The 57671-nt window shown below is 31.4% G+C and carries 53 protein-coding genes and 1 riboswitch (2 of these 54 only partly in view); of the genes, 25 read left to right on the forward strand and 28 right to left on the reverse strand.

Going from position 1 to position 57671, the window contains the following annotated elements; genetic code table 11:
* A protein-coding gene (pip, locus tag FOC48_RS07505) for a prolyl aminopeptidase (RefSeq protein WP_003147848.1) crosses the window boundary here: on the reverse strand, positions 1 to 389 show its start. 574 nt of this gene lie to the left of the window's left edge; 389 of the gene's 963 nt are visible here — the first part of the coding sequence; the start codon lies at positions 387 to 389; the stop codon falls past the left edge of the window.
* Positions 390 to 675: 286 nt separating this feature from the next.
* Positions 676 to 2067 (reverse strand): peptide MFS transporter, encoded by a 1392-nt coding sequence (locus FOC48_RS07510; RefSeq protein ID WP_003147847.1) that lies wholly within the window; start codon positions 2065 to 2067, stop codon positions 676 to 678.
* 183 nt (positions 2068 to 2250) lie between these two features.
* Here FOC48_RS07510 and FOC48_RS07515 point away from each other — a divergent pair, with 183 nt between their 5' ends.
* Positions 2251 to 3330, forward strand: a complete 1080-nt coding sequence (locus tag FOC48_RS07515) for a M24 family metallopeptidase (protein WP_003147846.1) — start codon at positions 2251 to 2253, stop codon at positions 3328 to 3330.
* Positions 3331 to 3503: 173 nt separating this feature from the next.
* On the opposite strand, the gene FOC48_RS07520 is transcribed toward FOC48_RS07515, so the two are convergent.
* Positions 3504 to 4430, reverse strand: coding sequence for an alpha/beta hydrolase (locus FOC48_RS07520; protein ID WP_003147845.1), 927 nt, complete (start codon positions 4428 to 4430; stop codon positions 3504 to 3506).
* Between the two features lie 116 nt (positions 4431 to 4546).
* Positions 4547 to 5692 carry a BaiN/RdsA family NAD(P)/FAD-dependent oxidoreductase gene (locus tag FOC48_RS07525; RefSeq protein ID WP_003147844.1) on the reverse strand — a complete coding sequence of 382 codons (1146 nt, stop codon included), beginning with the start codon at positions 5690 to 5692 and terminating at the stop codon, positions 4547 to 4549.
* A 269-nt stretch (positions 5693 to 5961) separates the two neighbouring features.
* Between FOC48_RS07525 and FOC48_RS07530 the strand changes: the two genes are divergently transcribed.
* Both FOC48_RS07530 and FOC48_RS07535 read left to right on the forward strand, forming a co-directional pair.
* Positions 5962 to 7164 (forward strand): D-alanyl-D-alanine carboxypeptidase family protein, encoded by a 1203-nt coding sequence (locus FOC48_RS07530; RefSeq protein ID WP_172497915.1) that lies wholly within the window; start codon positions 5962 to 5964, stop codon positions 7162 to 7164.
* A gap of 2 nt (positions 7165 to 7166) precedes the next feature.
* Positions 7167 to 7454, forward strand: coding sequence for a YutD-like domain-containing protein (locus FOC48_RS07535; RefSeq protein ID WP_003147842.1), 288 nt, complete (start codon positions 7167 to 7169; stop codon positions 7452 to 7454).
* A gap of 43 nt (positions 7455 to 7497) precedes the next feature.
* Here FOC48_RS07535 and FOC48_RS07540 read toward each other — a convergent pair whose 3' ends face one another.
* Positions 7498 to 8514: a lactonase family protein gene (locus tag FOC48_RS07540; protein ID WP_003147841.1), complete on the reverse strand. Its 1017-nt coding sequence runs from the start codon at positions 8512 to 8514 to the stop codon at positions 7498 to 7500.
* Positions 8515 to 8817: 303 nt separating this feature from the next.
* Between FOC48_RS07540 and guaA the strand changes: the two genes are divergently transcribed.
* The 3 genes from guaA to FOC48_RS07550 all read left to right on the forward strand — a co-directional run bounded on the left by guaA (position 8818) and on the right by FOC48_RS07550 (position 11268).
* A complete protein-coding gene (guaA, locus tag FOC48_RS07545) occupies positions 8818 to 10362 on the forward strand; it encodes a glutamine-hydrolyzing GMP synthase (RefSeq protein ID WP_003147840.1) in 1545 nt (514 codons plus the stop codon).
* A complete protein-coding gene (locus tag FOC48_RS10145) occupies positions 10353 to 10478 on the forward strand; it encodes a hypothetical protein (protein ID WP_269208065.1) in 126 nt (41 codons plus the stop codon). The genes guaA and FOC48_RS10145 overlap by 10 nt, the downstream gene beginning before the upstream one ends.
* A gap of 112 nt (positions 10479 to 10590) precedes the next feature.
* Positions 10591 to 11268, forward strand: coding sequence for a hypothetical protein (locus tag FOC48_RS07550; RefSeq protein WP_003147839.1), 678 nt, complete (start codon positions 10591 to 10593; stop codon positions 11266 to 11268).
* A 178-nt stretch (positions 11269 to 11446) separates the two neighbouring features.
* On the opposite strand, the gene yidC is transcribed toward FOC48_RS07550, so the two are convergent.
* A complete protein-coding gene (yidC, locus tag FOC48_RS07555; RefSeq protein WP_003147837.1) occupies positions 11447 to 12328 on the reverse strand; it encodes a membrane protein insertase YidC in 882 nt (293 codons plus the stop codon).
* Positions 12329 to 12781: 453 nt separating this feature from the next.
* Here yidC and FOC48_RS10000 point away from each other — a divergent pair, with 453 nt between their 5' ends.
* The 3 genes from FOC48_RS10000 to FOC48_RS07570 all read left to right on the forward strand — a co-directional run bounded on the left by FOC48_RS10000 (position 12782) and on the right by FOC48_RS07570 (position 18646).
* Positions 12782 to 13336: a helix-turn-helix domain-containing protein gene (locus tag FOC48_RS10000; RefSeq protein ID WP_003148112.1), complete on the forward strand. Its 555-nt coding sequence runs from the start codon at positions 12782 to 12784 to the stop codon at positions 13334 to 13336.
* Positions 13267 to 14205: an IS3 family transposase gene (locus FOC48_RS09790; protein WP_231291960.1), complete on the forward strand. Its 939-nt coding sequence runs from the start codon at positions 13267 to 13269 to the stop codon at positions 14203 to 14205. Before FOC48_RS10000 ends, FOC48_RS09790 begins: the two co-directional genes overlap by 70 nt.
* Before the next feature lie 718 nt (positions 14206 to 14923).
* Complete coding sequence (locus tag FOC48_RS07570) at positions 14924 to 18646, forward strand: hypothetical protein (RefSeq protein ID WP_003147833.1); 3723 nt, start codon at positions 14924 to 14926, stop codon at positions 18644 to 18646.
* Between the two features lie 413 nt (positions 18647 to 19059).
* Here FOC48_RS07570 and FOC48_RS07575 read toward each other — a convergent pair whose 3' ends face one another.
* Positions 19060 to 19296: a hypothetical protein gene (locus FOC48_RS07575; protein ID WP_003147832.1), complete on the reverse strand. Its 237-nt coding sequence runs from the start codon at positions 19294 to 19296 to the stop codon at positions 19060 to 19062.
* A gap of 242 nt (positions 19297 to 19538) precedes the next feature.
* Here FOC48_RS07575 and FOC48_RS07580 point away from each other — a divergent pair, with 242 nt between their 5' ends.
* The 3 genes from FOC48_RS07580 to FOC48_RS07590 all read left to right on the forward strand — a co-directional run bounded on the left by FOC48_RS07580 (position 19539) and on the right by FOC48_RS07590 (position 22142).
* Positions 19539 to 20495, forward strand: a complete 957-nt coding sequence (locus tag FOC48_RS07580) for an aminoglycoside phosphotransferase family protein (protein ID WP_003147831.1) — start codon at positions 19539 to 19541, stop codon at positions 20493 to 20495.
* A gap of 482 nt (positions 20496 to 20977) precedes the next feature.
* Positions 20978 to 21376, forward strand: coding sequence for a restriction endonuclease subunit S (locus FOC48_RS07585; protein WP_003147830.1), 399 nt, complete (start codon positions 20978 to 20980; stop codon positions 21374 to 21376).
* Positions 21377 to 21671: 295 nt separating this feature from the next.
* Positions 21672 to 22142, forward strand: coding sequence for a GNAT family N-acetyltransferase (locus FOC48_RS07590; protein WP_003147829.1), 471 nt, complete (start codon positions 21672 to 21674; stop codon positions 22140 to 22142).
* A gap of 659 nt (positions 22143 to 22801) precedes the next feature.
* On the opposite strand, the gene FOC48_RS10005 is transcribed toward FOC48_RS07590, so the two are convergent.
* Positions 22802 to 22906: a putative holin-like toxin gene (locus tag FOC48_RS10005; RefSeq protein WP_081450717.1), complete on the reverse strand. Its 105-nt coding sequence runs from the start codon at positions 22904 to 22906 to the stop codon at positions 22802 to 22804.
* A gap of 855 nt (positions 22907 to 23761) precedes the next feature.
* Between FOC48_RS10005 and FOC48_RS07595 the strand changes: the two genes are divergently transcribed.
* The 9 genes from FOC48_RS07595 to FOC48_RS09805 all read left to right on the forward strand — a co-directional run bounded on the left by FOC48_RS07595 (position 23762) and on the right by FOC48_RS09805 (position 27351).
* Positions 23762 to 24001: a GlsB/YeaQ/YmgE family stress response membrane protein gene (locus tag FOC48_RS07595; protein ID WP_003147828.1), complete on the forward strand. Its 240-nt coding sequence runs from the start codon at positions 23762 to 23764 to the stop codon at positions 23999 to 24001.
* Positions 24002 to 24122: 121 nt separating this feature from the next.
* On the forward strand, positions 24123 to 24293 hold the full coding sequence (locus tag FOC48_RS07600) for a hypothetical protein (RefSeq protein WP_003147827.1): 171 nt from the start codon (positions 24123 to 24125) through the stop codon (positions 24291 to 24293).
* A gap of 23 nt (positions 24294 to 24316) precedes the next feature.
* Positions 24317 to 24520, forward strand: a complete 204-nt coding sequence (locus FOC48_RS07605) for a CsbD family protein (protein WP_003147826.1) — start codon at positions 24317 to 24319, stop codon at positions 24518 to 24520.
* Between the two features lie 170 nt (positions 24521 to 24690).
* Positions 24691 to 25047: a TetR/AcrR family transcriptional regulator gene (locus tag FOC48_RS07610; protein WP_231291954.1), complete on the forward strand. Its 357-nt coding sequence runs from the start codon at positions 24691 to 24693 to the stop codon at positions 25045 to 25047.
* A 63-nt stretch (positions 25048 to 25110) separates the two neighbouring features.
* Positions 25111 to 25281: a hypothetical protein gene (locus FOC48_RS10175; protein WP_367889940.1), complete on the forward strand. Its 171-nt coding sequence runs from the start codon at positions 25111 to 25113 to the stop codon at positions 25279 to 25281.
* Positions 25250 to 26350, forward strand: a complete 1101-nt coding sequence (locus tag FOC48_RS07615) for a DUF2871 family protein (RefSeq protein WP_003147824.1) — start codon at positions 25250 to 25252, stop codon at positions 26348 to 26350. The genes FOC48_RS10175 and FOC48_RS07615 overlap by 32 nt, the downstream gene beginning before the upstream one ends.
* Positions 26351 to 26562: 212 nt before the next feature.
* Complete coding sequence (locus FOC48_RS09795; RefSeq protein WP_003147823.1) at positions 26563 to 26709, forward strand: hypothetical protein; 147 nt, start codon at positions 26563 to 26565, stop codon at positions 26707 to 26709.
* Positions 26710 to 26739: 30 nt separating this feature from the next.
* Positions 26740 to 27000, forward strand: coding sequence for a hypothetical protein (locus FOC48_RS09800; RefSeq protein WP_003147822.1), 261 nt, complete (start codon positions 26740 to 26742; stop codon positions 26998 to 27000).
* A 147-nt stretch (positions 27001 to 27147) separates the two neighbouring features.
* Positions 27148 to 27351 (forward strand): hypothetical protein, encoded by a 204-nt coding sequence (locus FOC48_RS09805; protein WP_216842913.1) that lies wholly within the window; start codon positions 27148 to 27150, stop codon positions 27349 to 27351.
* Between the two features lie 106 nt (positions 27352 to 27457).
* On the opposite strand, the gene FOC48_RS10150 is transcribed toward FOC48_RS09805, so the two are convergent.
* The 8 genes from FOC48_RS10150 to FOC48_RS07660 all read right to left on the reverse strand — a co-directional run bounded on the left by FOC48_RS10150 (position 27458) and on the right by FOC48_RS07660 (position 40237).
* Positions 27458 to 32254: a Spy0128 family protein gene (locus FOC48_RS10150; RefSeq protein ID WP_172497917.1), complete on the reverse strand. Its 4797-nt coding sequence runs from the start codon at positions 32252 to 32254 to the stop codon at positions 27458 to 27460.
* Positions 32255 to 32899: 645 nt separating this feature from the next.
* Entirely contained in the window at positions 32900 to 33238 is a 339-nt protein-coding gene (locus FOC48_RS07630) for a hypothetical protein (protein ID WP_003147818.1), read from the reverse strand.
* Between the two features lie 45 nt (positions 33239 to 33283).
* A complete protein-coding gene (locus tag FOC48_RS07635) occupies positions 33284 to 33427 on the reverse strand; it encodes a hypothetical protein (RefSeq protein WP_003147816.1) in 144 nt (47 codons plus the stop codon).
* 154 nt (positions 33428 to 33581) lie between these two features.
* The gene (locus FOC48_RS07640; protein ID WP_003147814.1) at positions 33582 to 34502 is read right to left on the reverse strand and encodes an ABC transporter permease; all 921 of its coding nucleotides are present in this window, start codon (positions 34500 to 34502) and stop codon (positions 33582 to 33584) included.
* Positions 34503 to 35567, reverse strand: a complete 1065-nt coding sequence (locus tag FOC48_RS07645) for an ABC transporter permease (RefSeq protein ID WP_003147813.1) — start codon at positions 35565 to 35567, stop codon at positions 34503 to 34505.
* Positions 35568 to 35579: 12 nt separating this feature from the next.
* The gene (locus FOC48_RS07650; RefSeq protein WP_003147812.1) at positions 35580 to 37091 is read right to left on the reverse strand and encodes an ABC transporter ATP-binding protein; all 1512 of its coding nucleotides are present in this window, start codon (positions 37089 to 37091) and stop codon (positions 35580 to 35582) included.
* Between the two features lie 294 nt (positions 37092 to 37385).
* Positions 37386 to 38492, reverse strand: a complete 1107-nt coding sequence (locus tag FOC48_RS07655; RefSeq protein WP_003147810.1) for a BMP family lipoprotein — start codon at positions 38490 to 38492, stop codon at positions 37386 to 37388.
* Between the two features lie 629 nt (positions 38493 to 39121).
* Positions 39122 to 40237 (reverse strand): BMP family lipoprotein, encoded by a 1116-nt coding sequence (locus FOC48_RS07660; RefSeq protein ID WP_003147809.1) that lies wholly within the window; start codon positions 40235 to 40237, stop codon positions 39122 to 39124.
* Positions 40238 to 40580: 343 nt separating this feature from the next.
* On the opposite strand from FOC48_RS07660, the gene FOC48_RS07665 reads away from it, so the two are divergent.
* Together FOC48_RS07665 and FOC48_RS07670 are read left to right on the forward strand one after the other, a co-directional pair.
* Complete coding sequence (locus FOC48_RS07665) at positions 40581 to 41405, forward strand: purine-nucleoside phosphorylase (protein WP_003147808.1); 825 nt, start codon at positions 40581 to 40583, stop codon at positions 41403 to 41405.
* A 13-nt stretch (positions 41406 to 41418) separates the two neighbouring features.
* Entirely contained in the window at positions 41419 to 41844 is a 426-nt protein-coding gene (locus FOC48_RS07670) for an HIT family protein (RefSeq protein ID WP_003147807.1), read from the forward strand.
* A gap of 157 nt (positions 41845 to 42001) precedes the next feature.
* Here FOC48_RS07670 and FOC48_RS07675 read toward each other — a convergent pair whose 3' ends face one another.
* Positions 42002 to 42748: a hypothetical protein gene (locus FOC48_RS07675; RefSeq protein ID WP_003147806.1), complete on the reverse strand. Its 747-nt coding sequence runs from the start codon at positions 42746 to 42748 to the stop codon at positions 42002 to 42004.
* A 171-nt stretch (positions 42749 to 42919) separates the two neighbouring features.
* The gene (gene nrdD, locus FOC48_RS07680; RefSeq protein ID WP_003147804.1) at positions 42920 to 45103 is read right to left on the reverse strand and encodes an anaerobic ribonucleoside-triphosphate reductase; all 2184 of its coding nucleotides are present in this window, start codon (positions 45101 to 45103) and stop codon (positions 42920 to 42922) included.
* A gap of 406 nt (positions 45104 to 45509) precedes the next feature.
* Here nrdD and FOC48_RS07685 point away from each other — a divergent pair, with 406 nt between their 5' ends.
* Positions 45510 to 46202, forward strand: a complete 693-nt coding sequence (locus FOC48_RS07685) for a GTP pyrophosphokinase (RefSeq protein ID WP_003147803.1) — start codon at positions 45510 to 45512, stop codon at positions 46200 to 46202.
* A 60-nt stretch (positions 46203 to 46262) separates the two neighbouring features.
* Here the strand turns inward: FOC48_RS07685 and FOC48_RS07690 are convergent, their stop codons facing one another.
* The 9 genes from FOC48_RS07690 to FOC48_RS07730 all read right to left on the reverse strand — a co-directional run bounded on the left by FOC48_RS07690 (position 46263) and on the right by FOC48_RS07730 (position 55576).
* On the reverse strand, positions 46263 to 47633 hold the full coding sequence (locus FOC48_RS07690; protein WP_003147802.1) for an APC family permease: 1371 nt from the start codon (positions 47631 to 47633) through the stop codon (positions 46263 to 46265).
* A 358-nt stretch (positions 47634 to 47991) separates the two neighbouring features.
* Positions 47992 to 49131, reverse strand: a complete 1140-nt coding sequence (gene grdD, locus FOC48_RS07695; protein WP_003147800.1) for a glycine/sarcosine/betaine reductase complex component C subunit alpha — start codon at positions 49129 to 49131, stop codon at positions 47992 to 47994.
* 10 nt (positions 49132 to 49141) lie between these two features.
* Positions 49142 to 50665, reverse strand: a complete 1524-nt coding sequence (gene grdC / locus FOC48_RS07700; RefSeq protein ID WP_003147799.1) for a glycine/sarcosine/betaine reductase complex component C subunit beta — start codon at positions 50663 to 50665, stop codon at positions 49142 to 49144.
* Between the two features lie 56 nt (positions 50666 to 50721).
* The gene (gene grdB, locus FOC48_RS07705) at positions 50722 to 52029 is read right to left on the reverse strand and encodes a glycine reductase complex selenoprotein B (protein WP_081459800.1); all 1308 of its coding nucleotides are present in this window, start codon (positions 52027 to 52029) and stop codon (positions 50722 to 50724) included.
* Between the two features lie 36 nt (positions 52030 to 52065).
* Positions 52066 to 52527, reverse strand: a complete 462-nt coding sequence (grdA, locus tag FOC48_RS07710) for a glycine/sarcosine/betaine reductase complex selenoprotein A (RefSeq protein WP_081459799.1) — start codon at positions 52525 to 52527, stop codon at positions 52066 to 52068.
* Positions 52528 to 52571: 44 nt separating this feature from the next.
* On the reverse strand, positions 52572 to 53858 hold the full coding sequence (locus tag FOC48_RS07715; RefSeq protein WP_003147794.1) for a glycine/sarcosine/betaine reductase component B subunit: 1287 nt from the start codon (positions 53856 to 53858) through the stop codon (positions 52572 to 52574).
* 26 nt (positions 53859 to 53884) lie between these two features.
* A complete protein-coding gene (gene trxA / locus FOC48_RS07720) occupies positions 53885 to 54202 on the reverse strand; it encodes a thioredoxin TrxA (RefSeq protein WP_003147793.1) in 318 nt (105 codons plus the stop codon).
* A gap of 36 nt (positions 54203 to 54238) precedes the next feature.
* A complete protein-coding gene (trxB, locus tag FOC48_RS07725; RefSeq protein WP_003147792.1) occupies positions 54239 to 55183 on the reverse strand; it encodes a thioredoxin-disulfide reductase in 945 nt (314 codons plus the stop codon).
* A gap of 24 nt (positions 55184 to 55207) precedes the next feature.
* Positions 55208 to 55576, reverse strand: coding sequence for a GrdX family protein (locus tag FOC48_RS07730; RefSeq protein WP_003147791.1), 369 nt, complete (start codon positions 55574 to 55576; stop codon positions 55208 to 55210).
* Between the two features lie 70 nt (positions 55577 to 55646).
* Positions 55647 to 55743: riboswitch (glycine riboswitch) on the reverse strand.
* A gap of 393 nt (positions 55744 to 56136) precedes the next feature.
* Between FOC48_RS07730 and rarD the strand changes: the two genes are divergently transcribed.
* Positions 56137 to 57054, forward strand: coding sequence for an EamA family transporter RarD (gene rarD, locus FOC48_RS07735; protein WP_003147790.1), 918 nt, complete (start codon positions 56137 to 56139; stop codon positions 57052 to 57054).
* A gap of 60 nt (positions 57055 to 57114) precedes the next feature.
* Here the strand turns inward: rarD and FOC48_RS07740 are convergent, their stop codons facing one another.
* Positions 57115 to 57671, reverse strand: partial view of a sulfite exporter TauE/SafE family protein gene (locus FOC48_RS07740; RefSeq protein WP_003147789.1) — the 3' portion only. The gene runs 325 nt beyond the window's last position; 557 of the gene's 882 nt are visible here — the last part of the coding sequence; its start codon lies beyond the right edge, outside the window; its stop codon occupies positions 57115 to 57117.

Consider the following 57671-nt stretch of genomic DNA (forward strand, 5'->3'; position numbering starts at 1 on the left):
ACACGTTCAGGATGTTTAATCGCATAACAAAGTGATAAAGTAGAGCCCCAACTACCACCGAATACTAGCCATTTATCGATATTTAAATCTTCTCTAATTTTTTCAATATCTTCAATAATGTGCCAAGTATCATTATTTTCTAAACATGCGTGAGGTGTAGATTTCCCACTTCCACGTTGATCAAATAATATTATACGATAAAATTCGGGATCGAAGTATTGTCTGCAACTTGGTGCAGTTCCACAACCAGGACCTCCATGTAAAAATACTACTGGTACTCCATTAGGATTACCACTTTCTTCATAATAAATTGTATGTGTGTCATCGACTTTCAACATTTTAGAGAAATTCTCTTTAATAGCAGGATATAATGTTCTTAATTCTGCCATAATGACACCTCCTTTTGCATTTTTTCTTACAATTTAATTTTAACATATAATTTATATTTTTTCATTATTAATAAAAAATAAAATTTTATATTTTACTATTTTATAAATAAAATATTTTTTAGTACACTTAGTTATAATACAATGAATAAAAATATTTCACCATTTGACAATACAGCTGTAAAAAGTTATTTATATCGTTATATAAATGATATAGGTTTTATAAAATTATTTATCAGACAATAAAAAAATAAGTAGAAATAAAATTCCTACTTATTTTTTATTTATTTTATTCTTCTACTAGTGTTTCACCTTCACGTAATTCTACAAGAGAAGCTAGTTTTTTCTCGAATAAGAATACTAAAACAGCTACGACTACACAGACAACACCGATACCTAATGAAAGTTTGATAATTGGTACATCTGCAATTGCTGCATATAGAAGTCCATATCCTTTCGCAGCTCCGAATGTTGCTACAATCCATACAGCCATCATAATAGATAAGATATGTTTTGGAGAGTATTTAGATACGAATGAAGCTCCAAGAGGAGAGAAGAACATCTCAGCTACACTCAGAACAATGAAGAATAATACAACCCAAAGAATACTAGCTTTTTGAGTTTCAGGTGCTCCAACTCCACGGCTAACTTCAGTTAATGCTAATACACCAAATGTTGCTCCAAGAAGGAATAACGCGATAGATGCTTTTTTGTATAAGCTCCAGTCTCCTTGTGGACGAGTAGCAAGTTTGTACCATAAAGCTCCTAAGATTGGGCCTAAAACGATACAAGCCAATCCATTAATAGAATCTAACCAAGATGTTGGCACTGTGAACGTCCCTAACTTATCATCAATGAATTTCGGCATGTAATCATATAAAATTACGTATGTTAAATACCAGAATGTCCAGAAAACAACAGATAATAATGAAATGATTATAATTGAGTACACACGGCGAACTTCATATTTTTCTAATGAACGGTGTACTTTAGGTTTATTATCTTCATGTTTGTGTTCACCTTGAGCAAAAGGATGTTTCCCTGCATCACCAAGAGATTTATAACCTAAAACGAACCAAATTGCTCCAATGATACAAAGTAATCCAGCTATTTTAAAGCATTGTAAATATCCATTTGAGCTTGCTGTAGCAAGTTTTAAATATATAACCCCTACGAATGTTGTTCCAATAAATGATCCGATATTAATAAATGAATACATTGTTGAAAAAGCATCATCTTTACGTTTTTCATCACCTTCGAACAATTGACCTACAACCGCTTGAAGATTACCTTTGAAAAACCCTGTTCCTAAAGAAACTAGAACAATCATAACCCAAAGAGCTGAATATGAACCTACAAAACCTGCATACCCATATCCTAATCCCATTAACACAAGTCCAAGCGGAATCAAGTATCTTGCTCCTATAAACCTATCTGCAATAAAACCAAATAGCACCGGTGCTAAATACGTAAAAGCTACAATATTAGATTGCATTGCTGCACCTTCTACCTTACCTAAACCAAGTCCACTTTCTCCCATTCCTCCAGCTATTACCGCTACAGTTACATATGTATATAGTAGCCAACGAGAAGAATAGTAAGCACATCGTTCAAAAGAGAACGTAATTGAACTCATATAGAAACTCCACGGTTTACCTTTTTTAACCGCTACTTCTGACATAAAAATCCCTTCTTTCTTGCGTGATTTCTCACTATTTTTTATTCATTATATCACAACATATTTTATCATTCAACTATTTTCTAAGAAAACGTTGTATATACTTAAATAATACTATTGTATTTAAGTATAGTAAATGTTATAATTATATTAAAGTTCATAATATTTTTAAAGGAGTTGTATAATATGAAACTTTCTAGAACTAATAAAATTTTATCTAAGATGAAAGAACAAGGGATTAATCAAGCTCTTATTAGCGATCCTTATTCAATCTTCTATTTAACAGGGCACCTAGAACATCCAGGTGAAAGATTTTACGCAGTACTTCTTGATGAAAATGGGAATCATAAACTTTTCATCAACGCTTTATTCCCACTGGATAAAGATTTAGGTTTAGAAAAAGTAGTTTATTCTGATACTGATAAACCTATAGAAATTCTGTCAAAATCAATACCTAACGGTTCTGTTGTCGGTATTGACAAAGTTCTTCCAGCTAGATTTTTACTACCACTGATGAATTATTTACCAGAAAGTAAATTCGTCGATGTATCTCAAATTGTTGACCGCGTTCGTATGATTAAAGATGAAGAAGAAAAAGAACTTATGCGTCGCGCTTCTCTTCTAAACGACGAAGCTTGTCAGCGAGTTATCAATAGTATTTCTGCTGAAAAATCTGAAAAAGATATTGTAAAAGATTTACTTGAAATCCACGAAGATTTAGGGGTAGAAGGACTATCATTTGATCCAATCATCGGATATGGTGCTAACGGGGCTAACCCTCACGGAACAGTTGGTGATAGATATCTAAAACCAGGTGATTCAATCATCATCGATATGGGGGGAATTAAAGATAACTACTGCTCTGATATGACACGTACTGTATTTTGGAAACAACCAAGCGAAAAAGCTCGCGAAGTATTCGAAACAGTATTAGAAGCACAAAAACGTGGTGTTGCACTGGTTAAACCAGGTGTTAGATTCTGCGATATAGATGCAGCTTGCCGTGACTATATCACTGAAAAAGGTTATGGGGAATTCTTTACACACCGCACAGGACACCACATCGGTCTTGAATGTCATGAGTACGGAGATATTTCAAGTGTTAATGAAACTAAATGTGAACCTGGAATGATTTTCTCTATTGAACCAGGTATCTATCTTCCTGGAGAATTCGGTGTTCGTATCGAAGACCTTGTTCTTGTTACAGAAGATGGTTGCGAAGTATTAAATAAACTTAACAAAGAACTAGTTGTTATCGGGGAGTAACTAGTTAATATTGTAAGGGAAATCACTATTTAATAGGAATTTAAATTTGTAACAAATAATTGTAAAAAAGTATTGTATAGCAATACACTAATAACTTAACTCATAAAAATAATAATAACTATAATATCTAATATAAAAGACGACTGATAAATTTATCAATCGTCTTTCTTTTATTATTCAAAATGTTTCTTTAAGAACTCTCCTACAATTTTCCAGTATTGTTCTCGATATTTTCTTTCTGCTTGAACATGTTTCATACCAGGGAAACTATGGAATTCTTTTTCTGAAGTTATTAAGTTATAAGCTTCTTTACCATGTTCTAAAGGAACAAAACCATCTTCCTCACCATGTAGTACTAATGCTGGCAGTTTCGTTTCTTTTAAACCTTTCGTCGCATCTACATCTCCAAAGAAGTATCCCGCACGAATTTTAGTTACTGTATTCGCTGCTGGAATAACTGGGAAACTTGGTAAATTAAATAATTTTTTTAATTGATAAGTAAATTCTACTTTTAAATTCACATATCCACTATCTTCTATAAAAGTTTTTACATTTGATGGTAAGTTTTTCCCTACTGCATTCATTACAGTAGCAGCTCCCATACTGATTCCAAATAATGCTGTATCAGCATTATTATTTTCAGCTGATATTTTCTTCACCCAATTAACTAGGTCATCAGAATCATAGCCACCCATTGAGATAAAATCACCCTCACTATTACCATGAGCAATTAAGTCTGGGGCAAAAACACTGTATCCCATATCATAAAACTTCTTAATATAGTTTGCCATTTTTTTAGCATCACTTGTGTATCCATGAACTACAAAAATCCACTTCTTAGCATTAGGATTGACAAACTTATAACCAACTAATTTATTTTTAGTAACAGATTCCATTTCTGTAACTTGCTTTGTTTCATCAAACCACTTATTTACCGCTGTTTTATCTTCTTTACTACCGTCACTATCCTGGTTAACTATAGCACTCTTATCAACTTTTGGATTCAATCCAAAATTATAGAAATAATTTCCAATAAAGCCGAACGCAACAACTAGTACAATTAATAACGTCGCTAATATTTTTTTAAAATGTTTTTTCACTTTTCTTTACCTTTCATATTCAGTTTAATAAAACTATTATACTATTCCTTTTGATAAAAGTAAATAAAAAATAACACTAATAGAGACTTTCTATATCTCTATTGGTGCTCTTTGTATTATTCTATTCCGTATTTTTCTTTAATAGCATCTGCTACAACCATGCCGGTAAACCATGCTACCATTAAATTATATCCACCAATTTCTCCATGTAAATCTAGTATCTCACCAGCAAAATATAGATTCTCTATTTTTTTATGGCTACAAGTTTTTGGACTTACCACTTTAAGATCTACTCCACCAGCGGTTGTAAAGGCGTATTCCAATGGCATAGTTTTTACATCAATAAGCTCATAACGTTTAATTCTCGTTACAAACTTTCTCAACTCTTTTTTGCTAACATTTTCTGGGAAATATTTTTCAATCATAAAGTTATAAAAACTTTTCGGTAGTTTTCCATTCAAGAACTTATTATCTTCCCACAGTTTAGCAAATAACTCCTCTTCATTTAGTTCAGGATAGAAATCCAAGTAAAACTTATCTTCAGGATACCTTGCTACAAACTCACCCATAGATATTGATAGCGGACCGCTTAATCCTTTATGTGTAAACAGCAGATCTCCGCTTCTTTCATTTTTCTTATGGAACATCCTCACATTTTGCAGTGCAACTCCTGATAGCTCTGTAAAATCTTCAAATACTAAGGCTACCTCACTAGGATATATTTTCGTGATTTTAACCCCATGTTTTTTTAGAATTCTATGTAGTGAACCATCACTTCCACTCTGAGGGTATGTTTTTCCGCCAGCACACACTACGATATTCTTTCCATAGTATGTATCTACATTTGTTTTTACACCTACTAGTTTATCATCTTCAAATACTAAATCTTCCACTTTTTCCTTATAGTTAATCTTCGCATGATCTATCTTGAAGGCATTAACAACATCCCTAGCCTTCTCACTAGCTGGATATAATCTTCTATTTTCCTGTTTTAATTTCAAATTATGTTTATCAAAAAACTTCTTAACATTATATTTATGATAAGCACTTCTTAAAAATCTACCATTATGAACTGCAGCTACAAAATCTTCAGCATTATCGCTACTCATAACATTACAACGCCCATTACCAGTTAAAAGTAATTTTATCCCCGCTCTTCTATTTTGCTCAAGAACCAGAACTTTTAAACCACTATCATTAAGCCTATCTGCTATCATAAGTCCGGCACTACCAAGACCTATTATAATTACATCATATTTCATCTTAAATCTCTACTTTCTCCTATTTAATCAAACATCATCTAATTATAACACGGAATAATTTAGTTGCAAATTTTTCCTCATAAAATTTATTATAAGATTATTTACAATAGTTAAAATTTCTTAAATCTCCTCCTTCTTATTGGAATTTTTCCTTATTTTGTAATATACTAGAGTGTATATGTTTAGAATTATTTTCTCATTCATTCATTATGAAACTGAATAGTGGGCTAACATTATTCTAAACAAGTTTGAAATAAAGGATTGAAATAATGAAACTAAAAAAAATTAGTATTTTGATTTTACTTCTTGTTTTCTTAATTCCAAACTTCACAAAAGCTGAAGATAACTTTTTGGATAATAATGCGGTAATTGATTTTAGCGACGTTAATTCCCATCTAGTTGTTTCGGAATTAAATACTGGAAAAATCATTTCTAAACGTGGAGAAAATGAAAAAGTATCAGTAGGTAAACTTCCTAACTATCTTGCGCTTTACCTACTTGCTGACAATTTAAAAAATAATAAAATAACATTAGATTCAAAAATTGATATTAAAACTAGTGATGATATATTAACTAAATATAAATTTGAATCATCTATTACCGTTAAAGATGCTATCTTCTTATTAGAAAATGAAGCGTCAAATGGTCTTAACCAAGCAATCTTTAGTCATTTCAATATCGATATTACAAAAGCTAAGGATACACTTGCTGCAATGTCTCTTAACGATACAAAACTAGAGACTTTCGATAACAACAGTTCTACTAATATTAGTACTGCAAAAAATATCTCATATCTGACTAGTTTAATATTAAAAACTTACCCAGAAATAACAGAAATAACAAAAAATCCAGAACACACACTTGCTACTGGCGAAAAAATTAAAAATAGTGTTGAGTTTAAAGAATCTGAAAAATTTAGAGTTTTAGGACTAGATTATTCTGAAAAGAACAGTGTTACATACGCATATAGTGGTAATACTAAACTTATCATTACAGTTTTAAACCAAAGCGATGATAAAGCTGCTTATTTCGAAAAACTTCAGAAATCTTACGACTACTTATTTACGAATTATCACTATAAACTAGCACTTAAAGCTGGTACTTATACAATAAATAATGAAAAAATTACCTTCAATGAAGATATTTATGATTTATTCTATGAAAAACATTCTATAAAAGATGTAACATATTTACTAATGAATAAGAAAATACTTCTTTTCCAAAAATATGAAACTACATCTGCGAATGAAGGAACAGTTTTTTCTGAGTTTGCCTCTAATAACAACACTGGTACATTCGATAAAGTTAAGTCAAACTTTATCAATGATGAGAACTTTGATAAAAAAGATAACTACGAAAAAACTACTATCGTTATAGATCGCACGAAGTACTTTGCTACTGGTATACTGGCAATATATACACTTGTTTTTGCAGCGCTATATGTTATGAGACAAGTGGTTAGAAAGGATTAGATATGGAGCAAAATAATTTAGTTTTTGAAGTAGAAGGTGCTATTTACGAACTTGTCTACAATTTTAAAGACGCCTTCCAAAAAGAAACGTTTGAAGAGAAATTAGTAGACGTTTTAAAAAATAAACCCTATATTGTCGGAGATATTTCTCATGAAAAACTACGACTTACCGGATTTATTTTAACAAAGGATAACAATAATCCTAAGAACATAAACAACCTTGAAGATTACATTCTAGAATACTGTAATTTTGGAGCGCCGTTCTTCGTAGTAAAAAAACGAAATTCATAAAAGAAATACCTAAGATGAGATTATCCTCATCCTAGGTATTTTTCTATATAAACTTGGCACATACAGCTTCTGGAACAGTAATCTCTGAATCAACAACTGTTAACTGTCCTGTTATTTCATCTACTCGATATACAGTAATCGTTCCACTATTTTCATTCGTTGCTAACGCAAATTTATTATCTTTTGATAAATCAAAATCTCTAGGACCTTTACCAAAAGTACTAATAGTTTGAATTTGTTTTAATCCATCTTTAGTATTTTCAAAAACAACTATCGCATCTTGTCCTCTGTTAGAAACATATACATACTTATTGTCATTTGAAATTTTTATCGCACTACCTTTGTTTTCCATCTTAAAGTCTTCTGGTAATGTAGGATAATATGTTGGATTAGCTAAATTCCCCTCTCCATCATAATCAAATGCAATAATTTCACTAGTAAGTTCCGTCATTACAAAAGCTTGTTTTTCATCACTACTAAATACTATGTGACGAACACCACTGCCATCTTTAACTTTAATAGTAGCTACTTTTTCTAAAACTCCTTCATTAAGTTTATACGATGTAATTTCATCAGTTCCTAAATCGCATGAAAATACATATTTTTCACTTGGAGTAAAGCCAGAGAAATGCACATGAGGTTTTTCTTGTCTTTCATGTACCCCACTTCCTTCATGGTGATCTGTTGATAGAAGTTTGACTAATTTACCATCTTCAACAGTGTAACTATCAATTGTACCTAAATGATAGTTGGCTGATAATAATATATTTTTTTCTGAGTTTAACTCAACATAACAAGGGGGATTTCCTTCTTGAGCTACTGATGTTAATTCTTTCAAGTTACCATTCTCTTCAACCTCAAAGCTAGAAACAGCTCCTTTTCCATCTACTCTAGATACACTATATAAATACTTGTTATCATTAGACAGTGCTAAATACGTTGGATTATCAACCTTCGCTGTATTTCTAACTTCTAACACTTTCCCTTCTTCTGATAAGTCTATTAAGTATATCCCTTCACTATCTTGTTTTGTATATGTTCCAATATATGCTCTTACCATTATTTTTCCTCCTACTTTCTATATAATAATTATAACATTTTCCAAAAAATTTTTATAAAATTTTCTCTCACCTATAATTCGTATAAACCAAAATTATCATTTTTTTTGAAAACTAAAAATCCTTTTTTACGAATTTTTCATCATTTACATAAAGTTAAAATTCGTTTTTTGTTGTTTTTTTGTCAAAAAATCAATTTTTCGAAGAAAAAAACTCTAAAAATTCTAACATTTAAGATTTTACATATCTCAAACTTCTTGTTATAATAGACTATATTAATAAAAGTATATTTTAGGAGGAAAACCGTGAAACACGAATTTATATTAGTTCTTGACTTTGGTAGTCAATATAACCAACTTATCACTCGCCGTGTACGTGAACTTGGTGTATATTCTGAACTACATGACAATGAAATTTCTATTGAAGAAATCAAAAAAATGAACCCTAAAGGAATCATCCTTTCAGGTGGACCAAACTCAGTTTACGAAGAAAACTCTCTTACTATTGATGATGAAATCTTCAACCTAGGTATTCCTGTACTAGGAATTTGTTATGGAATGCAACTTATGCAACACAAACTAGGAGGAAAAGTAGAATCTGCAACAAGTAGAGAATACGGAGCTCACAATGTTGATGTAACTCCAGGAGCTAAACTATTCGAAGGCACTCCTGCTTCTCAACAAGTATTAATGAGTCACTCTGATAAAGTAGTTGAGCTAGCTGAAGGATTCAAAGTTGTCGCAACAAGCGATAACTGCCCTATCGCAGCAGCTGAAAATGTAGAGAAAAACTTCTACTGCTTCCAATTCCACCCAGAAGTACGTCACTCTGAATACGGTTATGATTTAATTAGAAACTTCATCCGTAACGTGTGTAACTGTACTGGCGATTGGACAATCCAAAACTTCATCGATGAGAAAATCGAAGAAATTCGTGCAGAAGTTGGAGATCAAAAAGTTCTTTGTGCATTATCTGGTGGTGTAGATTCATCAGTTGTTGCTGCTCTATTAGATAAAGCAATCGGAGATCAACTTATCTGTATGTTCATCGACCACGGTTTACTTCGTAAAGGTGAAGCTGAAGCTGTAATGAACACATTCAGTAAAGAAATCGAAGGTGGATTCAACATGAATCTTATCAAAGTCGATGCTAAAGACAGATTCTTAGGAAAACTTAAAGGTGTAAGTGATCCAGAACAAAAACGTAAAATCATCGGAAATGAATTCGTTTATGTATTTGATGAAGAGTGTGCTAAACTACATGACGTACCATTCTTAGCTCAAGGTACTCTTTACACTGACGTTATTGAATCAGGAACTAAAAACGCTCAAACAATTAAATCTCACCACAACGTAGGTGGATTACCAGAAGATATGCGTTTTTCTCTAATCGAACCACTAAACACTCTATTCAAAGATGAAGTTCGTGCATTAGGAGAAGCTCTTGGTCTTCCTCACGAAATCGTTTGGCGCCAACCATTCCCAGGACCTGGACTTGGTATTCGTGTTCTTGGAGAAGTAACAGAAGAAAAACTTCAAATTGTACGTGACAGTGACTTCATCTTACGTGATGTTATCGCTAAACGTGGATTAGAAAGTGAAATCTGGCAATACTTCACATGTCTTCCAGACATTCGTTCAGTAGGAGTTATGGGAGATGTGCGTACATATGACTACACAGTTGCAGTTCGTGCCGTAACAAGTATCGACGGTATGACAGCAAGCTGGGCTCACATTCCATTTGAGGTTCTAGAAGAAATCTCAGCTCGTATCGTAAATGAAGTTGCTCACGTTAACCGCGTAGTCTACGACATTACTAGTAAGCCTCCAGCAACTATTGAGTGGGAATAATTAATAAACTTGAATTTGAAATTCTACTTGAAGATAAAGTCAATCATTTTGGATTATCAGCAAAAGATGAAGCTAAAAAGAGTCTTAAATTTACGAAAATAGAAGTTAAAACTTAACACATACTTTAATCAGTAGATTAAGGTGGCATATATCTAATTTATCTAAAATTAAGATTTAAAAAATTCACATAAATAATTAAAGCTTCATAAAATTGGGAGGTATACTATATTGAACAAAAATAAAGTCTTCAATACCATCCAAGAAGACATTGGACAAATTGAAAAACAATTAAATAATAGGAATGGTTCTGGTGAATTATGGAGTAATTTAGAAACAAAATATTCCATACTTTTACCAGATATTATCAAACACATTAAAGTAGGCGGCAAAATAGGCACTATTGGCCTAGAATTTGATTTTAGGCCTGAATTAAAAAAGTTAAAAACCGCTTTATTAACCTGGATTTCAATAAATGAAGATGAATTAGAGATGGATGGCACCTATATTCATAATAAGGCAAAAGACTCTATTCATAATATTCCTAGGGCTACTGAAAAAGAGTTACACAATTTAATTATTGAATCTAAAATATATATCAGTAAAGAAGGTTATAATCAAAAGAAGATTGGCCTTGAGAAGATATGGGATGCTTTTGAACGACTAAAAACTATTAAGGGCATTGATAAAAAAGTTTCTATTAATACCATTATTGCTCATATTACAAATGGTGATAAAGAAATTTCTCAAATGCTCGATAACGAATTTAGAGAGTTAACAAAAATTGGCAATTCCTATTCAATAAGACACTCAGAAATCACTCAGAAAAAATTACCTAACAGTCAATTCATAGAATACTTATATTTTAGAATGTTATCTTTAATATCATGTATACTAAATTTAATATAAGTTAACTTTACTCTATACCAAATATTTCTATAAAATGTGGCTCTGGGCATGAGAAAATAACGATATAAAATGCTAAGCAGTTTTAAGCTGCTTGGCATTTTTACTGGCTGTATAATAAATCCGGGGCATGGGAAAAATCATGCTCCGGATCTATTATACAGCCTTATTTTATAAGTTCTTACCTTTTAACTAATTTATTTTTAGTTACTTTTTTACTTTTTATAGTAGTTAGCTTTGGGATATATGGCGGATATAATTTACGCCCAAGGGATATTTGAAAAATAACTAAAATTCCACTAACTATAAAGTAAATCCCTATTGCTGCTATACTCGTATAGGTAATAAAAGTTAACATTATCGGTGTTATCCACACCATATTTTTTGACATATTCTGCATACGCTCTGCTTCGGGATTAGTTTGCGCCATAGGATTGGCTTGCATCATACTTTGAGAAATTTTTCCAACTACCATATAAACAATAAAAACAAGTATTAAAATAATATAGGATTTTTCTCCAAGAGAAATAGATAAAAAACTTGAATTTAAGATATCTTTTGAATATATTGGATTTTGTAAAGTAAAATATAATCCTGTAACAAATGGTGCTTGAATTAAAATAGGTATTAAATTCCCGAAAATTGCTGGAGAACAATCATACTTCTTATAGATTTTGAAAATCTCTCTCTGTAGTTCTGCTTGTTCCATTCTTATTTTCATTCGCTCATCATTACTAAACACCCTTTTTTCACTTTCTCTAAGCTGTTTTATCTTTTCTTGAACAATATCCAACTCGGGTTTTGCACGCTCCATATTCATAGATGATATACGTTGCTTCTTATAATTTTTAAGCATAAAAGGTAAGATAATCCCCTTTACAATAAGAGTAATAATAATAATTGAAATTCCCCAAACTCCAATATAATTATTTATATACGCTAAAAATACATCCATATTTTTAGTGAAAGTATTATAAAAAAAACCATCACTGTCCTGAGCAGAACATCCAAATAGCATTGTGGTTAAAGTTAATATATATGCATATAAAAGATACTTCTTCATAATTTTAATCTCCGTATATTTGTGTGTCCCATATATAATATCATATTTTTAATAAAAAAACAAAAAAACATAAAGAATTTAAGATAACTTATTGGCTTAAAAAAGTAAAGGGTAAGAGTATTTTTTCGTAACCTTAAAAATCTTCCTTGCTAATCCTTTACTTTTTTATTTTTTGCTCTGCACCAGAAAGAATTATTTTGTATTATCATAATTTCATGATATAATTACTCCGCTACTTTTCACTAAACTCGCAACAGAGGGAGGTGGGTTTATGTTTAATTGGTTTGATTTTACACTTTCTATCACGGCAAGTATAGCTGCTTATTATATTTGCAAATGGCTAGATAGAATTTTTAGAAAGTAACTAGCCTTGAGATAAAAAAAGACAGGAATGGTGTACCGACCCCAAAAAGTTAGACCAAAAAATCTAACTTTTTGGAGGTCGGTATTTTTATGACTAAATATAATTTTGAATTTAAAAAGAAAGTCGTACTAGAGTATATAAATGAAAACATAAGCATAAGATCGTTAGCGAAAAAGTATGATATAAAATCTCATAATAATATTGAAATTTGGGTTGCCAAATATAAGAAATATGGAGATGATGGATTATATCGTTCAAGAAAAAATGAAGAATATCCTTTCGAAAAAAAGATATATGTTGTAGAATTATACTTAACAAGTGAACTCTCATACAATGACTTAGCTTTACAAGAAGGTATAAATAATCCAGCACTTATTTGTAACTGGGTTAATCGCTTTAGAGTAGCTGGTCCTGATGCATTGAGAGAGCGAAGGAAAGGTCGGAAAATCTTAATGGCTAAATCACCTAAAAAGTTAAGTAAGGAAACAACAAGTCAAACCACAAATGATAATATATCTAAAGAATATGTAAAAGAATTAGAAGATCAATTACTACAACTAAGGATAGAAAATGCATTTTTAAAAGAAGCGAGGAGACTGCGTTTAGCGGAAGAAGCAGAAATGAAAAGAAGGCGAGAATTATAAGCAGTCTCCGAGGAGAATTCATACTTAAAGACCTTCTTTTATATGCGAAAATGCCAAAAGCAACATATATGTACTGGCAGAAGAGATTCGATAGAGTTAATCCAGATAAAGAAATTGAAGAGAAAATATTAGAAATAAGAAAGAATAACAAAGATTATGGTTATAGACGTATATATGGTGCGTTACGTAATTTAGGATATATAATAAATAAAAAGAAAGTTCAAAGAATTATACAAAAATTAGACTTACAGGTTACATCATTCACTAGAAAAAGTAGAAAATACAATTCATATAAAGGGAAAATTGGAAAAACAGCTAAGAATAGAATTAGAAGACGATTCAATACTAATATTCCACATCAAAAAATCACTACAGACACAACTGAATTTAAATATTATGAAGTTAATGAGAGAGGTAAATTAGTAGTAAAGAAACTTTATTTAGATCCATTTATGGATATGTATAATGGTGAGATAATAAGCTATAGTATAAGTGAGAGCCCATCAGCTAAAAATATAATGGATGCGCTAGAAAAAGCTATTAAAGTCACAGCTAAATCCCCTTATAGGAGAACTTTCCACTCTGATCAAGGATGGGCTTATCAAATGAAGGCATACTCGAAAAGGTTAAAAGAAGAACGTATTTACCAAAGTATGTCTAGAAAAGCAAATTGTTTGGATAATTCGATAATGGAGAATTTCTTCGGAATATTAAAACAAGAGATATACTATGGAACAACATATAATAGTTATAGGGAACTGAAATTAGCTATTGAAAAATATATAAAATACTATAATGAAGAGAGAATAAAAGAGAAACTAGGATGGTTAAGTCCTAAGCAATATAGAATAAAACATATGACTGTATAAATATAAAAAAGATAGCGTAACAGTCATTATAACTATTACGCTATCCTAAGTCTAACTTTTTGGGGTCAGATCATGGTACTCCTGTCTTTTTTGTTTATGTTTAATTTGTTTGATTTGCTTATACATCAATTTTAAACTAATACTTTCTTTTTGTCAATTCCATTATCTAGATTACAAAAAATAATTTTTCACATCGACATCTTTTCAAAAACATCCATATTTTCTAAATAATACTTTTTTGATTTATCGTAACTTCATTATACAGGAATTTACTCTTCTTTTTTTATCCCACATCTATTGTGTTACTAAAAGAATTACAACCATTAAATATCCTCTTATATTCTACGAATATAAAAAATATGCTATAATAAAAATATTAAAGCGAGAGTGTAATAACTCAGTAATGTCTTAATATCTTAGTTGAAAACATAACTTACTAATACGATCTCAAAAGAATTAGTATCTTTCCTTAATATCATAAAGATACATATTCTATTGAGATAGATAAAAATACTATCCCATTTATTTTTATAAAAATTGGATTGTAGTTAGATAATTAGAAAAAATTTAACTATATATAATATCAAACAAGACTATAAAAGTTATTTATAGTTTACTTAAGAAAATATTTAATTAAAATATTAAATAAAATGAGAAAATTAAACAGTATAAAGGTATTGATGATATACTTATTGTTGTGAATAAAGGAGTGGTTGAAATGCTTGGATTGCTATTAGATAATATTGCATCACTTGGAACTGCTAAAGCCCAAAAACTTTTGATTTCAGCTGGTAATAGTGCACTGAAAAATTATAAAGACGCCCTCACATGGAAAAAAACAATTGTAGAGACAGGCGAATTTTTCATTAAAAATGAGAATGACCAAAGTTTGTTTTTTGATGACTTGAAGATAGTACTATCAGAAGAAAACTTATCAAAGATTGCAGAGGATTTAAATACTGAAGATGGTTACGATTTACAGCATAAACTATATACATCTTTTATGCAGCTTATGTATAAGTACGAAATTCCACACGAAATTGCTGAATCTTATACTAACAAAATTATGTACACGGTACTAGAGCAGTTAAGATATATAAACCCTCAGAAATATGAACATTATTTTCTTAACGACTGGAGAGCAGAGCAGAAAAAACTTTTTTCAGAGTTGACGAATCGCATTGACAAGATGTCAAGGGAACTTGTAATTTATAATCGTGAGCAAATTAAAATCTCATCTTCGGGAAAGATGGATATTGATCTTAGAAAAAGTACAGCTTACCCCTCTATTGGAATTGAATTTTTCATTATCGACGATGAGCATTTCCAAAATAAATTTGTGAATTTAAGATATAACGAATTAGTATTCATAAGCGGTCGCAACAAAGAAGAAACTATTTTTTGTATTCTTAATGAATTATGGAGACTTAATGATAGACGACCTATCTATATAGTGAAAAATTTGGAATCGTGGAAAAAACTTCAATCAACAGGGACTAAAGGGAATATTTATATTCCTTCGTTTTATGCTGACGAGATAGCAGCAATTGAAAACAATACTAATATTTTCGTAATGGATGAAAATACTCCAGTATTTGGTAAAAGTGTTTTGAAGTTACGCCCAAGGACGCGTGATACATTATTAAAATGCTTACACACCGCAGGGTTAGAATCTAGCAAAGCCTATTCTTTATTATCTGATACAAATGGATTATATAGCCAAATGAAAAAGCAGATGTTTAAAGGAGAATATTTAAAAAAACCTACTTGGATAACTGGAATAAGTGAAAAAGCAAAAAAAACATGTCTTCTTATTGGAAGTTGGGAGGAAACTGACGGTGATAAGTTAATTATAGAATCTCTATATGAGGATTCATATGATAAGTTTATTGAGGAAGTTCTTCCATATGCAAAAGGAGAAGATCCTTTGCTATACAGAGTTAAGCTTAATGGTAGTCTATCATACTATTTAGCAAGTATTGAAAATATATGGGATTATCTCAATGTATTAACTAACGAAAAAATTTGGAAATCATTTATTACTGTGTTTCTTGAAGTTATTAATAAATCTGAAAATTTATTTACTTATGATGGTAATGAAAGACTTCTTGCACAGTTTAAAGGTGAAAGATTGTTTTGGTCAAAAACAATACGAAAAGGAATGTTAAAAACATTACTTATTAAAGCTATAGACGATGGTGATAAAGAAACTCAATTATACCTTAACAAATTAGTTGAGAATATTTTAAAGTATGTTAAAACGGAAAAACAATGGATTTATATATCAAAATTCTGGACCGAACTCTGTGAGATTTCTCCTGTAGCTGTAATAGATAAAATTGAACATGAATGGGAGGAAAATACAGGATTGTTTTCTCTTTTTCAAAACCAATCAAATGACTTTCCTTTTAATAGAAATCATTATATAGATATCCTATGGGGGATTGAACAGTTCATTACTCAAAAAGAATTCTTTTGGACATCCTTTAAATGGCTCCTTAAATTAGATTCACAACAGTTTGACTATAAATCTAATTCTCCTAAAGACACCATTTCAAAGATATTTTGTATATGGATGAATTTTTCTCCTTTACAGACTGCAAAAGAAAAAATTAAAGCCGCCGAAATAGCCTTCAAAATTAATTATGATAATACGTGGGAATACTTATTTTCAGCAATTGATTACAATGGAAAAGGTATATTCGGTGAATTATCAACACCAAAATATCGTGAACATTATAACTCACAATCCACAACAATAGCTGAAATGAAAAATACACAATTAGGATATTTTAACTTACTAATGAACCACATGGATTTCTCAGTAAATCGTTGGAAAAAGATACTTAAATTATCAAGTGAATTACCAGGTGAACTCCGAAGAAAGTCTTTCGAACAGCTTTTCTACGAACTAAGTCAAATGTCTGATGAAGAAGTAATGCTAATTAAAAATAAGATTCGTCATCTCATTTTTACACATAGATATTTCGCATCTTCTCACTGGGCAATGTCTGAAGAAAATCTTATTGAGTACAACAACCTTCTTAATAAGATACATATTAATACATCAGAGTATGAATATGGTTATTTATTTAAAAATAATTATGATTTCCCGCTACTACATCCTGAACCATATGATAGAAATGGAGCACGCGTTAAAAACGAGAATGCTAAAGAAAACCTAATAAAAGAAAAAATCTTAGAATTTCAATCTATTAATTATGATTTATCAATATTAGCTAAAATATACGATAATGAATCATATTCATCTTTAGGTACCTATTTAGCAAAATATTGGAATGATGGAACGTGGGATTATGCAACATTCAGATGTTTATTAAAAGCACAACCATCAGGTCAGATTGCGTGCGATTATTTGAGAGAATTCAATGATATAAAATGTATACCATATAGCTCAATCATTGAAGATTTAATAAGTAGTGATTACTCATTAGAAACATTAGCAAGTGTATATAGAATTGAAGCTTCTAGAACAAAAAATATTCCATTAGTAGCTATGGCTTCAGAATCAATTAAGAAAGAGTTTTGGAAAAAATACATTCATTGTGAAGAATGTAATGATTCATGGCTTCTAGCTGAATGTAAGAAATATGCTACTTTAGATATGTATTTAAATCAAATTCATCAAATGCACTATAGAAAACCTTTAGCCGCAGAAAAAATATTTGATTGCTTTAATGAAATTGAGAAAATACCCTGTTTTGAAATTAATCAGATGACAAGTTATTATGCTGAACAGTTAATTAGTGTAATTCAAACTGCATATATTAATGATTTAGAAAAATGCAAGCGAATATCCCAGATTGAAGTATTTTTTATGAATTTATTAACCTGGGACCAAATGAAGTGTTTTCATCAAATGATTAAACAGTCTCCGGAAATATTAGCTCAACTAGTTGCTGCGATATTTAAAAAGGATCATAATTCTACGGATAATTTATTTGAAGAGAAAAAATATATCCATAATATGCATTTAATCTATTATAAGGCCCATTTTTGTCCTGCAGAACTTGATGGAAAAGTAGATGAAAATAATCTAGAAGCGTGGATAAAAACATATAGAGAATTATTAATCGAGAACGATCAAGAAAGCTTGTTTACATCAACGCTCGGCAGAGTATTCTCTTTTTCTCCGGCGGATGATGATGGACATGAACCATGTAAGGCAGTAAGAAATATGATTGAAAAATACGGTGATGATAAAATGATTAATAGTTATCAAATTTCTGTGTTCAACAGACGTGGTGTTTTTAACGCTTCGGCAGGAAAAGAAGAATTAAGGATAGCCGAAGAATTTAAAAAAAATGCTGAATATTTAGAACCAAATTATCCAAAGACTGCAAAAATCTTCTATAAATTGTTTGAAAGTTACAATGATCTATCCATACAAGAAAGGGTCTATGCAGAAAACTATTTGTAGTAGTGGTATATATTCTAGATAGGTTCGAAAATAAAAGGGAAACTTGGTATATGTGTTGTTAAAGAAAAAAATAGAAGCTAGTATATTCACCAAGAAACTTGATATAGTTTACTTTTGAAAACTAAATACAGGAAAAATACAAATTTATACCCTGCCATTTCCCCTGCCGATATAGAAAATAAAGTAGACACTCCCTATGATATCAACTACTCATGATAGATTCTTCCTCTATTGAGTGGGAATAATTAACAAGAGTAATTTAAGTCAAGAAACCTTATTTAAACAGCATTTTAAAAGTTATATATAGACTTAAAATAACATAAAACACTTTGGATTGTCTCCAAAGTGTCTCCAAAACCTCACCGTAAAATTCGGTGAGGTTTGTTTTATAAAAAAAGATATATTGCATAAAACTAATTATTCCTCTTTGAGATAACTTCTAAATCACTTGACCATAACTCTTCTATATTTGTACTATATTTAGAAAATAAATCTTCTTTCTTTTTTCCATCTTCTTTTCTTATCATTACTTTTATTTCTTTAAGATTCACCTTTTCTAAAGCACACTCTATCATTTCTTTAATCTTTTCTGATGAATAATGTTGTTCAGATTTTCTACTTTGAAGAACAGTCTTTAAGAAGTGTCGCATCTGACAGGAATATTTCACATCCGGCTTTGATGAAGAAGAGGGATAAGATTTTGAAGAAGCTTAAAGAGATTATTGGAGAATAATGTGTAGTAAGAGGGTGGCTTGGTAGCTGCCCTCTTTTTTGACACTAAGCTAAGATTGTGATGAGAATATTAATGGAGAAATATGGAAATAAATATTATAATATTAATGGAGAAATATGGAAATAAATATTATAATATTAAAAAGGAGAATTAAACTAAATGGTTAGATGGAATGAATTGATTCCCGAAGATGTTGGTAAAAAGTTAACTGCTTTAGATGTTGACGGGATTAAATGGAAAAACAACTTAAACGCTTTGATCGAGGGCATTGGAAAAGAGTGGGAAATTTCTTTAGAGGGAGTTATTGAAGGAGGGTCAGAAGCTTTTGTAGTAAGGTGTACTTCAATCAATGGGAAAAAATGTATATTGAAGATATTTATTCCTCAATTAGAAGGAAATTCAGTATTTGTCCAGCAGGTAGAAGCCTATAAAATCGCAAATGGATATGGATATGCAAAACTTATTAAATATGATATCGAAAAAAAGGCTATGCTGTTAGAGTGCTTAGGATTATCTATGTACGAGTTAACCTATTCGCCAGAAGAGCAAATAAAGACTATCTGCTCTTTGTTAAAGGAAACATGGATTACTATAGATGAAAATTATTGTCTAAAGCCCATGAAAGAATTAATTCAGTGGTTTAGGAAGTTTATAATTAACTCTTGGGAAAAAACTGGGAAACCTTGCGATAAAAAAGTTATTGAGCGAGCTATGTTATACTTGGAGTCGAGATTAATAAGTGTTAATTTATATGAACCGGTTTTGGTTCATGGAGATCCACACCCAGGTAATATTTTACAAACGCTCAACGATGACCCAGTATCGTTTAAATTTATTGATCCTGATGGAATAATTGGAGAGCCAGGATATGACCTTGGCGTACTCATGAGAGAGTGGATAGATGAATTTGAAGACTTCCCAATAGAAAAAGCGAAGGAGCGTATCTCATTATTATTTAAAGAAACAGGAATAGATATTCAGAGTATATGGGAATGGGGGTTCATTCAATTGGTATCCACAGGATTGTTTTTGAAATTAATAGAGGGAACAGGTTTAGGAGATAGAATGTTAACTATTTCTTCAGAATGGTTAAGCATACAAAACATAAAACAGTAACTAACTCTTGTAAATAAAAACTATAGAAATATAATGATTATTTTTGGTTTTTGGACAGCTTTTGAGGCTGTCTTTTTTTTCTTCATATTTCAAATTCGAAGAGTTTTTTTATTTTTAGGTTACCAACCATGGTCTTATTTCAGGTTTATAGGTGAGGGGCATTATGTCTCTTTCATTCCTAAAACAGGAATGCTAAAAAACAACCTCCTACATCAGATGATTAGGAGATGAACCTTGACAACTGAATAGACCACGGCGGACTTTAATCGTTAGTGAGCGAGATAATTCCTACGCAAAGACCTTCTTGCTGAGGAAGGCTATCTTTTTATTTATGAGATAGTCGGACTTGGTTTAAATGAATACCAAGCATTTGAGGATAGAAAGAAGCGAGCGAGAAATAGGAAGTCTTAGAGTAAAGGTAGGAACTTTATGAGCATTGATACTAACGAGGATAATGATACTTCCTTGAAAACAAATACTTATTGAAAAATATTTCATGGAGAGAATTTTTTATTGAGGATATCTGTGAGATTAAATCTGGAAAAGATATTTATGAAAGAGAACGTATTAGTGGTAATACTCCATATGTTACTGCTACCGCTACTAATAATGGTATCGGTTACTTTATTTCTAATACGAATACTACACTACAAGAAAAATGTATATCGGTTAATCGTAACGGTTCGGTCGGATATTCATTTTATCATTCGTACCCCGCACTTTTCGGAAATGATACGAGGAAATTAATTCCAAAATACAACAATGACCACGTAGCTAAATTCATCTCGTTTATGATTTCTAGTCAAAAAGAAAAATATAGCTATGGTTATAAAATGGGAATAATTAACAAGAGTAATTTAAGTCAAGAAACCTTGCTATAACTGACTTTTAGAAATTATATATAGGTTAAAAACAAGTTAAAACACTTTGGATTGTCTCCAAAGTGTTTCCAAAAAGACTCTATCAAAAATTATTGATGGGGTCTTTTTATTAAAATCTTTGATTTCTTACCTTATCTACACTAAAATATAAATATAAAAATAGATAATCGAGAATAATACATTCAACAACAAATTTTATTAAAATAGCAACATTTCAATTTCTTGTGACTTCTTGAATGATACCTATTAGCCGTGTTATAATTAAATGGAATTATAATTTTAAGAGGAAAATAATATGGATTTAATAATTAAAAAAATAATAGACAAGAAAGAAAAAGAAATAATATCAAAAGAGGTCCTTTACGACCTTCCTGAATGGTTTGGTCTACCTGAAAGTACAGAAGAGTATATTAAAGATTCACAAGATAAACCGTTTTTGGCTTGCTATTCAGATAATGAAGTTGCAGGTTTTATCGTATTAAATGCAACAAGTAAGGATACTGCAGATATTTTTGTAATGGGCATAAAGAAAAAATTTCATAGAATGGGAATTGGAACAAAACTAAATACAGAATTCGAAAATATGGCAAAAGGTCTTGGATATTCCTACTCACAGGTGAAAACTGTAAAAATGGGACACTACAAAGAATATGATATTACTAATGAATTCTATATCGCAATGGGTTATAAAGAATTAGAATGTTTCCCTACCTTATGGGACGAATGGAATCCATGTCAAATATATATTAAATATTTAGGAAAATAATACTTCAATAATGCTTTACTTATAAATAAAATATTTTAGTATCTAAAAGCTCGATGAGTAAAAATAAAAGTAGTATATTCACCAAGAAACTTGATATAGTTTACTTTTAAAAACTAAATACAAGATAAATACAAATTTATATCCTACCATTTTCCCCGCCAATAATTTTCGGTGGGGTCTTTTTATTAAAATCTTTGATTTCTTTCTTCATATATGGTAAGATATGGAGGAAATACCGTTTACACTGACTTTACTAATAATTTCTTAACTCACTACATTCGTAGAAATTATAGTAGTCGTAGTATAAATTATTCGTAATATTTTTCTTCAGTCTTTGACTTTGAAAAATAAACGACTAACTTAAAAGACGGTGGCTCGAATATGTAATTATTAAATAACTATCTTACCCAAAGCCAAAGTGTAAAGATGGTTATTTTTTATTGTCTTTTTTTAACGCTACAATACATGCATTAACTACTGAAACAATCAATAGATTTATTCCAATAATCGTCTGTATAATTTCATAAGCTGACAAAATCATTGCAATTAAATTCCGTTTATGCTAAAATAAAAGCATAAAAGAGAGAGCCGTTTTAAAGACGGTGGCTCTGGTTAAGTAATTTTTATAACCATCTTATCTCGCCAAAGTATAAAGATGGTTATTTTTTATTGTCTTTTTTCAATGCTACAATACATGCACTAACTACTGAAACTATCAATAGATTTATTCCAATAATCGTCTGTACAATTTCGTAAGCTGACAACTTGCTACTCCTTTCGTCAAGATTTTAGTGTATGCGAGCATAGCACCATCCCCTTTCTTATTGAAGTAGCCACCATCTTTATCGGGAACTAATGTCCCCTAACTTCTCTCTCCAGTTTTGATTATATCAAATTAAACTATCATAATCAACTATTTATAAATACTAATATATCAACACTTTTTACTAAATAATTATACTTTTTATACCCTGCCATTTCCCCTGCCAATATAAAAAATAAAATCGATACTTCCTATGATACCAACCACTCAGGACAGATTCTTCCCCTATTGAATGGGAATAATGCGGTGTAACTTAGAATTATTAGGAGTATAACGACGACATAATTCTTAGATACAGCGTATGCAACAAGAACTTTAATCTTAACGAGCAACGCGAGGAAAAGATTATTAGTTCTAACTGCTAACATAGTGAGATATATAAAACCCCTAATTTATAAGGGGTTTTATTTTAGTTATAACTAAAAAGGTAACTTAACCTAAGAAACCCTATTTTAATAGTATTTATAAAGTTATATATAGACTAAAAACAATAAATAACACTTTGGATTGTCTCCAAAGTGACCCCAAAAGCCCACCGAAATTGTCGGTGGGCTTTTCTATAAATAATCTACAAATTAAATATACTTAATGATTTTATTTATAAAGGATCTTTAAAAAACTCGACTGTAATCTTAAAAATTCGTTGTATATAAACACTAAACATTTTTTGTGAGCGTTTTCTTTGACTTTGAACATTTATTGATATACAGTAATAGTAGATAGATATTTACTTATTATGTCTAATTCTAACGACTAAGATAATAAATGTCTAAATAAACGGGAAAGGAGTAAAAATATGATTTGGTCAATTATTGTAGGAGGGTTTATAGGTTTTATTGCAGGAGGGATTACTAAAAAAGGTGGAGCAATGGGTATCATTGCAAACATCATTGCAGGATTAGTAGGTTCTTCTGTGGGACAAGCACTATTTGGTTCATGGGGACCTAAGTTAGCTGGAATGGCATTAGTTCCTTCTATCCTAGGTGCAGTTATTGTTATTGCTGTTGTATCATTCTTTTTTGGTAAAAAAGAATAAATAGCCTTTTCAAAAATAGTACGATTTAAAATTAATTAAATAGGTTGTTTTAGTATATCACTAATCATACTAATTACCGTTTTTTTAAACTACTATTTTTATGTGAAAGGAGGTATTTTACATGGTGCTAACGCCAGATTCTAGTATATCGGCAGGAAAAAATAAACATTTATCTAAAGTTGATGAAAAAAAATCAGATGAAGAAATCAAAGAAATTGCCGATGAAGCGAGAGAAGCAGTAAAAAATGCTATAGAAGAAGTAAAAGAAATATTTGGTTATAACGAAGAATAACTTTTATAACAGGAGGTATTATTATGTCAATAGAAGAAAAATTAGATCAAGCTAAAGGATTAGTCAAAGAAGGTGTAGGAAAATTAACTGGTGATGAAAAACTAGAAAAAGAAGGAACTACAGAAAAAGTTGCTTCAAAAGTTAAAGAAGTTGTTGTAGATGCTAAGGATGCTCTAGAAGGAGCTATCGAAGGCGTTAAAAATGTAGTTAAAAAAGACGAAGAATAATTCTTAAAATAATTTATTTACCTTCACAACTTAAAATAAGCCCTATTTATCGTATAACTATAAAAAACGTTATATAGAATATAGGGCTTATTTATTTTTCACATTACCAAAAAGATAAGAAGAACATATATTAATAAAATTGATTCCCTTAACAAATGACACCATGTCACATGGAGGAAAAAATTCCTAAAGAAGTTTTTTATAATCTCACAAAGGAAAAACAAGAAAAAATAATTTTTGTAGAAGCGTTCGAAGCCAAGCCATTTCAAAAGGTAAACGTTAAAGAAATAGTTGAAAAAGCAGGAATAGCTAGAAGTAGCTTTTATCAATATTTTAAAAACTTGGAAGATGCCTATTTTACAATTCTTAATAAAGAAACTGTTGATATTCATAAATTATTTATGAAAATGTTTTTGTTGAAAAATAGAAATTTGTCCGAGGCTTTAATTGCTTACGGTCATAAAATCGCAGATATACTATTCGACGAGAACACCTATATGATTTATAAAAATCGATATTTATATTAGAATGAAGATTTAAATAATAGTTGGGAAGCATCTCATAAAAATCAAGAAGAGCTATTTAAAGGTATGAGCGATAAAGGCTTAATGGATTTAGAAAAAATACATTTTGTAAAATCAATTATTCATAGTCTTATACAGAGGCTTTTTAGAGAAAGTTGGAGCAAGGAAGAATTTATAGAAAAAAATATTAAACATTTAAGTTGGATTGAGAAAGGAGTTACTTATAGGAATTGTTGAAAGTTTATTTAATTTTACATATTTAAGTATAGTTTTATCACTAGGTATAAGACTATTGTTGGAAAAATCTAAAGAAGCTAAACTCTTTGTTATTATGGCTATAATCTTAGGTGTAGGCTATTCGTTTCATCTGTTACCGAGAATTATCTCACATTTGAGTTATAACGGCTTTGAAATCAATGCCTCTGCTCTTTCATGGGGTAAACTCGTCACAAGTATAACAATGACTCTCTTTTATGTTCTTTTCTACCATTATTACAAAAGTCAAAGTGGTGATTGCACCACAGCGAAAAGAAATATCATATATGTTTTAGCATTGATAAGAATAGCTTTAACCGTTCTTCCTCAAAACAACTGGGGAACCATTTCTGAAAATTACATGTTTGGAATATATAGAAATATCCCATTCGCGATAATGGGAGCCTTACTAATCTATTGGTCTTATAAGAAAAAGGACAAACCTGGATTAAAAAATATGAGCATATGTATTTTATTGAGCTTAGCATTTTATATTCCAGTCGTGCTTTGGGTAGACAGCTATCCTATTATAGGTGCTCTTATGATACCAAAAACCTTAGCATATTTAATGATTATTGTCTTTGGATATAGATATTTTGTTAACAAATTTGAAAAGAAAAATATTATTGGTCTATCTTATACATTCTTAGTTATGGGATTAATAGCAGGTGTATTTTATAGAGAATTTACAAAATTTTATAAATATTCAGATAATAATCATCTTTCAAAACTTCATATGCATGTTTTAGCCCTTGGATTTTTACTAATGATGATTCTTTATCTAGTAGTTAAAGAATATGATGTTAAAAAAATCTTACCACTTAGAAAACCACTATATGTGTTTGTTTCAGGATTCACATTTACTATTGTTAATATAACCTTGTTTGGAATTTTCGAAATAGTTAGTGCAAGCAGACCTATAGTGAATAAAGCTGCTCTTGAAGGACTTTCTGGTCTTGGCCATATTGTTTTAGCTATAGGTATTGTTTGGATGGTTGTAAAAATTTTCCAAAATGAATCAAATATTACTTTAAGAAGTATTAAAGAATAATAATTAGATACCCTAATAATTTAAATAATACTGTAAAATAAGTTTACAAACAATAGTCTTCTATAATCAGCTCATAGGCGGTTATTGTTCTGTCCGCCACTCTTAATTTTTTCGATATTCTATGTATGTATACTCTATTAATAAACCATTGTAAAATATGATATAATATTATTGAAATTAAAGAACAAAAATAAAAATTTGGGGGTAATATTATGAGTTTTGATTTATTTATTTTTGAACGAAGAAAAGACATAAAAACTTCTCTAGATGTATTTAATTACTATGATGAATTTACAAAGTATAAGGAAAATAAAGACTATAATTCTTTACATGGCTGCTCTGATATAATAGTTACTTAGACGAAAAAATGTTCGAAAAATTCCCCCCCAATGAATGGAGAATATGCCTTATCTGATGAAATTGCCTATGCATCTGAAGATACAGAGAATCATTTAACAGATTACAGCTTTGGTAAAAATGGAGTATATTGTGCATTTTTATACAATGTGGCAACTGAAGTATTAAAATTTTTAAAAAACACTGCCGAACAATATGGTATGGGAGTTTATAATCTAGCTACTGGTGAGATTTTTTGTAAAAATCTTGACATATTAAAATATAGTACCAAAAGTATAGGAGATACTTTATAAGATTGGAAGACTATTGAAAATTCTATTGCTACTCTTGATAAACCAGAAAGAGGTATAATAAAAGATCAATTTACCTTTATTACCATCTGGTTTGAAAATGATAACACAGCCTCAGAAAGTAATTACATTCAATGCACACCAAATTATGTGCCAAATGGTCTTTTTGCCCGTCTATTCAATAAAGATGCATCCAATAACATTTCTGGCTACTTTTTTGAAATAGCAAAAGATGATGCATTCTACCAAACACTTGTTCAAGATAAGAACGAATTAGAAATCCTTATAAAAAATTGGTGCATAGAAAGAAAAGAACTCGATATAAACACATACAAAAAAATTTTAGATTTATAAAATAAATCCGGGACATTTACCATGTCCCGGATTTTACTTAAAACGATTTATTACTATTGTAATTAACAAATAGCTATTTCTATTATTTTCTCTAAATCAAAAAAGATTATCGAGCATCTTTAGTGCGATATAAGAAAATAGATAATGCTGCAAGTACAAGTCCTAAAAGACCTGGTAATACTGGTGAATCAGTAGCTCCTGTATTTGGTAATGGTTTCTTAGGTTTTAGATCTTTTAGATCTTTTGGATCTTTTGGATCTTTTGGATCTACAGGTTTTTCTGGGGTTGGTTTATTATATTTATTTATAAACGTCACATTATCTCCATCTCCTGTTACTTTCGCTTCAAGTTGTCCTTGTCCGTTGTCAGTAACTTTTACTTTTACTGTATAAGATTTTGAATCATATGTAACTCCTGCTTCATTTCCTGCTTTTTCTGTTACAGTATATTCATGTTCTCCTACTTCTGTATATGTAATATCTTCGAAAGTAACTGTTCCGTCTGCTTTGTTTTTAGCTGTTCCTACTACTTTAGTTCCTTCTTTTAGTTCAAACTCATATTTGTCTGCTTCTAAAGCTTTACCTTCTAATACTTTTTTAGCTGTAATAGTTGCTTTTGTTTCAGCTGCTTTATATGTATTTGTAATAGTTGGATTATTATCAGTTACTGTTGCTTCAAGTTGTCCTTGTCCATTGTCAGTAACTTTTACTTTTACTGTATAAGATTTTGAATCATATGTAACTCCTGCTTCATTTCCTGCTTTTTCTGTTACAGTATATTCATGTTCTCCTACTTCTGTATATGTAATATCTTCGAAAGTAACTGTTCCGTCTGCTTTGTTTTTAGCTGTTCCTACTACTTTAGTTCCTTCTTTTAGTTCAAACTCATATTTGTCTGCTTCTAAAGCTTTTCCTTCTAATACTTTTTTAGCTGTAATAGTTGCTTTTGTTTCAGCTGCTTTATATGTATTTGTAATAGTTGGATTATTATCAGTTACTGTTGCTTCAAGTTGTCCTTGTCCATTGTCAGTAACTTTTACTTTTACTGTATAAGATTTTGAATCATATGTAACTCCTGCTTCATTTCCTGCTTTTTCTGTTACAGTATATTCATGTTCTCCTACTTCTGTATATGTAATATCTTCGAAAGTAACTGTTCCGTCTGCTTTGTTTTTAGCTGTTCCTACTACTTTAGTTCCTTCTTTTAGTTCAAACTCATATTTGTCTGCTTCTAAAGCTTTACCTTCTAATACTTTTTTAGCTGTAATAGTTGCTTTTGTTTCAGCTGCTTTATAGGTATTTGTGAATGCTGGGTTATTTCCTGTTACTGCCGCTACTAATTTACCTTGTCCATTGTCAGTAACTTCTACTTTTACTTCGTGAGAAGTTTTATCGTACGTAACCCCACCTTCTGTTCCTTCTTTCTCTGTTAGAGTATATGTATGCACTCCTGCTTCTGTATATGTAATATCTTCGAAAGTAATTGTTCCGTCTGCTTTGTTTTTAGCTGTTCCTACTACTTTAGCACCCTCTTTTAGTTCAAATTCAAATTGATCATCTTTTAGTGTGCTTCCGTTTAGTGCTTTTGTCGCCGTAATAGTTGCTTTTGTTTCAGCTGCTTTATAGGTATTTGTGAATGCTGGATTATTTCCTGTTACTGCCACTACTAATTTACCTTGTCCGTTGTCAGTAACTTCTACTTTTACTTCGTGAGAAGTTTTATCGTACGTAACCCCACCTTCTGTTCCTTCTTTCTCTGTTAGAGTATATGTATGCACTCCTGCTTCTGTATATGTAATATCTTCGAAAGTAATTGTTCCGTCTGCTTTGTTTTTAGCTGTTCCTACTACTTTAGCACCCTCTTTTAGTTCAAATTCAAATTGATCATCTTTTAGTGTGCTTCCGTTTAGTGCTTTTGTTGCTGTAATAGTTGCTTTTGTTTCAGCTGCTTTATAGGTATTTGTGAATGCTGGGTTATTTCCTGTTACTGCCACTACTAATTTACCTTGTCCATTGTCAGTAACTTCTACTTTTACTTCGTGAGAAGTTTTATCGTACGTAACCCCACCTTCTGTTCCTTCTTTCTCTGTTAGAGTATATGTATGCACTCCTGCTTCTGTATATGTAATATCTTCGAAAGTAATTGTTCCGTCTGCTTTGTTTTTAGCTGTTCCTACTACTTTAGCACCCTCTTTTAGTTCAAATTCAAATTGATCATCTTTTAGTGTGCTTCCGTTTAGTGCTTTTGTCGCCGTAATAGTTGCTTTTGTTTCAGCTGCTTTATAGGTATTTGTGAATGCTGGGTTATTTCCTGTTACTGCCACTACTAATTTACCTTGTCCATTGTCAGTAACTTCTACTTTTACTTCGTGAGAAGTTTTATCGTACGTAACCCCACCTTCTGTTCCTTCTTTCTCTGTTAGAGTATATGTATGCACTCCTGCTTCTGTATATGTAATATCTTCGAAAGTAACTGTTCCGTCTGCTTTGTTTTTAGCTGTTCCTACTACTTTAGCACCCTCTTTTAGTTCAAATTCAAATTGATCATCTTTTAGTGTGCTTCCGTTTAGTGCTTTTGTCGCCGTAATAGTTGCTTTTGTTTCAGCTGCTTTATAGGTATTTGTGAATGCTGGGTTATTTCCTGTTACTGCCACTACTAATTTACCTTGTCCATTGTCAGTAACTTCTACTTTTACTTCGTGAGAAGTTTTATCGTACGTAACCCCACCTTCTGTTCCTTCTTTCTCTGTTAGAGTATATGTATGCACTCCTGCTTCTGTATATGTAATATCTTCGAAAGTAATTGTTCCGTCTGCTTTGTTTTTAGCTGTTCCTACTACTTTAGCACCCTCTTTTAGTTCAAATTCAAATTGATCATCTTTTAGTGTGCTTCCGTTTAGTGCTTTTGTCGCCGTAATAGTTGCTTTTGTTTCAGCTGCTTTATAGGTATTTGTGAATGCTGGGTTATTTCCTGTTACTGCCGCTACTAATTTACCTTGTCCATTGTCAGTAACTTCTACTTTTACTTCGTGAGAAGTTTTATCGTACGTAACCCCACCTTCTGTTCCTTCTTTCTCTGTTAGAGTATATGTATGCACTCCTGCTTCTGTATATGTAATATCTTCGAAAGTAATTGTTCCGTCTGCTTTGTTTTTAGCTGTTCCTACTACTTTAGCACCCTCTTTTAGTTCAAATTCAAATTGATCATCTTTTAGTGTGCTTCCGTTTAGTGCTTTTGTCGCCGTAATAGTTGCTTTTGTTGGTTTTGCTGTATAAACGTTTACAAAAGTTAGGTTATCTAACCCTGTCACTGTTGCTACTAATTTACCTTCACCATTATCTTTTACATCTACTGTAACTTCATAAGCATTAGGGTCATATGCTACTCCATCATCCCCTGATCCTGCTTTTTCTGTAATAGTGTAAGTGTGTTTCCCTGCTTCTTTATATGTAATTACTGGGAATGTAATTTTTCCTGCTGCATCATTCTTAGCTGTGCTAACAAGCGCACCATTTTCTTTTAATTCGAATTCATACTTCTCTGCTTCTAGTACTTTGTTTTTCAGTACTTTTGTTCCTTCTAGTTGAACTGTTGTTTCAGCTGCTTTATAAGTATTTTTGAATTCTTTATTATCATATTTTACACTTGCCATTTTAACACCGTAAACATCTTCTACAGTAACTGTTGCGTTGATAGTTTTAGTGTCATAAGTGTATCCACCTTTTTTACCATCTACTTCTTTGATTTGGTAATTAAATGTTCCAGTACTTGAGAACTTAACAGCTGGGAATTTTACTTTTCCTTTAGCATCGTTTTTCGCTTCTTGTACAGTTCCATCTGGTGCAATTAATTGGAAAGTGAAAGCATCTGATTCTAGAGCTTTACCTTCAAGTTTTTTAGTTACCTCAAATACAACTTCATCTGATTTACCACCTGCTCCAATACCTTCTGTTGTAGTTAGTGGCGCAAAACCTGGTATATCAAAATTCCCTTGATCTGTTGTAGCTGTAGCATTGTTGAATGCTTTTTTAGTAGCATTATCAACAGGCGCTGTTAAACGTGTTTTGTACATTACATATAAACCTTTGTTATCTAACGTACCTCCGTTTGGTCTAATGCTAAAATGATTTGGATCTGTTATAGTTACATCCGTTTTTGCTAATGGTGGACGTGTTTCTGCTTTATTCCATTCAGTGAAATAGTATCCTGTAATATCACTAGCTAATACTTGTCCTTCTGGGATGATATCTGCTATATTAACATTTGTAAAGTGTTTTGCATAACGGTTTATACGGATACGCCAGTTTACATAGTTAGGATCACTTGAGTCTTGAACTCCCCATTTCGTAAATCCTGTTGGGTCATCATCTGGAACAATACGGGTTAGAGTATAGTTTCCAGCTCCAGGGAAAGTAATGTTATATGGAGTATCTAACTTAACACTATCTGCCCATACAACAGTAAATAAAGCTGTAATTGTTTTATCTTCTGGCAAGTTAGCAAAGTATTCTTGATTTGTTACTGTAACTGTTGCCGTATTAGCTGCTTTATTTGTTGTTAATTTCGCGATTACTGTTCCATCTGCTGCTCTCAAATCAGTTGTTGAATCTTGTTCGATTTTAAACTCGTTTGGAACTTGATAAACCATATAATCTCCATTTTGTAATACTACATCATTTGGAAAAGTATATGTTGGTGATATATAGAATTTTCCTTCCCCATATTTTGCATTATTTACAACTGGATTATTATTGATTTTCACAGTCGATGTCATGTTATATTTATTTGCTGGTAATTCTGCTGCTTTTACGGTATTACCAGCTTTTAAAAATGGTACAAATACTGATAATACTAACAAAACTGCCATAAATACATGAACATATTTTTTTGTAATATTTTTCACTATATTATCCTCCTTAAATATTTAGGTATAAATCCCTATTTTATATTATATATATTCTTTTATAATTTTGCAAAAGTTTAATTTCGATTTTTCACTTTTTTATGATATAAAAAATATATATCATTATCTTAATTATAACTTAACAAAAAACTTATTCTTGTAGTATAAATCAACAAAGAAATTATTATTTAATTTTTAAAAAAATATCTCATTTTTTACTAATTTTTCTCCAATTTTCTGCTAAATAATAATTAAAATATATTTTTCATTTTAGTAACCACATTCATCACTATTACTCTAATAATCACATATTTTTTTAAAAAGTATTATTTACCTAATAAACATAAAAAAGAGAGAATAAGAATTCTCTCTTTTTTCACAGATTGTTGCCAAAACGGCCAAAATATCAATGGACATATTGATGTTTTGGTCGTTTTTCAAAAAAATAAGCCATATGGCCGAGTATCAGTAGTATTAAGGGAGGATTACACCTCTCTTAGTGCTATTGTTTTCATATTTTGAACGCAACAAGACAACCAAGCGTACGACTGTACTTTGACTTTCCCTCTATATATTCTATATTGAAAGTAACTGTTCCATCTGCTTTGTTTTTAGCTGTTCCTACTACTTTAGTTCCTTCTTTTACTACAGTGGATATTTATTTGTTAAAGGCATTCCAACAAAGACAATTTTATCATCACCTTTATAATAATGTATTTCATTTTTTGTTGGATATAATGGTGATTTTGCTGCTTCAACTTCATATTCGTTAAAATTTGGTCCTTTTAATAAACCTAACGCCTCATTCATAGTATAAGTTTTATCTGAATATTCATTGATAACATCTAGATAATCTTCTTTCGAAATAGTAAACAGTTCATCTCCATTAGATGATTTTGATTTTCTAACTCTGTCTTGAGTAATCCAAGCTAATAAATTAGTTTGTTCTTTTAATCTTGATAAATCATTGCCTGAAACTGCCACTTTATTTATTAATTTTTCTACTTCTGCTAAATCATGAACAACTTTTTATTCTTGTTTCTTTTCTTCTTTTGGAACATCTTTTTGTTCTGAGTTATTTTTTTCATTTTTTTCTTTATTGGCTTCTTTTGCTGCCCATCCTGTTATAACCAATGCACCTGCTGCAAGAACCATAAGTAATTTCTTGTTCATATCTAAGTTCTCCTTTATACAATAAAATAATACTTTCTATTGACTATTCTTGTTTCTTTGTCACCATTATACCACATTTTCTCTAAATAAAAAAATAACACTCAGTGTAACTTAATTTCTGAGTGTTATTATATAATTGTTTTTTAATACAACCTTATCTCATACCTTTATCGTATGGAATACCAAGTGCTTCTGGAGTAGAAGTTTTCTTAGAAAATACGATAAGTGCAATGATTGTAGCTACGAATGGGAACATGTTCCAGAATGATACTGGAATTGGTAAATCTGGTGCTAAGATAGAAACTTTCTCAGCGAATACTTTAGTTCCTCCGAAGAATAACGAAGCTAATGTGATTGTAATTGGGTTATATTTACCGAAGATTAATGCTGCTAATGCTAAGTATCCGAATCCGTATACCGTGATTGCTGCATTGAAACCTTGAGAGAATGTAGTTGCAATTATAGCTCCAGCTAATCCTGCTAGACATCCTGAAATAAATACCCCAATGTAACGATATTTAAATACGTTTAATCCAAGTGAATCACTCGCTTGTGGGTTTTCCCCTACAGAACGTAAACGTAATCCGAATGGACGTTTATATATTACATAGTATGTTACAATTACTAAAATTACAGCTATAAATACCGTTGGATAAATAGTAAATTTACCAAATACTGTGTATCTTGGGAAACCACTTGCTAATAATAATTCATATGTACCATTAAAGTGGTTAACTAAGAATAATGCTATAGCTGGTGTAATTAAGTTAATCGCCGTACCTGAAATAACTTGGTCAGCTTTTAAGTTAATACTGATATATGCGTGAATTAATGACATTAATCCACCTGCAAGTGTTGCAACAACTAAACAAATTACTAATTGGAGTAATGTTGGAGATCCATCAAACACTGACAATGCTAATAGCGATGCTATGAATGATCCAAAGATTACGAAACCATCAAGGGCAATGTTAACAACCCCACTTTTTTCTGAATAGAAACCACCGATGGCAGCTATAAGAATTGGTGCAGTATATTGTAACATTGAGTCTAATAGTGATAATACTGTATCCATCTATTTATCTCCTTTCTGTTTCTTACTACTAAATAATTTATCAAGCAACTTGTTATCAAAGATAGCTTTAGCTGCAACGAATAATACGATTAATCCGATTAAAATATTCGCGATATCTTTTGGAATACCGATGAATGATAATTGTGGAGTTAATACTCCTAAGAATCCGAATAATAATGCTCCTAATAATGATCCAACAGCTGTGTTAGCTCCGATTAATGCAACCGCGATTCCCATATATCCAAATCCTTGGAATGTTGAACCTGCAACTACTTGTCCTACAGGTCCCATATTGTAAAGAGCACCACCTAAACCAGCGAAAGCTCCTGAAATAGCCATAGATAACACAGTGTTTCTATTTACTTTCATACCTACGAATTTTGATGCACTCGGATTAAATCCTACAGAACGTAATTCATAACCGAATACTGTTTTTTCCATAACGATATAGAAAATAATAACACTAAAAATAGCTAAGAATAAATCAGTTCCTAAACGATAGTTGTTGAAAATACCTTCAACTAAACTATTTTGTAAATATCCTGTTCCATCAGCTGAAACGATAGGTTTAGAAATAATATCGTTAGTTCCTTTAATATATTTAGGTACAGCAAATTGTACGAAATATAAAGCTGTATAGTTTAACATAATTGTTACAACTACTTCACTAATATTAAATCTAGCTTTTAAGTAACCTGCAATAGCTGCCCAAAGACCACCTACTACAACACCAACTAGAATACTAGTAATTAATACTAAATAGAAGTTCATACCTTCCATTTTAATCGCAACAAGTCCAGCGAAAAGACCACCCATAATGAATTGACCTTCTGCCCCAATGTTGAATAAACCTGTTCTAAATGCAAATGCAACAGATAATCCAGTACAAATAAGCGGAATTGTTGATACAAAAATTTCAGCTATACTGTTTGAGTCTGAAAAAATATCTCCAATTACTCCAAACACATCTCCTGGTGCTGCCCCTATCGCTGAAATAAGAATTGCTCCAATAATAAATGAAGCTAATATCGGTAGCACCGCATTAGTTAAAACTTTCTTTAACATACGTTCTCCTCTCTACTTCTTAACCCCTGCCATAAGCAGACCAAGTTGTTCTTTTGTTACATTTTCATCATTATCCACTACATCGATAATGTTACCATTGTGAATAACCGCGATTCTATCAGATAATGTTAAGATTTCATCTAAGTCAAATGAAATTAATAATACACCATTACCTTTATCACGATAATTAATTAACATTTTATGAATACCGTTAATAGCTCCAACATCAAGACCACGCGTAGGTTGAGTTGTTACTAGTAATTTTGGATCTAATTCTAAAGCACGTCCAATAATAAGTTTTTGTTGGTTACCACCACTCATACTACGTGCAGAAATTTTTTCATCTCCAGCTTTACGAACATCATATTTTTCACAAATTTCTTTAGCAAATTTTGAAATAATATTCTTTTTTAAGAATCCACGTTTAGCAAATTTTTCTGTATAATAATTTTCTAAAACTGCGTTTTCTTCAACACTGAAATCTAATACAAGACCATCTTTATGTCTATCTTCAGCAATAATTTCAAGTCCAAGCTCTTTACGTTTTGCTGTTGATAATGAATTAATCTCTTTTCCGTCAAAAATAATTTTTCCTTTTGTTTCTTTAAGTAAAGCATTTAGTACTTCTACAAATTGTTGTTGACCATTTCCGTCAACCCCCGCAATACCAAGGATTTCACGTTCACGTACATTTAAGTTGAAGTCATGTAGAATATCTTTCTTCTCAGCAGTGTCAGCATAAACACCTGAAACTTCAAGAATATTTTTCTTACCATCTCTTGAACGCTCATATTTAATTATTTCTAAGTCTTTACCAATCATAAGACTAGCTAGTTTTTCTTTTGTTGTTTCTGCTATTTCAACTGTTCCGTAGTATTCACCACGACGAATAATACTACAACGATTTGCAACGGCCATAATTTCATTAAGTTTGTGAGTAATTAATAAAATAGTTTTTCCTTCCGCTTGAAGATTTTTAAGAATAGCTAAGAATTCTTTAATCTCAGCAGGAGTTAAAACTGCAGTAGGTTCATCAAAAATTAAAATGTTAGCATCTCTATATAACATTTTTAAAATTTCAACCCTTTGTTGCATCCCAACACTAATATCTCCAACTAATGCTTTAGGATCAACTTCTAAACCATATTTTTTAGATAAATCTTTAATTTTCACTGCTGCACTATCTAAATCAATTTTTCCACCTTTAACTTCTTCCATACCTAAAATAATATTTTCAGCAACTGTGAAGTTTTTAATAAGTTTAAAGTGCTGATGCACCATCCCTATCCCAAGTTGGTTAGCATGCTTAGGATCTTTAATATCAACTTCTTTACCATTCAATTTAATAACACCGGCTTCTTGATGGTACATACCAAAAAGAACCGACATCAACGTAGATTTCCCTGCACCATTTTCACCAAGTAAAGCATGAATTTCATTGTTCTTTACCTGAATAGTGATATCTTTATTTGCGTAGAAGTCGCCAAACTTTTTAGTTATGTTTAGCATTTCTATAGCGTACATATCTTTACCTCTCTTTTATAAATTCTTACATACTATATATTATAATATATTTTGACAAACTAGTATAGCTTTTTAATAGATTTTTTTCATATATTTACCATAATTTCAGTTATTATAAAATTATTAATTACCAAGGTGTATTCGTTTTATAATTTTATAATATACTACTAGTTTTATAACTTTTATAATTTTAATTATAATATAAATTTTTTAATACTATTTAAGAAATATAAAAATAATTTGCTAAAAAAAGACCTAGCAATCGCTAGGTCTTTTAATATAAACTTCTTAAAATTAAAGTTCTCCGTCGATATTAGCTTTATCAGCTACACCAGCAGCATCAGCTGCAACAGTTGATTTACCTGATTTTAGATCTTCTACAACTGTTTTAATTTTAGCTTTGATATCATCGCTTAAGTTAGGGTTTTCTGCTGGAAGTCCAACACCATCTTCTTTAATAGTGAAGACTCTAGCTTTTCCACCTTCAAATTTTCCAGCTTTGATAGCGTCTAAGATGTTAGATACTGCAACGTCGATACGTTTAACAGCTGAAGTTAAGATAACTGATTTTTCAACATCTTTTCCGTCTTTATCTTTAGCTTTGAATACACCTTCAGAATATTGGTCTTTATCTACACCAACGATCCAGTGTTTAACTTCTCCGCTTTCTTTAAGATCCTTAGTTGCTCTTTCTTGAGCCTCTTTGATAGATCCACTTCCAGTACCACCAGCTGCTACGAAGATAACGTCAGCTCCAGCATCAAACATAGTTGCTGCTAAAGTTTTACCTTTGTTAGTGTCGTTGAATGAACCACTGTAGTTGTATACAACTTTGATATCTTTTTTAGCTGCTTTAGCACCTTGAACGAATCCAACACCAAATTTAACTACTGCTGGGATTTTAGCTCCACCAATGTATCCAACTTTACCAGTTTTTGATTGTAAAGCTGCTGCATATCCTGCTAAGTATCCTGCTTCGTGCTCTGAGAATGTAACTGATTCTACGTTTTTGTTTTGAACTACACCATCAATGAAGATGAATTTTTTATCTGCAAATGAATCTGCAACTTTTGGTAATTCTTTTTCAAAGTAGAAACCAGCTAATGAAATTACGTCAGAAGCTTTTGCTGCGTTTTGTAAGTTTGCTGCAATATCACTTTGGTTTTTAGTTTCGATTGGGTTTAGTGCTTTTCCACCATTTTTTTCAGCCCAAGCTTTTACTGTCTCAACGTTACTTTGGTTGAAACTTTTATCTTTTGCTCCACCTTCGTCAGTTACAACACCGATTTTTAATCCAGAGTTGTTAGAAGATGAATTTCCGTTAGATGATTTAGAAGAACATCCAACAATAATTAATGCTGCTGATAAAACAACTGTTATTAACGAAAATACCTTTTTCATAAATAAAAAGTCTCCTTTATTTGTATATTGTTTATATCTAAATAATACCACATTATCTTTGAAACTTCAATAATTTATTAAAAAAATATTAACATTTTTTCATAATGTTCGTTTTCTAACTATAAAAACCTATAAAAGTAGTGTTTACAGGAGTTATTATATCTATTCTTCTATATTCATATAAGATTATTTTAGAATAATAAAGTATTTCCAAAACATTAAGAACGTTTACATTTTATACAGATTTTACATTTTATAATATTATTACACATTAATTATATTCCTCGGATAAACACTTTATTTTATTGAACTAATTACATTTTTTATTTTACGAACTTTAAAATATCACACTCTAATCATTAGATAATAATGTATACTAATACTTATTCTTAAGATAAAACAATTTATATAAAACTACAGATTTTGATAAATATTTAAAATCAACATTAGCAAAAATAGATTATATTCAGCTATTATCCTATTTCCTCTAGATGCGATAATTTTACATGCTTTACTTTAATAAATTATCACATATTAGATATTTCCTATATCTTATTTAGAAAAAATAGGAGTGTCCGAAATCAAAATCTCTTAGAAATTTCGCTTCAAACAGCTCCTATATTCTTTAATTATAGTTCACCTTCTATATTAGTAACTGAACCTTTTGCTTTTAATTCATCTCCAGTAGCTACTACTTCGACTTTACCTGATTTTAGTTCTTCAATAGCACTAGCAACTTTTGTTTTAACTTCATCACTTAAGTTAGGATTTTCTTTTGGAATTCCTACACCATTTTCTTTAATACCAAAGATATGTTCACCTTTTGTAAATTTACCTTCTTTGATTTCATTTAATATTTTAGTGACTGCTACTTCAATATTTTTTACAGCTGATGTTAGGACTGCAGATTTTTGGTATTCTTTTCCGTCTTTATCTTTCCCTTTAAAAATACCTTCTTCATATTGATCTTTATCTACACCAACAACCCAGTGTTTAATCTCTCCGCTCTTAGACATATCGATAATACCACGTTCTTTAGCTTCTGATATTACACCATTACCAGTATTACCTGCAGCAACAAAAATTACATCTGCTCCTGAGTCATACATAGTAGCCGCTAATGTTTTCCCTTTATTTGTATCTGAAAAAGTTCCACTGTAATTGTACATTACTTTAATATCACTTTTAGCTGCTTTAGCACCTTGTACAAATCCAATACCAAATCTTTCTACTGGTGGAATTTTAGTTCCTCCAATATATCCAACTTTTCCTGTTTTAGATTGTAAAGCTGCAATATATCCAGCTAAATAACCAGCTTCTTGTTCTTTAAAGATTAATGAAGCAATATTAGGCGCATCAACAAAAGTATCAACATACATGAATTTTTTATCTTTATATTGTTCCGCTACTTTTGGAATTTCTTTTTCAAATTCATAACCAGCTAAAGAAATAATATCAGACACTTTCGCCGCATTTTGTAAATTAGAAGTTAAATCTGATTGAGTTTTTGTTTCTAAAACAACTGGCTCTTTTGCACCATTAGCTTTCGTCCATGCTTGAATTGCCTCTACGTTAGCTTGGTTAAAACTCTTATCTTTTGCTCCACCTTCACCAGTTACGACACCAATTTTATATCCACTCTTATCGCCAGATTTAGTGTCGTTCTTAGCATTTTTTGAAGAACAACCAACAACTATTAATGATAATGCAACTAAAATTGCAAATATAGTACGTAATTTTTTCATAATATCCTCCTTAAAAATTTATGTACTAAGACCATAATACTACTTTTTTGAATCGTTTGCAAGATATTTTTTAAGATTTTAAAAAATATAAATAACATAAAATATACTTCTAAAAAAAATACTATGATTCCTAATGATTTAGTACTTTCTATTTTTCAATTAGACTAGAATACTAATTTTATTATATATAATCTATATAATTCATCCTATCAACTATTACTTTGTTTTGAAATTAATCTCTAAAATTGTAAACGTTAATAATAAATAGGTTAGAAATTATATATTTTCTGAATGTTTTATGCTATAATATTTTTGATAAAGCATTTTCAGGAGGATTTGTATTATGACATATTATGAAAATATTGTAGAAACTGCAAACTACATAAAGAAATATTTTGGGGAACCTATTGACTATGCAGTAGTTTTAGGAAGTGGTATTACACTTGAACTTGAAGATCAACAAGAACTTGGTTATGAGGCTATTCCACTTTTCCCAGGAAATAAACACGCTAATCGAGTTAAAGGTCATGCTAACAAACTAACTTTTGGTAAAATCTCTGGTAAAAACGTTCTAGTATTAAACGGTCGCCTTCACTTCTATGAAGGATATAGCATGAAAGATGTTGCTTTTATGACATATGTTGTTAAATTTTTAGGAGTAAAAGGATTATTCATCACTAACGCATGTGGTGCTATTAATACTAACTTCAGTGAAGGTGATATTGTATGTCTTGACGACTTTATTTCACTAGTGAGTAAAAACCCTCTAATGGGAGAAAACGATCCCCGTCTAGGTGAAAGATTCGTTGATATGACTACACCATTCAACCCATATCTAGTAGAAAACTTACACAATTCTGCTAAAAAACTAGATATTACTTTACACACAGGTGTTTATGGCTTCTTCCAAGGTCCTTACTTTGAAACACGTGCTGAAATTCGTGCATTCAAAACAATGGGATGCGATCTTGTAGGTATGTCTACAGTTCCAGAAGTAATCGCTGCAAACCACGCATCACTTCCAGTTGCTGTTTTAGCTTGTGCTACTAATATGGCAACAGGTATACAAGAGAAAAAACACGACCATGAGCATGTATTAAAAACTGCACAAAAAATTAGTATAAACCTGAAAAATCTTTTAATAGAAACATTAGAAAACTTAAAATAGAAGGAGTAAAATTATGGAGAAAACTATTTTCGAAAAAATTATCGATGGAGAAATCCCAAGTTACAAAGTATATGAAGATGAACATGTATACAGCTTTTTAGATGTATTTCCTATAACAAAAGGACATACATTAGTAATACCTAAAAAACATAGTAGAAATATCTTCGACTGCGATCCAGAAACAGCCGCTAATATCGGACGAGTTCTTCCAAAAATCGCTAATGCTGTGAAAGATGCATATGGGTGCGATGGTGTTAATATCTTCCAAAACAATGAAGAATATGCAGGACAAAGTGTATTCCACCTACACTTCCACATTGTACCAAGATACAAAGACAAAGATACAAACTTCGATAACTTAGAAGTTAAATGGCCACCACAAAAAGTTGAACCAGCAGAATTCGAAGAAATTAGAAAAGCTATAGCTGACAGACTATAATAACAAGAAAAACTAGGTGATTTGTGTGTAACCAAAAAATTAGATCAAAGTGTCTAACTTTTTTAGCGGTGAGCACTGGTGAATTTATCTAGTTTTTTTTATTCTTTACATAAAAAATACGAGACTGAGATAAATTCTCAGTTCTCGTATTTTTATATTATTTTCTTCCTTCTTTTGATGCAAATAAAGAAACGATTGAGTCTAAAGTAGTTTTTGGTTTTTCTTCAACAAATTCTTCTGCCTCTTCTTTTAACTCTTCTGCTTTTTCAATTACAGGAGCTACTGTTTCGTGAATTTGTTCAAATGTAGGTTCTACTTTTTCTTCATAGTGAGTTTCTGCTGTTTCTTTAGCTTCTTCTGCGAACCCTTCTACTTTCGTAAAAGTAGGCTCAGTAACGTGTGAAAAATATTCTTTCACTTCTTCAACCGCATCTTGTGTTTTTTCTACAACAGGTTCTGTTACTTCTTGTGTTGCTTCTACTACTGGTTCTGCTACTTCTTGTGCTTTTTCCACTACTAGTTCTGCTACTTCTTGTGCTTTTTCCACTACAGGCTCTGCTACTTCTTTTACTTCTTCTACTTTCTCAGTAGTTTCTGCTACTACATCTTCTTTTACTTCTTCTGCTTTAGCACCTAGTTGAACAAAGTTTTCTTCCACTTTTTCATCTTCTTCAGTTGCTGTTAGTTCTTCTAATTTTTCTTTAGCAACATCTTTTTCTTCTTGTGCTTGAGCTTCTAATTCTTGAGTTTTTTCGTTAATAATAGCAGTTAATTTCTCAATACCATTTTTAGTATTTTCTTTTAGTAATTCTTTGTGTTTTTCTAACTCTTTCGGATTTTTATAATAATAAGCTCCTAATGCACTCACTGCTCCTAATAAAGCACCCTTAAAAATTTTACCCATGTTTGAATTCCTCCTAATTTCTTATCAGTATTGATTTTATCAAAAAAATCAAATAATGTAAAGAATTTAAAGGTTTTTATTTTTATAGATTATTTTTTGTTCTGTTTGTTTTGAAAAATAATAGAAGCAATAATCAATTATTAGAATATTGCTTCTTATTGCTAATTATTTTTATTTTAAGTGTTTAACCCTTGCTACGATTTCTTTATGACGGCCTTTAATCATAGGTCTAGCTTGCGGATTACCTAAATAACCACATGTTCTTTTAACAACATCACAGCTTTTCGGATCTCTATTACCACATTCAGGGCATTTGAATCCTTTTTTAGTTGGTTCAAATTCTCCCTCATACCCGCATTTATAACAACGATCAATAGGTGTATTTGTTCCAAGATATCCCACTTTGTCATATGCAAAATCCCAAACCGCTTCTAGTGCCTTAGGATTTTGTTTAAGCACTGGATATTCACAGTAATGGATAAATCCACCGCTAGCGTAATAAGGATAATCTTTTTCAAAATCTAGTTTCTCAAAAGGCGTTGGATTCTTTCTAACATCGTAGTGATATGAATTAGTATAATATTCTTTATCTGTTATATTCTCTACAATACCGAACTTTTCAGTATCCATACGACAGAATCTATCGGTTAGAGACTCACTAGGTGTTGAATAAATACTATACCAATAATCACCTTCTTCAGTCCACTTATCAACGCATTCTTTCATATAACGCATAATGTCTAATGTAAATTCCTTCGCTTCAGGATTTTTCTCCCAGTCACCACCATAAAATACACTCGCAACCTCATATAATCCAATATAACCTAGTGATAATGTAGAACGTTTATTATCAAAAAGTTGTTTCACCCTATCCTCAGGTTTTAGACGTTTTCCAAATGCTCCGTGCATATAAAGAATTGGTGCATTTTGAGGTTTTGCTTCACCACAACGTTTCGCTCTATAATCTAGTGCATCTTTACAAATAGCTAATCTTTCTTTAAAGATTTCCCAAAATTCATCTTTACTACCCTTAGATTCTAGTGCTATTCTAGGAAGATTTAAAGTTACTACACCAAGATTCATACGACCACTTTCCACAAGCTCGCCTTGTTCATTTCTCCACGCAGGTAAAAATGATCTACATCCCATAGGAGTTTTACAGCTTCCTGTTATCTTCGTAATTGTATCATACATCAAAACATCTGGATACATTCTTTGAGTTGCACATGATAATGCTAGTTCTTTTACATCGTAGTTCGGATCCGTTGGTTTTAAATTTAATCCATCTTTAATAACAAAAATCAACTTAGGAAAAATTGCAGTTCTTTTTTCTTTTCCTAAACCATCAATTCTAACTTGTAAAATTGCTTTTTGTATTTCTTTTTCAAAATACCCCTCACCTAGACCAAAACCTAAAGAAGTGAATGGTGTTTGCCCTTGAGATGAATATAAAGTGTTTATTTCATATTCTAAAGACTGCATCGCATCAAAAATATCTTTTTTTGTTTTTTTATCTGCAAAAGCTTTTTGTTTTTCCTCATCATCTATCCACTCTTGTGCCATTTTTAAATTCTTCTCATAATTTAACTTAGCAAAAGGAGCAAGCACCTCATCTATTCTATCAGCACTACATCCACCATATTGACTTGATGCAACATTAGCTATTATTTGAGCCATTTGAGCTGTTGCTGTTTGAATACTCTTCGGACTATCTACGTCTGCATTTCCTATTTTGAATCCTTTTGTTAACATTTCTTTGAAATCAATTAAACAGCAGTTTGTTAAAGGTTGATACGGAGAATAATCTAAATCATGATAGTGAATATCTCCTTTTTGATGAGCGTTAGCTACATGTTTCGGTAACATTTTAAGACCTATAGCTTTAGCCACAATACCACTTGTTAGGTCTCTATGAGTATTAAATACTAAACTGTCTTTATTGGCATTCTCATTAACTACATTTTCATCACGATTAACTAGTTTTTCAATAGCTACATTAATATCAAGACTACGTTCACGTTCAATATCCCTCATACTTCTATAGCTAACATACTCTTCATAAATTGCTTCTTCTCCCAAAGTAAGTAGCGTATGTTCAACAATATTTTGAAGTTCATAAATTTTAATATTATCTTTAAATCTGTTCCCTATTTCAATAATGACATTATCAACAATTCCATCAATATTAACGCTATGATTTTTTCCAAATACAGAATGAATCGCTTTTTCTATCGCTTTATAAATTTTTTCAGCATCAAATTTAACTATTCTACCATCTCTTTTTATAACTAATAGATTATTCATTAAACTATCCACCTTCGCTTGTGTGTATGAATATAAATTATTATTACGCATGTTATCCCTCATTCCTATATAATCTTAATTTAATAAAAACGTTATAATACTATCTTATCTCAAAATATTTCCTCTGTCTACGATAAATATTTCCCGGAAATCTAGAAATCCTATAGCGTAGCCTTTGAGGTCAATTGTGAATTTTTATAGCCTTACTGTTTTTAAAAAGATATCTTGAAAATCCTATAGTATCAGCAATTATCATGGTTTACATAAGCTTCTGTATTATTTTCTTTTTATTTTTATTTATAATACAGATTCTTTATCCCCAACATAATAATAATTAAAAATGACACTTAAAAAGTTCACCTATAACCAAAAAAATTATTATTTTATTACTTAAACTATGTTTTAATAATGTAATTTATGATAAAATTGTATTAAAGAATAAAGTGAGAAAAGACATATGAAAAAAACACAAATAGAGAAACTAACAGATCAATTATTTTCTATGGAAAATGACAACTCATTATTAATAAACGAACTAGAGCCTTATGTTGAATTATTTATGCACTATGAATGTGCTATGCTTGAGATTGAAACAAAACTTAATGTATTTGATAAAGAATTCTCTCTACATGGAGAAAGTAATCCTATCGAATCAGTCTCTACTAGATTAAAAACACCAATCAGTTTAATGAATAAACTAAAAAGGTTAAATTTGCCCTTTGACATAGACACAATAAAAGACAATATTTATGATGTTGCTGGTGTCCGTGTTATATGTTCATTTAAAAACGATGTATATAAACTTGTAGATGCCTTGAAACAACAGGACGATTTAACTGTAATAGCTGAAAAAGACTATATTAAAAATTATAAAGAAAATGGATATAGAAGCTACCACCTTATTGTAAAAGTACCTATCTTTTTATCAGATAAAGTCGAACATGTTGCTGTCGAAGTTCAATTTAGAACTATAGCTATGGATTTCTGGGCAAGTTTAGAACACAAACTTCGATACAAGAAAAATCTTAGTGAGGAAAAAGAGAAAGAAATTGAACGACGCCTACTACTTTGTGCTGAAATAAGTGCTAAACTAGACAATCAAATGCAAAAGGTTAAAGAAATTATAGAAGATGATTCACAATTTCTATAAGAATAAACCTCTAATATTAGGTAAAAATCCTATATTAGAGGTTTATTTTGTTCATATAACCTATTTTTCTAAACTATGTTTCATAGAATAACTAAAGTAAATCACTAAACCAATTAAAATCCAGCTACCGAATATTAACCATGTAGATAACTGTATACCATATAATAATATTACAAATAGTAGTATTGAGATAATTGGTAAATACGGCATCCCTGGCATAGTAAAACCACGTTTGGCATTAGGATATTGTTTCCTTATTATGATAGTTGAATAACTAACCAACGCAAATGCTATAATCCATGCTACATTAGCAAGGTCAGCTAGTTGACCTAGCGGTAAAAATCCTGTCAACACAGCCATTAAAATACCTGCACCTATTGTCGTTGAACCTGGTACATTATTCTTATTCAATTCACTTAGTTTTTTCGGTAATAATCCATCTCTACTCATAGTATATAATATTCTAATTGAAGCATACATAGTAGCTAATGGTCCTGCCAAAAGTCCTAATACAGCTCCTAAGGAAACTATTCCTGCAATTTTACCTTGCCCAACTACTTCCAATACATACGCAAGTGCATCTCCTTTTCCTAATTGTGAATATGGAACCATACCTGTTAAAATTAGACAAACAACAATATAAAAAGCTGTGCAGATTAGCAACGTTATTATAATAGATCTCGGTAATGATTTTTGTGGATTTATAGCTTCTTCTGCTGAAGTTGAAATAGTATCGAATCCAAGATAAGCGAAGAACACTGTTGTGGCTCCTATCATAACACCTGATAAACCTTGCGGAGCGAAGCTATCAGTCCAGTTATTAGGCTTCACATAAAAGACTCCCACCAGAACAAATAGAATAATTACTATAATTTTAATAGACACCATAAAATTATTAACTAGCTTACTGCTACTCGTCCCTCTAAATAGCACTAACATAATCAGTAAAACAACGACTATAGCCAAGATATTTCCATAGCCACCCTCAGAAGGCAAACTAGTAAATTCTCTAGGTATTTTGACTCCAAAGCCTTCTAATAAATTTTTAAAATAGCTGGACCAACCATTCGCAATTGCTGCCCCTGCGATTATATAACTTCCTCCAAGAAGCCACCCCATCAAGTGTGCTACTACTTCACCTAAGGTCATATAGCTATACGTATAAACGCTACCGCTTGATGGTATTGTCGATGATAGTTCCGCATAACATAAGGCAGTTAGACCACAGGCTAATCCCGCAATTAAAAACGAAAACACTACAGATGGACCAGCTTTAGAAGACGCTTCTCCTGTAAGAACAAGAATTCCTGAACCAATTACAGATCCTACTCCTAATAACACTAAGTCAAAAGTTCTCATAGTAGGCTTCAAAGTTTTTTTATCACTTCCATGAAGTATTGTTTCCAATGTTTTTTTTCTAAAAATCCTCATCAATCTCCCCTCCCATTATTCATTCAAATTACTTTTTCATCTCTTCTTTAAACTCATACTTCAATAAACTAAAAAGTAGGAATAACCTTTCCAATATTAAAGAAACTAGAACATCATAAACTTATAATTGTTCCATCACTAAATTACTTCACATAGCTCTCTAGAGAGTTAGTAATACTCTATTTTAGTATCAATAAACTATCCAAAACTATATTTACTAATATTATAATTATTTAACAACCCTAACCTCTCTTATAAACATCATTTAAAAGTTATTCCCACTTAAATTAATATTTAACTTATATTATCTTCTTATTTCTAATGTTTAATTAATAATAATTTTACCCTTTTTTATATTTTAAGAAATATATCCCGCTTCTTTTAGAATTTCTTTTGCATTTGGTTTTTTAGAAGAATTTACTAGAACTATTGGTCCTGTACATCCCATTCCACTTTCTGCATAGATACCATGTTTCCATAATAATTTAGTAGCATCTTCAAGATCCAATATGTCTACTCCTGATATTTGTGAAGTTACTACTTCTTTCTCAGGCACTTTCACTTCCTCAGTATTTGACCCTTCTTTTTTAACTTTTAATTTTGAAATTAGTTCCCCTAATTTGGCATTATTTGCTTTTTTGTATTCTAGTTTAGCTATTTCATTAACTTTACCTTTAGCTATCTCATAAGCATATTTCAATGCATTTGCTACGACTGGTGATCCTGATGCTCTTGATAGGATTAATATTCTTCTGTCATAATCTTCACCAACACCTGGACCATAACCATAGCCACTAGCCTCATAATCTCCACCTGTATTAAATGCTGAAAATACCTTCATAAACAAGTTTCCAGTCAATGAATCAACAACCATAACATCTGGTGTAGCCATTAGCAAATCATTCCCTCTCATTACTGACCCACCATCTGCTCTTTGTGATGTTGCAAATTCAAAATTGTACCCATTACCTTTAAGGTCTAATAATATTTTTTCAACTTGTCTTACACCTTCTACGTTTGCAATTCCTACTGTAGGATTTTCTATTCCTAGTGATTTAGCAGTTGCAATACCATACAGAGTATTTCTCACCATAGCTTCTACTCTATTAGTAGCAGAAGTACCTGTAGTTGTTGCAAGAAGCATTTCACGCCCTCTAGCAGGTGTAGTAACCCTACCTACTGTAGATACCCCAATAGGGAAGTTATAGTGCATTGTAACACAAGATGCTATTTCCCCTTTATCTAATAGGTCTTCCATAATTTTATGCGCTTCTTCTTCATCTCTTGCTTCATATGATTCGAAGTCCTTATGTCCTTCACCTATTAAAACTATATCGAATATAGGATTTTTAGCTAATATTGCACCTTGAACTAAATTTTCAAAGCCATGTTCACTACCTAAAGTTGTTAAACCAACTTTTAATTTTTTGCCAAAGTTTCCTGTTTCTATGGCATTAGCTACTTCTAGCAATACTTCTGATATAATTTTTTTACTCATAGTATCACCCCTATTCTTCTAACATTTCTTGGGAAATTTTTCTCATTGATTCTGCTATAATTTTTCTTATTTCGTCTTTAGAAATTCCTGCAGTTTCTCCTTCTACAGCTCCATTATTTCTTTCGATTACAATAGATACTCCATCGAATAAGTTAGTCATTCTTCCTAAGAATAAACTTCCTTTACCTACTATCATGGCACGGTTTTTATCTCCTTTTGTAAGATCATCAATTAAGAATCCTACATATGGTACACCTGAAGGGATATGTCCTTGAGTTGGGGCCCATCCAGGTAATCCTTTTGCTTCGATGAATGATTTTAATTCTTTTTTCTCAATATCTCCTCGCATTGCTGCTAAAGCTGCAATCATTTTATAGTTAGCTTCAGGAACATTTCCTGCTCCTGCAGATTTCGTAATGTCTGGATTCTGCATTTCTACAGAGAATACATCAACATCTGTAATTTTTAGATTAGCTTTATCTAATGGATTTGCAACTAAAGCTCCCATTACAGCCTGTGGTGAAGATCCTGTTCCTACATTATGTTTTCCTACTAGATCAGTTCTTATTATTGGATTTACTCCATCATTTTCACCGATAAGAACAGCGAATCCACCTAGTACATCTTCAAGAACTGGTAGACCTTTTTTAACGTGATCTTTACCATTCATTCCAAGTTTTGCACTAGCTCCACCAGCAACTACTAAAACATTTTTGTAAACACCAGATTTTACTAACGCTGATGCACTTATTAAAGCATGAGTTGGTGCTGCACAGAAACCTCTTAGGTCAGAACCAGTAGCATTAACTAGTCCAGCTACTTCTGCTATAGACTTCGCAAAGTTACCACCACCACGTTGGTTAATATCTCCACATGCTTCTTCAGAACATTCAACTACATAATCAATATCTTCTGGATTTATTTTGTAACTACGCAGTAATTCTAATGCTGAAATAACTCCAGAAGCCTTAACTACTAGATTTTCAAATATAACATGAGCATTCAAGTTCATATCGACATCGTGAGCTTTTTTAACATAACCTACTACTTTTCCTTCGTGAACCAATGCTTCAAAATCATCTTCTTTATCGTTTATATCAGTTCCTTCTAATTTATCGAATAAAGGAGCTAGCTCTTTGAAGTTTTCCTCTATTTTTGGACGAACACTGGCTACAAACTCTTCTGATAGTTTTACTAAATCAAAAGCATCACAGATTTTCATCAAAGCTAAAAATTCATCTTGAGGAACAATTTGTCCAAATTTTCCGTGACGTTGACCTTGCTCGTCTTTAATATCATACCAAGGCATTGGGTAAGCTTTTAACTCATCAGGAGTTTTATTCCCGATATACACTTGGTTAGGTAAGTAGTTAACTACTTCTTCATATGAACGAATATGATTCGATACTTCTTTTAAAAACTCAGAATCTGGATTCGTTACTCTTTCTATTGAGCAAGTAGATCCATTTCTTACTATCATATCTGGTGTGTGAACAAGAATGTATCCTGCTCCCTTAAATACTGGATAATTCATAGCTATTGTGTGCTGAGGGTAAGATACCTACCCTCAGCTCCCCTTTCTTTTATTTTTTATTCGAATACTGTTTGACTATCTACTTCAACAGTTAAAGCATGTAATGCTTTTTCTACAAGACCTCTTCTTAGTTTTTTCTCTTCATCCGCATCTAATTTAGGATTTCCTAATGGGTGAGGAATTGCTATAGTAGGTACGATTCTGTTCGCTCCTACTGTTAGAGAAATCGGTACTACTGTACACATGTGAACCACAGGTATACCCGCTCTCTCTATTTCTTTTACCATCGTTGCACCGCAACGAGTACAAGTACCTCAAGTAGAAGTTAAAATTACAGCATCTACTCCATCAGCTACTAATTTTTGTGCATATTCTTTTGCAAATCCTACTGCACTAGCAACGGCTGTACCATTACCTACAGTTGTATAGAATTTTTCATGTAAACTTCCAATTTTACCTTCTTTGACGAAATCTCTCATTACATCAACTGGTAATACTCTATCTGAATCTTCATTAGCATACACTGGGTCATATCCACCGTGAGCTGTTTCATGAGTTTCGGCAGTTAAATCGTTAAATCCTTCTAATGAGTATTCCCCATATTTAGAAGCTGAAGATGATTCAATGTGATCTGGGTTGCCTTTTGGCACGATTCCTCCAGAAGTTACTAAGGCGATTTTAGCTTTAGTTAAATCTTTAACCGCTGGATTTGGTTCTACTCTATCGAAGTTAGGCATTGGATATTCTGTTTCAAATTCTTCACCTTTAATTTTCTTAACAAGCATTTCAACAGCACGTTCAGAACCACGTTTTTCACTAAAGAAGTTTACACGAACTCCTCTTTCGTGGTATCCTTCTTCTTTTGGAGATAATATTTCTTCTCCTTTAGCTAATTTCGCTGCGAATTTAGCTAATTTTGGTAAAGCTTTTCTCATTCCTGCAGCACTATCAGATGTTTCAAGAATATAAACTTCTTTTCTAAACATATCTGTACCAGGGTTTTCTACATACATAGCTGTTACCGCTGGAATATGAAGTTCGTCTTGAACAGCTTTAGTAATAGTTCCTGCTGCAACTCCATAACGTCCCGCATTAAAAGCTGGCCCTGCGATAAATAGTTGAGGATCATATCCTTTAATCATATCAATAAGTTCTACTTGAACTTTTTCTAAATTTTCATTGAAGTAGCTATCTCCACAAACTACTGTAGCTACTACTTCGAATTCTTCTCCCAACTTGCCTTGTAACTGAACACTAATAGGTGGTAATTCAGTTCTTAATTCTGGTGCAATGTGGGCTTTTTCTTCTCCACCTACTCCGGCGAAGAATTGGTTTATATAATGTACTACTCTTATTTTAGACATTTTTATTTCCCCCTATATTGTTATTCAGACAATAAACTACTCTCCACGAACGTCTTTCATTTCGCTTGCGATTTCATCTACGTCTAATACCATTTCCATCATTCCTACTTGATCTTCATAGATTGCTTCATCTATTTGTGATTTAATTTCTTCTTCTACAATGTGATATACAGCTAGATTAAGTTCTACTCCAGCAAGTGGTCCTGCGAATGTTGGATCTCCCACTGTTACAGTTTCAGCTGCTAGACCAGCAGCTTCGGCTTCTGCAGCACCTAGTAAAACCACAACGTTTTCGTTACCGAATTTTTCGGCAGCTTCTTTAATACGTTTTTGGTTTTCTAAGTCCATAGCCCCTGCAGCCGTTCAGACAAAACACTCAGTAGATGAAAATACTACTTCTAATCCCTCAATTGGTTTTACACATTCTTCTATAGCTAATCCTGGAATCCCATCACGGTCACCAATGATAACTACTTTTTTATTAATAAGATTTACCATTATCTTATTCCTCCTTGTTCAAATCTATAACATTTATTTTTTAATTAGAAAGTTTTGGCACTTAAGTAACCAAATCCAGTTTCGTTAGTAGCACCTGTAATAGCTTGGATTTCTACTTCGATAGTTCCATCTTCTCTTAATGAATCTTGGTTACCACCAGCAATTACGTTTACTACATCAATGTGTCCTATAATTTTATCTAGTTTTGGTAATACTACTACTTGGTTAGCATTTCCACCTGTAACTACAGCATTAGCCGCAACATCAGCGTCAGCTAAACTTTGGCTAGCTCCATCACGACCTGCATATTCATCTGTTACGATAACAGTTTTAACTTGTTCCGCTTCAATTTTTTTACAGTTCATAATTAAGTCAGTATCTGGATTACCAAATCCTTCTTGAGATACGATTACCGCATCTAAGTTTAAGTAACGACAAAGTTTTGCTGTCCAGTTAGACGAACGTTCTTTATCCATTAAATAAACATTTTCATTAGTAATTATTACACCTAAGAAGTTAATTTCTTTACCATGTTTTTTATATAGGTCTTCAATAACTCCATTGTTTAAGTGTACATAAGTTGGGTTTTTATCACATGCCGATACACAGTTACCACTTACAATAGCACCATCCATGACTTCTGTTGGATATAGGATAGTTGGTACTATTTGTTTTGCATCAACACCGTATACATAAGTATCATGTAATAGTCCTTGAGTTTGAAGCATGTATACATATCCTACTTTTGGAAGATCTGGATATTCAGCAATTTGTTCTAATAGCGGTTTTGTTTCATACACTTCTACTTCTTCGGGTTCTAATGTACGAGCTAATTCTGCAATATATCTTGCAGCTTTAAATCCGATATAACGAACTGCTTTTTCATGTTCATGTTGTTTAATTCCTTCTTTTGGTTCAGCTATAACGATTAGGTTATTTGTTTTTGAAAATGGAGTATATTCAGCTCCAACACCTGTCATATCGATGATACCTTCTTGGAATCCTACTATTTTACCAGTAGTTACAACAGCCATACCTTTAAGGGCGATAGTGCGTCCTTCTCCTACAGTATCTACTTTTGAAAGTATACCAGGGAATATTCCACCACGTCCTTCAACTTTTACACGAGGTTCAATTACATCCTTAACCGGAGTAATACGAACACTTTCACCAGGACGAGCAATTTCTAAATCAACAGATTCAATTGCATCATCCTCAAAAACAGCTTTTACAAGCTCTTCTTTATTTACATATAATACATTTGCCTCAATTTTTGATTCTGCAGCAAATTGTATATCTTTAATATGAATCTTTCCTAATTCAAGACGCATACCTAATACCTCCCTTTGAGTTAATTTTAATAATATTTTTTAATCATAGCTTCAATATTAGGAATAGTTGCATCGTCTTTAGTTACTTCTTCGACTTTGCTACCATCTTTATATATCGCTAATGTTGGTAACCCTAAAACTTTTTGTTTAATAGCAAGTCTTCTTGCTTTTGTTGTATCTAGAGATGTGAATTTGATTTTATCTCCATATGTTTCTGCCAATTTGTGTACATCAGGCATAAGAGCTTTACACGGTTCACAACCTTGGCTCCAGAAGTCTACAAACACATATCCTTCTGCTTCCAATACTTCTTGTTCAAAGTTTTCTTTATTAAGTTCTAACATTTTCTTTTTCTCCTTTTGTTATTTTATTTTTAAATTTTATTCAAATTTCTCAGCAATATATTTTTCAGCGCGAATCGCTGCTACAGCTCCGTCTGATACCGCAGTAACTACTTGACGGATATCTTTAACACGACAGTCACCAGCTACAAATACACCATCTACATTTGTTCTAGTATCTTCACCAGCTTTAATGTATCCATCTTCTGTCATTTCAACTTTTCCTTCAAATAATTTTGTTTGAGGAATGTATCCGATAAAGAAGAATAATCCCATTGTTCCATCTTCTTCGTCAGCTTCAATTACATATTCTTCACCAGTTATTAAATTTTTCAATCTAATAGCTTCTAAAATACCATCTCCAATTGCTTCTGTAACTACAGTATTTCCTAAAATTTCAATTTTTGGATTGTTTTTAGCTTTTTCTGCAGTAACTTTTTCACAACGAACATTTTCTCTACGATATACAATTGTTACTTTACGAGCAAATTTAGTTAAGAATAAAGCTTCTTCCACAGCACTATTAGCTCCACCAACTACATAAACATCAAGCCCTTCAAAAAAGTCACCATCACAAGTTGCACAGTAAGAAATACCTTTACTTTCTAACTCTTTAATTCCTGGTGCATCTAATTTTCTTGGAGACGCTCCTGTAGCAATAATTACTGTTTTAGCAGTATAATCACCACTTACGCAAGTAACTACTTTTTCATCTCCCTCAAGTTCAACATTAAGAACTTCATCTTGTTTTATTTCAGCTCCGAAACTCTTAGCTTGTTCAACCATTCTTGCTGTTACACGAGGTCCTGTTGGATCTTCCACCGCTCCAGGGTAGTTTTCAATTAAGTGCGTAATCGCAGCTTGTCCCCCATTTTTAGATTTTTCAAGAACCAAGGTACTTAATTTCGCACGTGAAGCATACAAAGCAGCAGATAAACCAGCTGGTCCTGAACCTATAATAATTACATCATAATGTCTACTCATAATTATTCTCCTTTTATTTATTATTTATAAAATTCTATTTATCGCATTTATTATTAAATCATGATCGATGACACTAAAATCATCTTTTACTCTATCAGTCCACTGAGGCACTTCTCTATTATTTCTAAATTTTTTAAATGTTAATACCGCATCTGAGATTAAATTAACCGACGTTATATCCAAAGAATTATTTTCTTTTATGACAATCGTCCTATAAATCGTTTCATTTGGTTTCACACTACCATAAAGAGGATGTGTTACTATCTCCCAGTTTTCATGAACATAGTCTCTTACCTTTCTTAAGATATCTATATAACTCACATCTAAATACTCAATTTCTATATCTTTTAAGTTCTCCTCAATAAATTTTGGATTGTTAGTTATTAGTTTCATGTTACTCCTCCTAAAAAATAAAAAACAGAAAGAAAGTTAGCTTTCTCCCTGTTGTCTCGCTTCAGAGTTCTGTCCTAGTATGGTCTTTTTACCTGAGAATTTCATTAATATTTGCCAAATATTAACTTGTACCTTCGGTGTCTTGCGTCCTCTCCCACACTACTCTTACAGTATATTTCCTTATATTTTTATTTTATACTATTTCTCAAATAAATTAAAACGTTTTCTTAAGCGTTATAGTTGGTTCTCTAAAATATCTTAGCATAAAGATTTACATAAAATATAATTAATTTTTAAGAAACCTCATTTTTAAGCTTTTGTATTTTAAAATATAAAAAATATATTAATTTTTTTGATGTACCATTTTTATAATGTTAATGAATCATAGTATTGCAAATACAATATATATGATTTATATAAATACATAACAAATAATATAAATATGAAAATAATTCGAATGTTTTTCAAGTAATTGAAAGTTTCCATTGAAAAATGTTGTTATTTTCGTTATACTTAATTTACTATAAAGTAAATAAATCTATTTTAAAAGGAGGATTATTATGAATAATACTCAAAAAAGTTTAGTAGCTATTCTTATTTGTTACTTTTCCTGGGGACTCTTCCCCATATATTTTAAACTGCTAAAAAGCATAGGTGCATATGAAGTTTTAGCAATGCGAATTCTATGTTCATTTATTTTTATGATTTTAGTAGTAGGAATTGCTAAAAATAAGAAAACTATTTTTGAAGAAATAAAAAAAATCTGGGATAACAAAAAAAGTTTTTTACTACTAGTTCTAGCTTCGTTTTTAATTACTGGAAACTGGCTAACATACATAATCGCAGTAAATACTAACCACGTATTAGAAGCAAGTTTTGGATATTACTTAAATCCAATCGTTACAATTATCTTAGCTGTAGTATTTTTAAAAGAAAAACTAACTCGTACACAGACTATAGCTTGTCTTTTTGTTGGTGGTTCACTATTATACTTATTTATCTCATTAGGGTCTCTACCTTGGATATCAATCATGCTTGCATTGACATTTGGACTTTATAGTTTATGTAAAAAGAAAATTATACTTAGCCCTAAAGCAAGCTTACTAATTGAAACTGCAATAGTATCTCCAATAGCAATAATCTATATGGGTTATCTAGCATCAAATAATTCTGTAACATTCCATACTTTTGGAACAGACACACTAATTTATCTATTATTATCTGGTGTCATTACAGCTGTGCCTCTAATGTTATTTGCTAAAGGAGCAACGGATATCCCTCTATATATGTTAGGAATTTTACAATATTTACCACCTACAATGCAATTTTTCATCGGAATTTTTGTTTATGGGGAAGAATTAAGTGTTCAAAAATTAATATCATTCTCAATAATTTGGGTGGCAGTTGCAGTCTTCTGTTATTCTGCAGTTGTATCAATGAAAAAACAAAATTTAGTTAGTGAAAGTCACAAAAAGTAAAAATTTCTAAAACACAAAAAGCGAAGTTTGATTTCTCAAACCTCGCTTTTTACTTTTATATTAAGCTGCTTTTTTAAGCCCTTTTCTCAACATATCAAATCCTGTAATTACTACTACTACAATAATTAGCCATAACAAGCTATTTAATGATAGAGAAGTAATAAATTGGTATCCAACGATTACCCCAATAATTCCCCCTATAGTTAATCCTATAGTACCTTTTCTTGGGTATAATCCTTCTTTAATAAACTTAGGTGAACCAATCGCCATAAGAGCTGCACAAGATCCCATCATAATTGGGAATGCTGCTTTTGGATCCATTCCTAATAATGAAACCATAGCTAAACATGGTGCATAAAGACCAACTCCTGCCATCATCAATGCTCCAAAGATAAAGTTACCTACAACACCTACTACAAGAGCAATTCCTGTTAAGTGTAATGCAGTATTATTAGCACCAAGAAGAGCTAACCATCCCATTTTACTAGCAAACATTAATCCTGCAGTAATAAGTAATGCAAATCCCATTACAACTTGAATTTTTTTCTCTGGTAATTTCGTTACTATACGTCCACCAATTAAAGCTCCAACAACAGCTGAAACAATCATTGATAATA

The sequence above is a fragment of the Gemella haemolysans genome (genome assembly GCF_012273215.1).
GTDB lineage: Bacteria > Bacillota > Bacilli > Staphylococcales > Gemellaceae > Gemella > Gemella haemolysans_A.

Bases quoted from the DNA above. Each gene is read 5' to 3' on its own strand.
- FOC48_RS10175 (WP_367889940.1), top strand. From the start codon at position 25,111: ATGAGCGATAAAGGCTTAATGGATTTAGAAAAAATACATTTTGTAAAA.
- FOC48_RS07640 (WP_003147814.1), bottom strand. From the start codon at position 34,502: ATGGATACAGTATTATCACTATTAGACTCAATGTTACAATATACTGCA.
- FOC48_RS09800 (WP_003147822.1), top strand. From the start codon at position 26,740: ATGAATGGAGAATATGCCTTATCTGATGAAATTGCCTATGCATCTGAA.
- FOC48_RS07515 (WP_003147846.1), top strand. From the start codon at position 2,251: ATGAAACTTTCTAGAACTAATAAAATTTTATCTAAGATGAAAGAACAA.
- FOC48_RS07510 (WP_003147847.1), bottom strand. From the start codon at position 2,067: ATGTCAGAAGTAGCGGTTAAAAAAGGTAAACCGTGGAGTTTCTATATG.
- FOC48_RS07590 (WP_003147829.1), top strand. From the start codon at position 21,672: ATGGATTTAATAATTAAAAAAATAATAGACAAGAAAGAAAAAGAAATA.
- FOC48_RS07675 (WP_003147806.1), bottom strand. From the start codon at position 42,748: ATGGGTAAAATTTTTAAGGGTGCTTTATTAGGAGCAGTGAGTGCATTA.
- FOC48_RS07530 (WP_172497915.1), top strand. From the start codon at position 5,962: ATGAAACTAAAAAAAATTAGTATTTTGATTTTACTTCTTGTTTTCTTA.
- FOC48_RS07610 (WP_231291954.1), top strand. From the start codon at position 24,691: ATGGAGGAAAAAATTCCTAAAGAAGTTTTTTATAATCTCACAAAGGAA.
- nrdD (WP_003147804.1), bottom strand. From the start codon at position 45,103: ATGCGTAATAATAATTTATATTCATACACACAAGCGAAGGTGGATAGT.
- FOC48_RS07540 (WP_003147841.1), bottom strand. From the start codon at position 8,514: ATGGTAAGAGCATATATTGGAACATATACAAAACAAGATAGTGAAGGG.
- FOC48_RS07645 (WP_003147813.1), bottom strand. From the start codon at position 35,567: ATGTTAAAGAAAGTTTTAACTAATGCGGTGCTACCGATATTAGCTTCA.
- FOC48_RS07715 (WP_003147794.1), bottom strand. From the start codon at position 53,858: ATGCGTCTTGAATTAGGAAAGATTCATATTAAAGATATACAATTTGCT.
- FOC48_RS07570 (WP_003147833.1), top strand. From the start codon at position 14,924: ATGCTTGGATTGCTATTAGATAATATTGCATCACTTGGAACTGCTAAA.
- FOC48_RS07660 (WP_003147809.1), bottom strand. From the start codon at position 40,237: ATGAAAAAATTACGTACTATATTTGCAATTTTAGTTGCATTATCATTA.
- FOC48_RS07600 (WP_003147827.1), top strand. From the start codon at position 24,123: ATGGTGCTAACGCCAGATTCTAGTATATCGGCAGGAAAAAATAAACAT.
- FOC48_RS07525 (WP_003147844.1), bottom strand. From the start codon at position 5,692: ATGAAATATGATGTAATTATAATAGGTCTTGGTAGTGCCGGACTTATG.
- FOC48_RS07685 (WP_003147803.1), top strand. From the start codon at position 45,510: ATGAAAAAAACACAAATAGAGAAACTAACAGATCAATTATTTTCTATG.
- FOC48_RS07595 (WP_003147828.1), top strand. From the start codon at position 23,762: ATGATTTGGTCAATTATTGTAGGAGGGTTTATAGGTTTTATTGCAGGA.
- FOC48_RS07535 (WP_003147842.1), top strand. From the start codon at position 7,167: ATGGAGCAAAATAATTTAGTTTTTGAAGTAGAAGGTGCTATTTACGAA.
- grdD (WP_003147800.1), bottom strand. From the start codon at position 49,131: ATGAGTAAAAAAATTATATCAGAAGTATTGCTAGAAGTAGCTAATGCC.
- rarD (WP_003147790.1), top strand. From the start codon at position 56,137: ATGAATAATACTCAAAAAAGTTTAGTAGCTATTCTTATTTGTTACTTT.
- FOC48_RS07690 (WP_003147802.1), bottom strand. From the start codon at position 47,633: ATGAGGATTTTTAGAAAAAAAACATTGGAAACAATACTTCATGGAAGT.
- FOC48_RS07605 (WP_003147826.1), top strand. From the start codon at position 24,317: ATGTCAATAGAAGAAAAATTAGATCAAGCTAAAGGATTAGTCAAAGAA.
- FOC48_RS09795 (WP_003147823.1), top strand. From the start codon at position 26,563: ATGAGTTTTGATTTATTTATTTTTGAACGAAGAAAAGACATAAAAACT.
- trxB (WP_003147792.1), bottom strand. From the start codon at position 55,183: ATGAGTAGACATTATGATGTAATTATTATAGGTTCAGGACCAGCTGGT.
- FOC48_RS07650 (WP_003147812.1), bottom strand. From the start codon at position 37,091: ATGTACGCTATAGAAATGCTAAACATAACTAAAAAGTTTGGCGACTTC.
- FOC48_RS07670 (WP_003147807.1), top strand. From the start codon at position 41,419: ATGGAGAAAACTATTTTCGAAAAAATTATCGATGGAGAAATCCCAAGT.
- grdC (WP_003147799.1), bottom strand. From the start codon at position 50,665: ATGAATTATCCAGTATTTAAGGGAGCAGGATACATTCTTGTTCACACA.
- FOC48_RS07635 (WP_003147816.1), bottom strand. From the start codon at position 33,427: ATGAACAAGAAATTACTTATGGTTCTTGCAGCAGGTGCATTGGTTATA.
- FOC48_RS07665 (WP_003147808.1), top strand. From the start codon at position 40,581: ATGACATATTATGAAAATATTGTAGAAACTGCAAACTACATAAAGAAA.
- FOC48_RS07575 (WP_003147832.1), bottom strand. From the start codon at position 19,296: ATGCGACACTTCTTAAAGACTGTTCTTCAAAGTAGAAAATCTGAACAA.
- FOC48_RS07655 (WP_003147810.1), bottom strand. From the start codon at position 38,492: ATGAAAAAGGTATTTTCGTTAATAACAGTTGTTTTATCAGCAGCATTA.
- FOC48_RS07580 (WP_003147831.1), top strand. From the start codon at position 19,539: ATGGTTAGATGGAATGAATTGATTCCCGAAGATGTTGGTAAAAAGTTA.
- FOC48_RS07730 (WP_003147791.1), bottom strand. From the start codon at position 55,576: ATGAAACTAATAACTAACAATCCAAAATTTATTGAGGAGAACTTAAAA.
- FOC48_RS10000 (WP_003148112.1), top strand. From the start codon at position 12,782: ATGACTAAATATAATTTTGAATTTAAAAAGAAAGTCGTACTAGAGTAT.
- yidC (WP_003147837.1), bottom strand. From the start codon at position 12,328: ATGAAGAAGTATCTTTTATATGCATATATATTAACTTTAACCACAATG.
- trxA (WP_003147793.1), bottom strand. From the start codon at position 54,202: ATGTTAGAACTTAATAAAGAAAACTTTGAACAAGAAGTATTGGAAGCA.